Origin of the sequence: Mycetohabitans rhizoxinica HKI 454, assembly GCF_000198775.1 — a bacterium.
GTDB lineage: Bacteria > Pseudomonadota > Gammaproteobacteria > Burkholderiales > Burkholderiaceae > Mycetohabitans > Mycetohabitans rhizoxinica.
In genome coordinates, this window is the sequence record NC_014718.1 from 230,352 (window position 1) to 288,022 (window position 57,671).

The 57,671-nt window shown below is 54.0% G+C and carries 26 protein-coding genes and 6 pseudogenes (2 of these 32 cut by a window edge); 24 read left to right on the top strand and 8 right to left on the bottom strand.

What is annotated here, in order from left to right:
• From zapE to rpsU, 5 genes and pseudogenes are all read left to right on the top strand, one after another.
• Positions 1–273: the 3' portion of a cell division protein ZapE gene (gene zapE, locus RBRH_RS13020; protein WP_049786517.1), read on the top strand. Its footprint begins 798 nt before the window's first position; 273 of the gene's 1,071 nt are visible here — the last part of the coding sequence; its start codon lies beyond the left edge, outside the window; the stop codon is at positions 271–273.
• A 2-nt stretch (positions 274–275) separates the two neighbouring features.
• Positions 276–665: a tautomerase family protein gene (locus tag RBRH_RS16405; protein ID WP_049786518.1), complete on the top strand. Its 390-nt coding sequence runs from the start codon at positions 276–278 to the stop codon at positions 663–665.
• Positions 666–1,046: 381 nt separating this feature from the next.
• Positions 1,047–1,425: pseudogene (locus RBRH_RS13035) on the top strand (integrase core domain-containing protein); the annotation flags it as partial.
• 96 nt (positions 1,426–1,521) lie between these two features.
• Entirely contained in the window at positions 1,522–1,809 is a 288-nt protein-coding gene (locus RBRH_RS13040; RefSeq protein ID WP_013428506.1) for a hypothetical protein, read from the top strand.
• Positions 1,810–1,917: 108 nt separating this feature from the next.
• Positions 1,918–2,130, top strand: a complete 213-nt coding sequence (gene rpsU / locus RBRH_RS17725) for a 30S ribosomal protein S21 (RefSeq protein WP_013428507.1) — start codon at positions 1,918–1,920, stop codon at positions 2,128–2,130.
• Between the two features lie 126 nt (positions 2,131–2,256).
• Here rpsU and RBRH_RS17730 read toward each other — a convergent pair.
• From RBRH_RS17730 to RBRH_RS21420, 4 genes and pseudogenes are all read right to left on the bottom strand, one after another.
• Positions 2,257–2,460: pseudogene (locus tag RBRH_RS17730) on the bottom strand (hypothetical protein); the annotation flags it as partial.
• Positions 2,461–2,480: 20 nt separating this feature from the next.
• Positions 2,481–4,961: a mechanosensitive ion channel family protein gene (locus tag RBRH_RS13050; protein ID WP_013428508.1), complete on the bottom strand. Its 2,481-nt coding sequence runs from the start codon at positions 4,959–4,961 to the stop codon at positions 2,481–2,483.
• 409 nt (positions 4,962–5,370) lie between these two features.
• Positions 5,371–6,618, bottom strand: a complete 1,248-nt coding sequence (locus RBRH_RS13055) for a 2-hydroxycarboxylate transporter family protein (protein WP_041754705.1) — start codon at positions 6,616–6,618, stop codon at positions 5,371–5,373.
• Between the two features lie 641 nt (positions 6,619–7,259).
• Positions 7,260–7,760, bottom strand: a complete 501-nt coding sequence (locus RBRH_RS21420; protein ID WP_415878046.1) for a phosphopantetheine-binding protein — start codon at positions 7,758–7,760, stop codon at positions 7,260–7,262.
• On the opposite strand from RBRH_RS21420, the gene RBRH_RS20485 reads away from it, so the two are divergent.
• Complete coding sequence (locus tag RBRH_RS20485; RefSeq protein ID WP_232509398.1) at positions 7,665–7,865, top strand: hypothetical protein; 201 nt, start codon at positions 7,665–7,667, stop codon at positions 7,863–7,865. The genes RBRH_RS21420 and RBRH_RS20485 overlap by 96 nt on opposite strands.
• Here RBRH_RS20485 and RBRH_RS13065 read toward each other — a convergent pair.
• From RBRH_RS13065 to RBRH_RS13075, 3 genes are all read right to left on the bottom strand, one after another.
• A complete protein-coding gene (locus tag RBRH_RS13065; protein ID WP_049786522.1) occupies positions 7,852–10,101 on the bottom strand; it encodes an amino acid adenylation domain-containing protein in 2,250 nt (749 codons plus the stop codon). The two genes, RBRH_RS20485 and RBRH_RS13065, sit on opposite strands and share 14 nt — an antisense overlap.
• A gap of 146 nt (positions 10,102–10,247) precedes the next feature.
• A complete protein-coding gene (locus tag RBRH_RS13070) occupies positions 10,248–11,072 on the bottom strand; it encodes an SDR family oxidoreductase (RefSeq protein ID WP_013428512.1) in 825 nt (274 codons plus the stop codon).
• Positions 11,062–11,775 (bottom strand): thioesterase II family protein, encoded by a 714-nt coding sequence (locus RBRH_RS13075; RefSeq protein WP_013428513.1) that lies wholly within the window; start codon positions 11,773–11,775, stop codon positions 11,062–11,064. Before RBRH_RS13075 ends, RBRH_RS13070 begins: the two co-directional genes overlap by 11 nt.
• A gap of 928 nt (positions 11,776–12,703) precedes the next feature.
• On the opposite strand from RBRH_RS13075, the gene RBRH_RS13080 reads away from it, so the two are divergent.
• The 8 genes and pseudogenes from RBRH_RS13080 to RBRH_RS20490 form a co-directional block, all read left to right on the top strand.
• Positions 12,704–13,717 (top strand): cupin-like domain-containing protein, encoded by a 1,014-nt coding sequence (locus RBRH_RS13080; RefSeq protein WP_232509399.1) that lies wholly within the window; start codon positions 12,704–12,706, stop codon positions 13,715–13,717.
• Between the two features lie 476 nt (positions 13,718–14,193).
• The gene (locus RBRH_RS13085) at positions 14,194–21,741 is read left to right on the top strand and encodes a non-ribosomal peptide synthetase (protein ID WP_013428515.1); all 7,548 of its coding nucleotides are present in this window, start codon (positions 14,194–14,196) and stop codon (positions 21,739–21,741) included.
• 47 nt (positions 21,742–21,788) lie between these two features.
• The gene (locus RBRH_RS17740) at positions 21,789–23,036 is read left to right on the top strand and encodes a TauD/TfdA family dioxygenase (protein WP_013428516.1); all 1,248 of its coding nucleotides are present in this window, start codon (positions 21,789–21,791) and stop codon (positions 23,034–23,036) included.
• 173 nt (positions 23,037–23,209) lie between these two features.
• Positions 23,210–24,533, top strand: a pseudogene (aptA, locus tag RBRH_RS13090) (omega-aminotransferase AptA).
• A 250-nt stretch (positions 24,534–24,783) separates the two neighbouring features.
• Complete coding sequence (locus tag RBRH_RS13095; protein ID WP_013428520.1) at positions 24,784–26,181, top strand: MATE family efflux transporter; 1,398 nt, start codon at positions 24,784–24,786, stop codon at positions 26,179–26,181.
• A 193-nt stretch (positions 26,182–26,374) separates the two neighbouring features.
• Positions 26,375–26,635: pseudogene (locus tag RBRH_RS13100) on the top strand (dihydroxy-acid dehydratase); the annotation flags it as partial.
• Positions 26,636–26,731: 96 nt separating this feature from the next.
• Complete coding sequence (gene mscL, locus RBRH_RS13105; RefSeq protein ID WP_013428522.1) at positions 26,732–27,208, top strand: large conductance mechanosensitive channel protein MscL; 477 nt, start codon at positions 26,732–26,734, stop codon at positions 27,206–27,208.
• 153 nt (positions 27,209–27,361) lie between these two features.
• A pseudogene (locus RBRH_RS20490) lies at positions 27,362–27,496 on the top strand (divalent metal cation transporter); the annotation flags it as partial.
• Between the two features lie 66 nt (positions 27,497–27,562).
• On the opposite strand, the gene RBRH_RS17750 reads toward RBRH_RS20490, so the two are convergent.
• A complete protein-coding gene (locus RBRH_RS17750) occupies positions 27,563–28,057 on the bottom strand; it encodes a CoA transferase (RefSeq protein ID WP_013428523.1) in 495 nt (164 codons plus the stop codon).
• A gap of 20 nt (positions 28,058–28,077) precedes the next feature.
• Between RBRH_RS17750 and RBRH_RS13115 the strand changes: the two are divergent.
• The 10 genes and pseudogenes from RBRH_RS13115 to RBRH_RS13155 form a co-directional block, all read left to right on the top strand.
• A pseudogene (locus RBRH_RS13115) lies at positions 28,078–28,915 on the top strand (acyl-CoA dehydrogenase family protein); the annotation flags it as partial.
• A gap of 1,319 nt (positions 28,916–30,234) precedes the next feature.
• Positions 30,235–33,519, top strand: a complete 3,285-nt coding sequence (locus RBRH_RS13120) for a Tc toxin subunit A (protein ID WP_049786526.1) — start codon at positions 30,235–30,237, stop codon at positions 33,517–33,519.
• Between the two features lie 22 nt (positions 33,520–33,541).
• Positions 33,542–37,150: a Tc toxin subunit A-related protein gene (locus RBRH_RS13125; RefSeq protein ID WP_013428528.1), complete on the top strand. Its 3,609-nt coding sequence runs from the start codon at positions 33,542–33,544 to the stop codon at positions 37,148–37,150.
• Positions 37,151–37,377: 227 nt separating this feature from the next.
• On the top strand, positions 37,378–43,374 hold the full coding sequence (locus tag RBRH_RS13130) for a SpvB/TcaC N-terminal domain-containing protein (RefSeq protein WP_049786527.1): 5,997 nt from the start codon (positions 37,378–37,380) through the stop codon (positions 43,372–43,374).
• A 10-nt stretch (positions 43,375–43,384) separates the two neighbouring features.
• A complete protein-coding gene (locus RBRH_RS16425; RefSeq protein ID WP_013428530.1) occupies positions 43,385–44,524 on the top strand; it encodes an RHS repeat domain-containing protein in 1,140 nt (379 codons plus the stop codon).
• Between the two features lie 1,045 nt (positions 44,525–45,569).
• Entirely contained in the window at positions 45,570–48,734 is a 3,165-nt protein-coding gene (locus tag RBRH_RS13140; RefSeq protein ID WP_041754710.1) for a Tc toxin subunit A, read from the top strand.
• The gene (locus RBRH_RS13145; RefSeq protein WP_041754711.1) at positions 48,703–49,032 is read left to right on the top strand and encodes a hypothetical protein; all 330 of its coding nucleotides are present in this window, start codon (positions 48,703–48,705) and stop codon (positions 49,030–49,032) included. The genes RBRH_RS13140 and RBRH_RS13145 overlap by 32 nt, the downstream gene beginning before the upstream one ends.
• An 83-nt stretch (positions 49,033–49,115) precedes the next feature.
• Positions 49,116–52,661 (top strand): neuraminidase-like domain-containing protein, encoded by a 3,546-nt coding sequence (locus tag RBRH_RS16430; RefSeq protein ID WP_013428535.1) that lies wholly within the window; start codon positions 49,116–49,118, stop codon positions 52,659–52,661.
• The gene (locus RBRH_RS16435) at positions 52,658–53,884 is read left to right on the top strand and encodes a Tc toxin subunit A-related protein (protein WP_013428536.1); all 1,227 of its coding nucleotides are present in this window, start codon (positions 52,658–52,660) and stop codon (positions 53,882–53,884) included. Before RBRH_RS16430 ends, RBRH_RS16435 begins: the two co-directional genes overlap by 4 nt.
• A 203-nt stretch (positions 53,885–54,087) precedes the next feature.
• Positions 54,088–57,671, top strand: partial view of a SpvB/TcaC N-terminal domain-containing protein gene (locus tag RBRH_RS13155; RefSeq protein WP_041754713.1) — the 5' portion only. The gene runs 880 nt beyond the window's last position; 3,584 of the gene's 4,464 nt are visible here — the first part of the coding sequence; it begins with the start codon at positions 54,088–54,090; the stop codon falls past the right edge of the window.

Genomic DNA, 57,671 nt, shown 5'->3' on the forward strand with positions numbered 1-57,671 from the left:
GCTGATCGCTGGCGATGGGTCATCATCGACAACGTCCACGCGACGGCACTGGCAAATCCCGATACATTGCAGCGTCTGGTGTGGTTGATCGACATCCTGTATGACCGCAAGTGCGGTGTCTGTATCGCATCGGACATCGCGATCAGCGATGCGCTCAATGGTCTCGAAGGTGCGCATGATCTGTCGAGGACAGTCAGCCGCCTTGCCGAGATGCAGTCTCGTGCCTACGCTTGTTTCACGGAAAATCCACTGATCATTGCTCAGGAAAACTGATTATGCCCCTCATTAAAATCGAAGAGCAGCAGCCGCGCACAGCGGACGAGAAGGTTCGACTCGTCGACTTGCTGTTCAGCGTACTTCGACAAACACTGGGTGTCAGCCCGAACGAATTGCAAGCGAGATACCAGACGTTCGAACCAGAGGATTTTTATCCGCCGGCGGGCACCGGCGAGTATTTGGGGATCGAGATTACGCTGTTCGCCGGACGCTCGCTCGATGTCAAGCGCCGACTTTACGGACGCATTGTCGCGGAGGTTGCGCAGGCGCGCCAGATTGATCCATCCCGCATCCTAGTCCTGTTGCGTGAAGAGCCGCTCGACAACTGGGGATTACACGGCGGCCGTGCCGCCACGGACCTGAAGTTCGATTACGCGATTGCGATATGAAATGCGATGAATCCGGCTCGGCGGATTCCGACGCCGGATCGACGCACGTGCCGGCAGACACTTTCCCGTCGGCCGGTATTGCGTTCTGGTGTCAAGGCACCGGCCTGGTCGTGTCCGCCGTCGATCGACGACAGCTCGCCTCCCCGACGTTGTGGCGCATGCTGGAGGCAGCGCGGCGATCGCTTCAAGGTGCCGCTTGTGCGGCGGCAGCGCCCGGCTCTGACGGTGGTGACGGGCATGCGTCTGATGAGTCGCCGGTGAGGTCGCGCGACCCATGAGCGGCAACCATTTGCCGGCATGCCGCGCCGGTATGGACACAGCACTCGCTGTTTGTCGCCAACGGCTTTATCCTTTGTCGGTTGCAAAAATGGGATTCTTAAATTACCGCGCTTGATCAAGCCGGACAATGGGAGCGAATTCCTCTCCAAGGTGCTCGACAAGTGGACGAATGAAAACGGCGTCAAGGATCGACTTCTCTCGCCCCGGCAAGCCAACCGATAACGTGAAGAACGAGTCTTTCAACGGGCGCTTCCAAGAGAAATGCCTGAGCGCGCATGGGTTCTTGTCACTTGAGGACGCTAGGCGCCAAATCGAGGCTTGGCGCTGGTATTATAATGAGGCGTTTTCCCACTGGGTATTGGTATTGCAGAGGATATTGCAGTGGAGGACGCCGTCAGAGTGCGCCCGTCAGTGCGGGCCCCAGGACGATTCTGTCACCCCGAAGCGCTGGAAATTCCACTTGAGAACGGCCTTGATGTGAGGGTAGCCTCACCGATATTCTCGGAGCATCAGAATATCGGGACCTGCTCCGTGATTTGCGTGTATAGTGGCCGACGTCCCCTGTTGAGGAGCGACTATGTCGACACCGCTGCGACTTCTATACAAGGGGTTCGAGCTTCGTCCGCTCGTTTTCGCGCGCCAATTCAGCCGTTTCGACGGCCACTCGCGCTATGCCGAAGGTTATGATGTTGCTGTGCGCATCTGCCGTCTGGGAACAGACGGCGTCGCGGGCGCGGGCCGCGTGTTCAAGGTAGACCAGGAACATGTGTTTGCCGATTTCGGCGTGGCTCGACGCGCCGCTTGTCAGCGAGCGCAGGACATCATCGACGGCAAGGTGGACGGCGCGTCGGTGATCGGCATGTGAGCGGGCCAGCCGCTACTGGCTTTCGCTGATGTTTCGCACGAGTATGCGGCGCCTTTGGTTTCGCACAGGCGTGCGGTGCTTTTTTCCCATTGAACTCAAAGGAATGATTTGACTACTGTTATCCCGAAGCCCAATGAGCCCGTCGAGGTTGCACTCCGGCGTTTCCGCCGTTCGATCGAAAGCACCGGCTTGATCAAAGAGTTGCGTGCCCGTATGGCATATGAAAAGCCCACCACAGAGCGCAAGCGCAAGAAGGCAGCCGCCGTGGCGAGATTGCGCAAGCAGATGCGCCGCTCTTTGCCGCCCCGGAAGTTGTATTGACCCATATCGCGCGCGGCGAGTCAGCCGCCCGGTGCGCGCATCCAATACAGCGATAGCGACACCAGGGAGCCAGCCGTGGACAGCAGGATCATCTGCGACGTCACGGCGGCTGCGCGGCGGTAAAACAACAGAGAACGTGACGACCAGCGCCAGATTGGCCAGTTGCGACCAGTCCGAATGGGCGGTGATGTCGAACAGCAGCGCTGGCAGCGCGAGCCATACGACAAAACGGTTCAATTCGGACGCGGCCGTCTGGCCAAGCAGTGCGCGCCGGCGGCACACGAAGCCGGGCACCTGATCGGCGCGCCGGGATTCGCGTCTACGGTTCAGTCCATCTTTCGAGCGGAATCCTACCGGTTCGGTGACGTGCCCGCATCCGGCCCGCTCGGCTGCTGGGCCGTCGCGCGCGCATCGATTACGAAGTTGCGCTGTGGATTGGCCAACTCGATGCCCCGTTCCGTGAAACGCTCCAACACGCGCCGGTTGAATTCACGCTGAACCGGCCAGCGACGGGTATCGCGGCACGCGATCTGACCGACCAGCGTAATGCTCGCGCCATCGATTTGGTCGACGCCCCAAAAGCTGAAGTCGGACAAAATACCATCCTTGAACTTGTCATCGCTGCGCAACTCGGCACCGATATCGACCAGTGTCTGGATCGCGTACTGGACGTCTGCTCCTGCTGCGATCACCACCTTTACCGCGGCGTTGCCGATGCCGCGATTGGTGTTGTTGACCGTCGTGACAGAGCTGAATGGCACCGTGTACAACGAGCCGTCACCGCCACGCAAACGAACAGTGCGGATAGACAAATACTCGACAGAGCCCGATACGCCGGCGACCGTCACCCAGTCGCCAACCTGCATCGCGTTTTCCATCAATAGGAAAATGCCGGTGATGAAGTCTTGCACCAGCTTTTGCGAGCCGAATCCAAGCGCGACGCCGAAGATGCTCGCGCCGGCCAGCAAGGGGCCCGTGTTGACGCCAATTTGGCTCAGCGCGGTGAGCCCGACGATCATCAGGGTCGCGATGAACAGCGTGGTACGCAGCATCGGCAATAGCGTGCGCAGCCGTGCCGCCCGGATCACGTCGCCAGCCGCCGTCCAGCGCTCAAGCCGACGCTCGGCTCCCACGTTTGCGATCTCCCAGACCAACACGGCGACCAGCGCCGCGATCGCGATCGTCACCAGCGCCGAGCCAAGTCGGTTGCCGATCGGATTGTGGACAAGAAACGTGCCGACATGTAGCCCCCATATCGACAGCAGCACCAACAAAGTTGCCACGCCGATCACTACGGACAAGACTTTGCGCAGCAGCGGATAATAGCGGTACGCACGTCGACGTCCGACGCTGGAAATGCTGTCGTCCACGCCTTGTCCAAACACGCGTCCGAGCGCGCCGAACACAACAATGGCAACGACGCGTGCGGCGAGCAGCACGGCGAGTGACAGTCCGCCCAGGTGCAACACCATCTCGTAGCCGTGGCGCACGTCGAGCGCCCAGACCAGCCACAGCGCGAGGATCACGAATACTGTCGAGCCTGCCCAGATGTCCGCCAGCCAGTGGCCCAGGTACGCGAGCGCTGGCCGTTTCGTGAAATAACCACGGATTGCCCGCGCCACGGGTACCCGGCATTGTAGGATCGCGATCGCCGCCATGATGTGTACCGCCAGCGCGACCAGCTTGACCAGTGCCAACTGCGCCTCCTGCGTCATGCCGAGCCGGCCGGCTGCGCCCGCCAATGCTCCGCCGGCCCCTGCGACGACCACTATCCGAGTCATCCAGCCTTGTGCAAACGACGCCCAGCGATCTTGCAAAGGAAGTAGCCGCAGGTGTGGCGCGTTGGGCGCAAAGAAGAATGCGCATGCGAGTAACACCGCTCGTCCAATCACGTACGCGTCAACGACCACGCCCACCGCGCTCGCTGCCTGAGTGTTGGAATCGTCCAACACGGACAGCAGCATGGACGCACACAGCGCAAACGCAGTCAATGGCACCGCGCCAAGTAACAAGTGAACCAGCGCGCGCGGTAGCACTTGTAAGCGACTCCAATGGTGTGCCGCATGCGACGCAAACGCTCGCGGCGCGCTTGCGTCGCCGGGCCGGAGGTCACTTTGGCGCGATGGGGCAGGTGGCTCATGCGGTGTGGCATGATGGGCCGCGAGCGCACTGCGTGAGCGCCGCACCGTCCGTCGAACCAGCATTTCTAGCATCAGTGACGGCACCAGCGCGGCAAGCAGTAGTTCCAGCAGCCCTAGCAACGTATGCCTGCCCTGTGGGCTAGATAAATGCCACGCCCACCATTGACGCACGGACGGAAAGTCGAGCAGAGCCGAGCTTGATAGGCGCACGCGCTGCCCGAAAGTGGAAGCGGATTGTGCAATGTGCCGCGATAACTGTGTCACCAGTCCATCCGCGTCGAGTGCCTTGGCCAACGACCCAGCCGGACCACTGGCGGCCGGCGGCGCATTCGCGGCGACGGCAGGGGGCGGCGGTACGGTCGGGCTTGCCAGCGTACCCGCCGCGGCGATCGCCCGCAGCGTGTCCTCGAACTGCGCGCGGCGCCGAGGATCGTTCAATACTTGCAGAGCGGCACGCGCCTGCTCCGGCGTGAGCGCGACTACGGTGTTGCTCGCGGACGTGGCCGGCGTGCCAGATGACGGTGACGCAGCAGCGCTAGGAGTGGGAGTGGGCGCTGCGCTTACTCGCACTGCGACAGACAAAGCGACCACCATCACTACGAATACGGTTGCGACCCAAACAAGCTGACGGGTGGGTTGGCAAAGCGGCGGGCGGAAAGAAACGGGCATGGCAGTGATTCGAAAAGGCATAGATCGATTACGATAGCGTTCGCGCAGAGGAATTCAACCTTGACGCCATTTCAGGCCGATGCAGCAACATGTCGATGTCCTATTGCTACGGTACGCTACGTTGCAACAGATACGTTGGACATCCCAAGAAAACCGGCGCCGATCAGCTAAGCATTTTTTATCATCGAATCGTCAAGTGACGTGTCCTGCTTTCAAGCGGGGTCGGCTTTGGCAGATGAGTGCAGGTAAAATGGCGTTGGGTCGTTTAATTTTACCTGAAACGGAACGTGCTTTTCCAACCCGAGGCGGATAATTCCGGAGCCGAATGACGGCCACAATGACATGCGACGTGATTATCGTTACGATGCGAAGGCAACAACATGGCTGGCGTTGGTTAAGCAATTGACGCAGAAAATATTTTCATTTTGCATCAAACACATTGGCCTAATAATAACAGCGCTACCATCACCGTAAGCGCGCCACCGATCCGAGTGGCAAGTTGCGCAAACGGCATCAATGGTAGACGGTTGGCTGCGGTGAGAATCGCCAGGTCCCCGACACTACCCATGCCACTATGACATGCGTTGATCAACGCGCTTTCAATCGCCGGTAGCCCCGTCCAACGTCCAACGAGAAAGCCGGTTGTCATCAGTACAAGCACCGTGACAAGTGCTGTGACAAAGTGCACGGGACTCAGAGCGGCGATGACTGCATCCCATGGCATCAATGTGATGCCCACGCCACATAGCAATGGATAGGACACTGCGCAGGCGAAGAAACGATAATTCCAGTGCGCGCCATGTTCAAGGTGAGAGGGTACTGCACCGATTAGCTTAATCAAAACGGCGAAACCTAGCATGCCGATCGGTGCGGGCAAGCCCGTAAAATGTTGGGTAACCAGGCCAGCAAAATACAAGCTAATGGCAATCGTTGCGGCTGCTGCAATGTGCTCAATGGGAACAGACTTACGGCATAACAGTGTCGGGTTATCCGCCGTCTTCAGCCAAACCTGGGCGTCTTGGGGCCAACTTCGGCTGACTCGATGCAGTATCGCGGCACTAGCGACGGCACCTAAATTACCTAGTACAATCGCCGGTACCACTTGCGCAAACAATTGGCCTTGTGGCTGCTGTAATAACGCGGCATAACCGATGGTAAGAGGAATCGCACCTTCGCCGATTCCGCCGGCCATAATAGGTACAACAATGAAAAAGAATGTATTGTGCGCACTCAAGCCGAATGCAATGCCCGTTGCGGTGCCAGCCAATGCAGCAGTCACTGAACCGGCCACGACGGGGACGCAAAATCGCGTAATGCCTTTGATTAATACTTGTCGATCCATGCCCAGTAGGCAGCCCGCGATCACGAGGATGCAGAATAGATAAAGGATATTCGTTGCCGCCCACAGCTCGCGGATTGAAACAATCAAGCTTGTTGGCAGCCATTGATGATGAGTCAAACAAGAGGGTAATAATAGTGTCACGATCACCGGACCACCCATGTGACGCAGCACAGGCACCCGGGCGCCGATTTCAAAACAGGTGAACCCGACAACTGCAAGCGCGGCGATGAGCACCGGCAATTCGCTCGGTAGCTTCTCAAGCGCAATAAGCGCGCTTAAGCATGCGAGGGTGAGCCCATACGCTGGCACTGGGATAATGCCAATATGTCGCTTCATTAGTCGTTGCCAACACGCAGAGGCATCGAACCCGCGAAAACGGAAAAGAAGTGCTTGGCGAAGGAACTGCCGAGTCGAGCGAACAGCACTAGGCGGCATAGCCATGGCTTGGCTCCTTGAGCAGGGTTTTGTATTGCCCCCCCTTCTCTTGCAGGGACGCGAATCGATTGAATTGACAACTTGAGAGCAAGAAACTGGCCTAGCCGAGATACTGCCAGCCCGGGTTTGAGTGCAACTTTGGCCGTGTGATGACTGTCGATCAATCGCTTGTTTAGCCTCCTCCCGACTATGCTGAACAACGGGTGCTGCGAAGTTTCATAGATAAAGACCTCGCCGTTGTAGAGGTCCAATGTCGGTGCAAAATACAGCTTCTGGCCGCCATTTTGCGGTTCGTCATGTCGGTTACGCGCTTTGGGTCCAGACGTTGCACGTTGAACTGTCGCTCAAGAAAATGGGGCGTACTGTGGCCTTTGTACGCTCGGTTTTTCTTTATTCGAACGTAGCCCTTTAAGCTTCAGTTCAGTCATCAGGCGTTAGACGGCCTTGCGGTTGATCGCAAGGCCGTCTTGAAGGAGCCTGACCGTCATGCGCCGATACCTGTATCGCTATGCGTTCTCTATAGCGTTAGGGCAGACCCTCGCTTACGCAGGCTCGTGAACATCGTTCAAGTAGTCGACAACACTGCGTAGCGTTTGGCGCAGATAGAGCTCACGCGGTGGCAATGGCGGCAGGCCTTGCTCGCGCATCACCCTTGCAATACGCACCGCGAAAAGCGAATTGCCACCCAACTCAAAGAAGTTGTCGTCATGGCCTACCTCCACGCCGAATGCATCGCCCCAGATACACCGCAACTTCTCCAGTAGTGTGTCGCTGGCAGGATCCTGCGAGACTTCGAGGGCCGGCTGGCGAGTGGCCTTGTCCGTCGACGAGCTGAGTTTTGGCGCGGGTAGCTTGGACACATCGAGTTTTCCATTGGCCGTTAATGGTAGAGATTCAAGCGCCGTAAAAGTCGACGGCACCATATGCTCTGGGAGCAAACGCATAGCATGGCAACGGACGTCAGCTATCCTATCTTGGTCGGTTACAACATACGCATCGAGCCGGGCGGATGCGGCGTCGTCAACGCTTGCGCGATTCACCACAACAGCCGCAGCGCTGACGTACGGGTATTCGAGCAGGACGGCGCGGATTTCGTCGAGCTCGATACGAAACCCACGAATCTTCACTTGATTGTCAAGACGGCCTAGGTGTTCGAGGCGGCCGTCGATTCCCAAACGTCCGCGATCGCCGCTGCGATACATGCGGCCATCGACGAAACGGATCATTCAGAAAACGCTGCGCGTTTAGGTCTTCACGGTTCAGATAATGCTGCGCGACGCCGGCACCGCCGACATAGATTTCTCCCGGTACACCTGGTGGCAGCATGTGTCCGTAAGCATCCATTACGTACACTTTCCAACCCGGAAGCGCGCGGCCGACTGTGCGCGAATTGGTCAGCGCATGGGCACGCGTTAAGGTCTCGGCAGTCACGTGGACAGTGGTTTCTGTGATGCCGAACATGTTGACGAGACGACATGCGGTTTCCGGATAGCGGTCGAACCAACGTAGCAGCATGCGCGTATCCAGCGGTTCGCCACCGAATATCACCAATCTGACTGCGAGCTTCTCGCAGGAACGGCTTTCAGACGCAATCAGTTGAGCAAACGCCGAGGGTGTCTGGCTCAACACCGTCACGTGTTCACGCACGAGCAGCTGCACGAATTCATCAGGCGAACGGGTGACCCAATAGGGCGCGACGACCAGATGGCCGCCCGTCGCGAGACAACCCCAGACTTCCCAGACGGAAAAATCGAATGCGCTCGAATGAAACATTGTCCAGGTGTCTTGACTCGACAGTTCGAAGTCGTCCGCTGTTGCGGCGACAAGCGAGGCGACGTTTCGGTGTGGGACGACAACGCCTTTCGGGCGCCCGGTCGAGCCCGACGTATAGATGACATAGGCAGCGACACCCGACTCTGCCGCCGGTGGTCGCACAGCGCTGTCAAACGCCGCTGCGCGCTCAAGCAAGGAGGCGACGTCGATTGTCCGAATGTTCTGTGCCACTGCCGCGGCCTTGTCTGAGATGACGAGCGACGGGCATGCGTCCTTGAGCGTATAGGCGATTCGATCCGCCGGATAACCCGGGTCGATCGGCACATAAGCTGCGCCCGCTTTAAGAACCGCAAGCATCACCGGTACGAGTTCCAGCGAACGGGCAAGGCAGACGCCAACACGATCGCCTTCACGAACACCCAACATCCCTAAGACGCCTGCTATTCGGTTTGCCAGCTCCTCTAGCTCGAGGTAAGTGAGGCTTCGATCCTCAAAAGTTAGTGCTTTTGCGTCGGGCTGGCTGAGCGCAAAGGACGCGATCCGTTGCTCGATTCGAAATGGCGTGAAGTCGGCCGGCAGCACGCCGCAGGTGCCGATCGCTGCGACCTGCGATGCGCTTGCCGCGTCGAGTAGGCCAATGGTTGCGAGAGCCTTGTTTTTCCCGCTGCCTTGTTCTCGGGTAAGCTCGGCGCAAACAATGGCGAGCGCGCGGTCGAACGCACGGACCATCTCTAGTGAGAAACAGCTTTGATTGAAGCCGTACGCAATCCTGACAACATGCCCATCTTGCACGCATGGTTCGAGGGTTAGATCAAACGGTGGTGTCAAGTAGGATCGTACGTGGATTGCCTCGTCATATGCTTCGCGTTTGTCATCCCAGACGATTCCGACTGGAGTGATGTTCACATCGCCTGAGATTTTTGTTTCGGGAGCGAACGACAGGCAGCGATTGACTTCGGCGGCCAGCTCCGCAACGCTTGTGTCATCCTTGACACTGACGCGCACGACGCATGCCGCAGGCAACCCAGCATCGCCCGTCATGTCCGGGTGACCGATCATGCCAAACTCAGCTTGGGTTTGGCCATCGAATCGCGTTAGCACGACGCTGATCGCTTCGACCAAGCACCGTGGGTTCACCGCTAAATCCCACACGTGCCCTATGGTCGCGCTGTAGCCTGGCCGAGCGGGCTGACCACCCAGTCCCCATTCGGGGATGCTTGCCGAACGATGGCTATCAGGCACGTTGTCGGTGGCAGGATAGCTCCGGACAAACGGCGCACGCGTATCCGGCAAATCCGTTCCCGTCAGCCATTTTGCGATTGTGCGCAGCGCGGGGCTGTCAATGAAGCGACGACTGCCAATCAAAATCAATTCAGCAACATCGTCTGCAAATGCGAGCACTACCGCGCGCAGCGCGCTGCTGCCTGAATCGATTGGTCGGCTCAATTCGAACGTAATCCTGCGGGTTGCCGCCGCAGAGTGCGACGAGATCGGCAGCTCCTCATGCCATAGCGCGGCCTGATCGGAGGCGAGTCCCGCACAGGCAATACATTCGTGGAACCGTGCGATCAGCCGGCTCGCATCGCTGCGGTTGCCGACTCGAACGTGCATTCCGTGACAGAGTGCACTAATTGGCCGGCCCTTGCTAAGAAGGGGCAAGTAGTCGTAATTGTCAGTCGCTTCGTCGCAATGTGGCTCGGCTTGAAGCGAGACGTTGGGTGTGACGTGAAGTGACATAGCATTAGAAAGTTGGATGATCAACGAGCCGAGAAACCGCCATCGACGGTGACGATTGAACCCGTAACCTGACGAGCTCCGTCCGACGCAAGCCAAACCGCTGCGGATGCGATATCTTCAGGTTCGATCAGCGCGTTCATAGGCTGGGCTTGGACAAAAGTCGCTTCGTGCTCGTCCACCGACACCGACAGCGATCGCGCAATTTCGGAGAGCATTCGCCCTTCGACGCCTGCGTCGTCACGGACCGAGCCTGGACAGATCGCGTTGACCCGCACTTTGAATGGCGCAAAATCGAGCGCGGCCGCACGCGTCAAACCGATTACGCCGTGCTTAGCCGCCACATAACCCGCAAAGTGGCGATAGCCGACAAGCCCAGCCGTCGACGATACGTTGATGATGCTTCCTGAGCGGCGTTCCAACATCGACTGGCCAACCGCGCGAATCATTCGCCATGCGCCTGAAAGGTCGACATCAATCATCAGCTGCCATTCGTTTTCGTCGATTTCATGCACAGCCTTACCGGAAGGGGCGGCGATACCCGCGTTGTTCAAGAGAACGTCGATGGAGCCGCACCGTTTGATGGCAAACTCGATGGCTTCGTGGATAGCATGTGGGTCGCGTACGTCAACCGATAAAGCCCATGCGGGTGCGCCTTCTGCACGGCACAACGCTTCGGTGCAAGCGAGCTGGCTCTGTGAGCCTAGCGGATAGGGCACGCCATTGATGTCGTTTGCGATGTCCAGCAAAATGAGTTGAGCGCCTTCGCGCGCGAATTGTTGCGCGCAGGCTCGCCCGATGCCACGCGCGGCACCCGTAATGACGGCAACCTTCCCGTTAAGCTGCATAGCGTTTTCCCGAAAGCATTCGGTTACCGGCCTGCCTAAACAGATCGAATAGCCTCTCAGGCGTCTCTGTTAGATACATGTGGCCACCCTCTACTTCGACATACTCGAAAACGGATTGCGTTGCGTCGCCCCACGCCACAACGTCCTCGCGACTCACAAGCTCGTCGCGATCGCCGCGTACACCCACGATCGGCATCTTGAGCGCCGTGGTGCTAATCGGCTTATATCCTTCATGCATTTCTACATCTGCACGCAGTGTCGGAAGTAGCAGTTCGCGCATGTCCGGGTCTTCAAGTGCTGGGTGACTGTAGCCTGCAAGCTCCCTCACGCGCTCGACGAATTGTTCATCATCTAAACCCGTCGCGCGTTGTTCGCGCATGCGGCTTGGGGCTGGAGAGCCGCTGACCATTAGCAGACAAGACTTATCCGCGTGTATCGTTTTAGCGAATTCGTAGGCAAGAACTGCTCCAAGGCTGTGCCCGAAAATGACGATTTCATGCGCTTCGGCAACGGCTGGGGCCAAATGGGTGCTTAGCTTAGAAATGGCTTGATGGACATTGGTAAACGGTGGTGCCGCAAGCAATTGCTCTCGACCTGGCAATTGCACCGAAACGACTTCAATGCTGTCCGAAAGCGGCTCGATCCATGGCCGGAAAACGGAGGCCCCTGCACCAGCAAATGGAAAGCAAAAGAGTTTTCGCATAGTTGGGCTAACCAGAAAGGAAAGGTTTCAGTTTTTGAAATAATTGCAGATGAAACGTCAGTCTTTTTCAGCTGAACGTGGCTCGGGTGCTGTCAATGCGCTACTAGCGTTTCAGCTGTCAGCTGTATTCGCTTTGGCATGTGAGACAAGCGGCCCCTGCCACGTAGAGCATAGTCGTCAAAAACCAACATCGCAAGCAAAGAAAGCATCTCGAGAGTGAATCGAAAGTGAATAGTCCGCTAGTCAATAGGTGTGACTGTATGAAGCCTGATGTAAGTCCCGCTCCTTGTTGGTCGGTCGTCGATCTTTGCGCATAATTTGTCCGATTAAGCAAAGGTTAAATGTTTGATATGGTCCGACTAATGTTCTAGAGTGATATTTAACTTATGGTGAGTTTGCTAGTAGTATCAGCTGGGCGGCTATAAGAAAGCGTGTGTGAGCGGTAAGGTGGTTCGTTGTAGAATTAGGTAGATCGTAGCTGACTGGTTCCTGTTCATAAACGATGTGTGGAGTTAACCATAATGACGAAGTGCCTCGGATTAAACCAAAAAGTGTCATACTTGTATAATGCGGCTCTTCGTTCTCAAACGAATACTACTGGTATTCAACTTTCTGCAATCATTTCTTGTTGTTGGCTGGACGTTTTTGCCCTGTACGGGTAACGGGGTTATGGCACGGGTCGACCTCTCAATTGAATTTTCAGCGGGTACGGCAAGCTGCCGCTCGATAGGTCGAAGTGAGATGTAGAAGTTAGTGTGCCAAGATAAGGCTTGTGTTTAAAGATAAGGCGCGTGCCTTAAACCAATGTTTATGCTACAAGAAGGGGCTTTGCTTTTTATAAGAGTTGTGGCCATTGCAATCCTTAGAACAAAGGATTTAGGCGTAAAGCAAGGTAGATAATCAACCTAAATTGAATATGAATAATCATATGCAAATCAATAGGGTAAGGAACATATCGACCGATGATTTCAATGAACTTGTCCAGCTTTATCAGCCATTTATCTTAGAAAACGCGATTGAAGATTGGGGCGCCTTGACTAAATGGACGCCCGCTTATCTTCGTCACGCTTTGGGAGGTTTGCAAGTAAAATGCAAACATTCTGACACTCATATCCACCCTAATATTGGCTCCTATTATGAAACACAAAAGCCAATATCAAGGTGGAGATATTTTTTGAAACGCATTCGCCCCAAATCTTCAAAAGAAGCAATGTCCCTAAAAAGCATGAGCTTTGGGGAATACTTGGATTTGATCAGCGACCCAGTCGAAGGAGCTCGTTATTACCTAACTGGCGACGAACTATTAATTTTTAATGGGAAGTGGTCTCCTGAGCTTGAGGTTCTGCGCGATGACTTTATCTTGCCAAAATATTTTGATGAGCAAAGCATGAACTCGGCAGGGTTATGGTTTAGCGCAAAGGGTGTGCGCTCTCACCTTCATTTTGATGGTGGTGGGTCTCATAATCTGAATGCACAAATCACAGGAAGAAAATATGTGCAAATGTATTCTCCATATCAGATGAGTTCTTTGTATCCCTATTATTTTACCCATTTCTCGAATATAGGTAGATATAATTTCTCAAAAATCGACGTAGAAAATTTTAGCAAGAAGAAATTTCCTCTTTTTGACGGCGTCGAGTGCCACGAAGGGGAAATTAAGAAGGGGGATTTGCTATTTGTTCCTGCTTATTGGTACCATTCATTCAAGCATCTTGATGAATTTAATAGTAATATTAATTTTTGGTGGGTTCCGGAATCCATTCAATTGTCTCCTGTCTCCGCTAGGGATGCATTAATGCGAGCTTCGCAAAAAATTCTATCCAAGAATAAGGTTGCGCCGTTTGGTTTATTAAAATTGATAAACCGTCTTGAAGAAAATATTATAAAAGAGACATTTGAAGAGAACGGCGGTAAGCTATCCAGGTCTGGTGTGCAGATTTGACGTAAATTAGCGCTTATTAAAGCTTCCTGATTTGGCTGCCAGCTTATCAAAGTATTCTAGATGTCCCCAAGGCTGGAGCGATTTTCAATATGGTGGCCGATTACTATTTAGATAGCTAATTTCTATCGGAATCGGCATCGCCGAAACGTACGGGTAATTTGCGTTGGCGGTTTTGAGTGGCCCCTTTAGTGCCAGGTGACTAGCTATGCAAGCCTTTTTGAAGAGCGTTTTCCGGATGATGGCCCATCGCTCGTCACCAAGCTTATCCTCGTTGCATCATCAAAATTCGCTGAGGCGATAGGTGGCCAATGCAGCCCTCTCCATAGGGGCTATATCTCTATAGGTTCCAACGTAGGAATAGGCTACGTCTGTGTCTTTGGTTCTCGAGGCCCAAATTTTGCTAACGATGCTAATGGTATTTAGCTAGTGTTCGTATTTAGATCGGGCAATCCTTTTGCCTGGATTGGAGCTCAATTATGTCTGATAGCATCACATCGTCTATGCATCCGTTAACCACAGGGCAAACAGCGATTTGGCTCGCGCAGCAGCTCCGCCCAGACAGCCCTGTCTATAACATCGGGCAGTACACATCCATCGAAGGTGCTATTGATCCGGCTGTGTTTGAAGCGGCAATGCGGCAGGTAGTTGATGAAGTGGACAGCCTGCGTTTGCAATTTGTCGAAAGCAACGAGGGTGTTCGACAGTATGTTGGTTCCCCGGAATGGTCCTTTCCATTGGTCGATTTTAGTGCAGAATCGGACCCGCAAGCGGCCGCCGATGCATGGATGCGTGCTGATTATGAGCAGCCGGTGGACATATTAAAAGGGCCTTTGTTCAACTATGCATTATTAAAAGTTGCACCGGATCGGGTGCTTTGGTACCAGCGCTGTCATCATATTGTGATGGATGGGTTTGGTTTCTTCCTTATCGCGCAACGCGTCGCCCATCTGTATAGCGCGATGTGCGAAGGTACTGAGTTGGAGCCGTGTCCTTTTGGGTCGGTACACCAGTTGTTCGAAAGCGATGTTCAATACAGTGCCTCCGCACAATGGAAACGCGACGAAGCGTATTGGCTCAAGCGTTGCGCGGATTGGTCGTCGCCGGCGACACTGGCGAGTCGATCTGCTCCTCCTTTACAACATCGACTGCGTCAAACAATTTACTTTTCTGCTCAATCGATAGAGCGCTATGCGGATGACGCCAATCGGTTAGCACAACTTATCACAGCGGCGATGGCCGCGTATTTTTATCGGCTAACCGGCGTGGAGGACGTGGTATTGGGCTTTCCGGTTACGGCACGCTTTGGTGCTGATCGGAATACGCCTGGCATGATGTCTAATGTGCTGCCCGTTCGGATAGCCGTGCAGCCGGACATGAATCTGTCATCGTTGATGCAGCACGCAGCGCAAGAGATCCAGCGTGGGTTCCGGTATCAGCGCTACCCTAACGAAGCGTTGCGGCGCAAACTGGGATTGATGCCTGACCAGCGGCTGTTGGGTACCATGGTCAACGTGATGCCGTTTGACTACGACCTGAAATTTGGTGGGTGCAAATCGATTAACTATAATCTACTGAATGGTCCAGTCGAAGATTTGATGGTCGCAGTATATACGCTTCCGGGAAGCCATCAGTTACGGATTGACTTTAACGCGAATCCCGCATGCTATACGAAGGATGAACTTGTTGCCCATCAACGTCGTTTTATTCAATTTTTAGAAACGCTTGCTGCTGATCCTGAACGGCCGATTAAAGACATTGAATTGCTTGATGCCGCCGAGCGGCATTTGCTGCTGGTCGAGAGAAACACGACACAATGTGATTATCCTGCCGATTGGTGCGTGCACCAGATGGTTGAGGCGCAAGTCGCACGCACACCAGATGCGACTGCGCTAGTATACAACGCACAAACGCTTAGCTATGCGCAGCTGAACGCACAGGCTAATCGTCTCGCGCATCGGTTGGTTGAGTTGGGCGTGAAACCCGACGCGCGTGTTGCAATTTGTGTTGAGCGTTCGCCCGCGATGGTCGTCGGACTGCTGGCGATTCTGAAAGCTGGTGGCGCCTATGTGCCGCTTAATCCGGCCTATCCAAACGAGCGTCTCGCGCACATTTTGGCTGATGCTGAGCCAGTGATCGTACTGGCTGACATGGCAGGCCGTGCGGCGCTTGGTGAGACCATGCTCGCGTCGCGCACGGTGCTTGATCCGAATGTGCCATCGCAGTGTGCTGACACCAATCCGTCGGTTGCGCAGCTCACTGCGCGCCATCTCATGTATGTCATCTATACGTCTGGCTCGAGCGGTGCTCCCAAAGGTGTGCAAAACGAACACCAAGCGTTGGTTAACCGCTTGATATGGATGCAACAAGCCTATCAGTTGACGCCCGCTGATCGGGTGCTACAAAAAACGCCTTTTGACTTTGACGTGTCCGTCTGGGAGTTCTTCTGGACGCTAATGAGTGGTGCGACTTTGGTCGTAGCAGCGCCCGATGCTCATCGGGATACTGCCGCCTTGACCGATCTCATCATTCGGCAGCGTATCACCACTGTTCATTTCGTGCCGTCCATGCTGGAACCCTTCCTGCGCAGCGAAGGTGTTCAATATTGCACGTCACTAAAACGGCTATTTTGCAGTGGTGAAGCGCTGCCAGGCGCGAGTGTGAAACTTTGCCGGACGCTGCTGCCTGATACCCAATTATATAACCTCTATGGTCCGACTGAAGCCGCGATTGACGTAACAGCCTGGTGCTGTCCAGCGAATTATGCGGAAGAAACCGTGCCGATTGGCAAACCAATCGCGAACACGTGCATTTACCTGCTGGACCGACATGGCCATTTAGTGCCATCAGGCGCGGTCGGTGAACTATACATTGGTGGAGCGGGCGTCGCGCGTGGTTATCTGAACCGCCCCGAACTCACCGCTGCGTGCTTCCTATCTGATCCGTTCTCGACTGCGCCTAATGCACGAATGTACAAGACCGGGGACTTTGCGCGCTATCTGCCTGACGGCAATCTAGAATTCATGGGTCGTAGTGACCATCAAGTCAAGGTCCGCGGCTATCGCGTCGAGCTAAGCGAAATCGAAACCGTATTGCAACGCCATCCGGATGTAGCTCAGGCCATTGTCGCCATTCGTGATGATCGACAAGGACATAAGCAATTGATTGGCTATGTGGTGGCCGACCCGCAAGGGAAAAACAAACTGGACGTCGCCGGGTTACGTCAGCATGTAGCGCATCACTTGCCGGAGTATATGGTACCTGTAGCAGTAGTATTGCTCGATGCGCTGCCGCTCACTCCTAGCGGAAAAGTGGATCGCCACGCACTTCCTGAACCGGAGGTTGTTTCGGGCTATTCTCGTACGCCACGCTCCCCGCAAGAACAAAAACTAGCTGAGCTATTCGCCGAAGTACTCGATGTTCAACAGGTGGGCATTGACGACAACTTCTTCGACCTAGGTGGTACTTCTTTGCTAGCCATGCGTCTGGTTAGTCGCATTCGCACGGTGCTGGATGTCGAATTCACCATTCGAATGTTGTACGAAAACCTCACAGTTGCAAGTCTGGCGCAACGCCTTACGCAAAACACGGCCGTTCGCCCACCTTTGCGCCCGCAACAACGGCCTGAGCCATTGCCGCTATCTTTTGCGCAGAGCAGGTTATGGTTTATTCAGCAACTCAATGGGCCCAGTGCAATTTACAACATCCCTGTTGCTTTGCGCTTATCTGGTGAGCTGAATGTAGATGCACTGCAAACTGCTTTTCATGATTTGCTTGCGCGTCACGAAAGTTTGCGAACCGGCTTTACTGAAGTGGATGGTGTACCCGCTCAGCATATTTTTGCCCAAGAGGATATCCATTTTCTCCTTGAAATAGTCAAGGTTACCGAACAAACGTTACCGGACGCATTGAAGCAGGCTGCAGCTCGCCCTTTCAATCTACACGAAGGGATTCCACTGCGCGCCGCGCTGTTCCGGCTCGATGCTCAAGAACACGTGCTGCTTGTAACCTTGCACCACATTGCTGGCGACGGCTGGTCATGGACGCCATTCGGTCGTGATCTCAGCAAGGCTTATGCGTCTCGCCTTGTTGGCGAGGCCCCAGACTGGGAGCCGCTGCCCGTGCAATATGCGGATTATACGCTATGGCAGCGGAACCTACTCAGCTGCGAAGACAAGGCCGATAGCCTCATCGCACAGCAGCTCGAATATTGGCGTCAGGCGCTGGCAGGACTACCCGAACGTTTGATGTTGCCGACCGATAGACCGCATCCGCCTGTAGCTAGCCACAAAGGCGCTTGTTTATCTTTTCATATCGACGCCAATCTACATCGCCAATTATTAGTACTGGCGCGTGAGCAGCAAGCAAGCCTATTTATGGTGCTACACGCTGCACTGGCTACCTTGCTAACACGCATGGGTTCGGGCAACGATATAGCGGTGGGCAGCCCTATCGCCGGGCGAACCGATGAAGCGTTGAATAATTTGGTTGGCTTTTTTGTCAACACGCTGGTGTTGCGTACAAACACCTCGGGAAACCCGCATTTCCGCGCATTGTTGCAACAGGTCAGGGAGACCTGCCTGGCGGCTTATTCTCGTCAGGATCTCCAATTTGAACGACTGGTGGAAGTCCTGAACCCAGCGCGCTCGTCTGCGCATCATCCATTGTTTCAAGTCTCTTTGACGATGTATAACAATGCGCTGCCACAGTTCAACCTAGCAGGATTGCATATCGAAGAAGAAAAGGTTGAATTACTGGTCACTAAACTCGACATATCTTTTCATTTTGATGAGACTCCAAATGAAAATGGGATCAATGCAATCGTCCAATACGCGACAGACTTATTTGATCGCAAAACCATTGAACAATTGACGCAGCGCTTCGTCCGGCTGCTTGAATCTGTAACCCAAGAGCCTGACCAGCCCATTGGCAATATTCGGTTGCTTGATGACGCGGAACGGCGAAAGCTACTTATCGAATGGAATGACACTATCCGTCCAATTCGCGAAACGACGCTGCCCGCATTATTTGAAGACCAGGTTGCTAAGACGCCCAATGCTATCGCACTAGTTTTTAATGGCCAGTCTGTTAGCTACGCAGAGCTTGACATTCGAGCAAACCGGCTTGCTCATTTTTTGATAGCAAAAGGAGTGGGGCCAGAAGATGTCGTGGCGATCGCGATGCCACGCTCGCCATCCATGGTCATTGCGATGCTCGCGGTCCTCAAAGCCGGAGCGGCGTATCTTCCTCTTGACCCACATCATTCTGCCGAGCGGTTCTTTATCACACTAAGTGATGCGCAGCCTGTGGCCATGCTTAGGTTTGGCCAAGCTAATCAAACTGTAGCGAACAATCTTTTAGTGCTGCAGCTAGACGATCTCGATTTGCAAGCAGCGCTTGAAACGTGCCCGAACGTTGCGCCTACCGATCGCGATCGCATAAGTCCACTTAACCCTCGTCATCCCGCTTATGTAATCTACACATCGGGCTCTACCGGAACCCCCAAAGGTGTTGTCGTCACTCATCACTCTTTGGTCAATTACATTGATTCCATTCAATCATGGGTCAGTGAACATGCCAATATGGTATGGATTTCCAATGTGTCGGCTGATCTAGGCAATACTTCTCTTTATGGCGCCATTTTCTCAGGCAAAAAACTCACTATCGTAAGAGACGAAGAAATACTGGATCCGAAATTTATTTCGGAAAATTATTTAGAAGATGAATCTGTATTCAAAATTACGCCAAGTCACCTATCGTCTCTTATCAAGTCGATGCCTAATAAAGGCGACAACTCAAAGAGAACATTTTTTCTTGGTGGAGAGCGAATTGATGGTGAGCTAGTTGCTGGTATTAGGCTGAACTGGCGAAATAGTAGAATAATCAATCACTATGGACCCACAGAAGCCACTATCGGTATGTTGGTCGGAGAACTCCCTCACGAAATTTCATTGGAGTCAACGCCTTTTCTACCTTTAGGGCGTCCGATTTCGAATACGCAAGCGTATGTTTTGGATAACGGATTACAACCTGTGCCTGTCGGTGTAGCGGGGGAATTGTACATTGCGGGCTCAAGCTTGGCCCGAGGCTATCTCGATCGCCCTGGTTTAACCTCTGAGCGTTTTGTTGCCGATCCGTTCGGCCCTCCCGGCAGCCGAATGTATCGCAGTGGTGATCTCATGAAATGGCGTTCCGATGGCTCCTTAGACTTTCTCGGACGTGTAGATGACCAGGTCAAGATACGAGGTTTTCGCATCGAGCTGCGCGAAATCGAGGCAGTGTTGCGTCGTAATCCAGCTGTGAGGCAAGTTGCGGTCATTACACGCGACGATCATTCCGGTAGTCAGCAACTGGTGAGTTACGTTGTGCCCAAAGGAGACGGCACATCTATCGATCCAGTTTTGCTGCGCCGACAAATAGCACAGCAATTGCCTGATTACATGGTGCCTGCCGCCATTGTTTTACTAGATGCGCTGCCCCTTACGCCGAACGGAAAACTTGACCGTAAAGCGTTGCCCATACCCAGTTTCACGTCTGAACGTTACCGTGCTCCCGATACACTGCAAGAACAGGCTTTAGCTACGCTATTCGCTAAGGCGCTTAACCTACCGCATGTCGGAATCGATGATAGCTTTTTTGATCTTGGCGGCCATTCTTTGTCTGCGGTACAGCTAACCTTAAAAATACAAAAAGTATTTAATGTTAATGTGCCTGTTCGGATGTTGTTTGAAGCTGATACTGTTGCGAAGCTTGCTGAGCGTATCGAGTCAGATGCATTGGCGACGTCCCAATCAGCAGATTCTGACGGAACAGAACAGTTAATGAGGGCAGATGCCCTTCTGGCAGAAGACATTAGCAAAAAGACTATATCTAATGATTCACACGGAACCTGGGAGAATGTGCTACTCACTGGCGCTACAGGTTTTGTTGGGCGTTATATTCTACTAGAGTTGTTGAGACAAACTAACGCTAACGTTATTTGTTTAGTGAACGAGAAAGATAAAAAAGAGGCAATGAAAAGGGTTGTGTCCGCATTGAAGGAAACCCAAAGGCAGGATCTAGATATAAGTAGAATTTCTACTATATGCGGTGATTTATCAAAAAAAGATTTTGGTCTTTCTCATCAAGAGATAGAATACCTTTCCGACAAGGTTGACGCTATTTTACATAACGGCGCGGCGGTCAATCATTTCTTTTCCTACCATGAGTTGCGCCAAGCGAACGTGCTCGCCACTGAAGCACTTATTCGCCTCTCAGCGACGGGCCGCAGCAAAAGCTTCCATTACGTTTCCACCGTATCCGTTATGCCACGGGCGAAAACAGGAACATTTACTGAGATAAGCGATACGTCTATTATGCCCATTGCTAACGGCTACGTACAAAGTAAATGGGTGGGAGAGCAACTAACAAGCGCGGCAGCTATGCGAGGAATTCCGTCCAGCATTTATAGGCTTGGAAGGATTACAGCAGATTCCCAGACGGGATATTGCAATATGAAAGATAGCGTCTATCGTATTATTTGTGCAATCAAAACGCTTGGCTTGTCTTTCAATACCAATAAGCTGTTTTTCCAAACTCCTGTCGACTGCGCCGCACAGGCTATTGTCAAATTAGCGACGCGCCAAGATAAATCTTATCAAGTTGCACACATCATGAACAACCAGTCTTTAAAGTTGAATGACTTTGTATGCGAAATTGACAAAAAGGAAAATTGTTCAATAAAAAATGTCGACTTCAATGAGTGGTTGGCAAGATTGAAGGAGAGGGCGGATGAGACATTGGATGAAAATCTAATGTCGCTGTTGTCTATCATGGATAAAAATACATTAGAAGATAAAAAGAGAGATCCACTGGAAAATAGTGAAAGCTTGATATCTATAAGTGCAGAAGACACGATCAACAAGTTGCGAGAATTGGGTTTTGAATATCCTTCTGTAGAAAACGATTATATTGAATCTATAATCGATTTTCTTATGAAACAAGAAGCCAAAATAATGTTGGAGGGCGATGTGGTTGTGAGAAAGTAACAGCTGACAATAGGCGCCAACATTTCAACCGGGGAATTTTATTCAAAATGGAAAATCAATATAAGGGCGTTACAACTCGAGCATTGAGAAATGACGAAAGGGCCATTAGCAGTAGCGAGCCGCAAACACCTTTAGTAATAGAGCCTTTGCACTCAAAAAATCGTAATTTTCTTAAAAGATTTATGAAGGAAAATTCATGTCAGATTATTTCTGATATTGAAAGGTATGGTGCAGTTTTATTTCGTGGGTTTGATATACACTCAGCTGCTGACTTTGAAGAGCAAGTTCTCTCTATTCAAGGGATGAGAGGTATGAGTGAATTTATGATGTCTGAGCCCGGAAGAATAACGGTGTCTGGCACGCGTCATGTGATACATCCGAATGTAAATTTTAAAACTGGAGGGACGTTGGATCCAGTGGGGGGCATTCACAGTGAAAGCTATTACGTGCCTGATGTGCCAAGATTTATTTCATTTTTTTGTGAAAAACCACCACTTCTAGGTGGTGAAACGGGTTTATTTGATATCTGCAAAATATACAATGACCTTCCGGAGCGTCTAAAGGAAAAATTAGAGCAGCAGCGGTATTTGGCCGGTATATTTAGTATATGGCAAATTGCGAAAAGATACAATTTGCCATATGAAGTTGCAAAAGATTTTTGCGAGAAGATAGATATGTCTATGGTCGACTACCATGGAGATCAGTATGCTTTTATGTATAAACCAAGTGTCGCTGAACATCCTACAACAAAAGAAAAGTCTATTATTATTCACTTTGCCGGGGAATTAAATGGCCATGGGTTGACTAAAGAATTGATTAGGCAATTTTCTTCTGACTATGCTTCTTTTAAATGGTGTATTCATAGGTTGGTCTGGAGTTTTCCATATATTAGAAAAAATCTTTTTGCTTTAAGGCATCCAATAATTGTTCTTACTTGCGGGGGGCGTCTTATGGGACGAGTGTTCGATTCCTCCAGCAATGTCATACCAAGCCGTGAGACAGACAACCTTCGTGTTGGCAATGTATTTGAAAAAGAAGAAATACAGTTAATTGCGAAGCTTATGCGCAAATACCACTCTTCCTTCCCTTGGAAGCGTGGCGATTTTATCATTATAGATAATTTAAAGCTTGCTCATGCTGGCATGCCAGGATTGGGTTCCCGGATTATTAAGGTGTTAATGTGCAATCCTTTGAATATGACTTACGGAAAGAATTCATCTGGTTTATATAAGGCTGAGGAGGCTGCCGAAACCAGGGGGGCGGAAGTTATCAAATGCAGCTCCGCGTGCGTATAATCTTAATATATTGAAAATTGGTGGGTTTAATGTTTAAATTGCATGTGCTGCAAATGATAGATTATGGTGCATATAATTTAATCCGAAAATAAAGCGTTGAATAGTAAGCATAATTAATATGGTGGATTATGCTGAACGCCAAGATGCCAATATTTTTTTGATGGAGATTGTTCATGACCTCTCATGCTGTCCTTGATGACATGTCTCACTTTTGGATGCCTTTTACAGCTAACCGTCAATTCAAAATGGCGCCGCGTTTGTTTGAATCAGCAAAGGGCATGTATTATTGGACGAGCGATGGCCAGCAAATACTTGATGCCTGCGCTGGCCTTTGGTGTATTAATGCTGGACACTGTCGTGAAGAGATTATCTCAGCGGTCAGTACAGCGATGGCTAAGCTAGATTATGCGCCAACTGTCCAGTTTGGTCACCCGCTTGCATTCGAGGCAGCGTCGAAAGTTGCCAGACTGATGCCGGAAGGACTTAATCGGATTTTTTTCACCAATTCCGGTTCTGAGGCAGTCGATACTGCGCTTAAAATTGCGCTTGCTTACCATCGGGCGCGCGGCGAAGGCCAACGTACTTGTTTTATTGGTCGAGACGGTAGCTATCATGGTGCTGGATTCGGTGGGTATGTCGGTTGGTGGAATAGGGGCTAACCGAAAAGCATTCTCGGGTTCATTGTTACCGCGAACCAACCATATGCCGACTATCCATAACCTCGAGCATAACGCTTTCTCACGTGGACAACCGGCATGGGGCGCACACTTAGCAGACGAGCTAGAAAGGCTAATTGCAGTGAACGATCCCTCGACTATTGCGGCGGTTATCGTTGATCCAACGGCCGGCACAGTTTTGGTACCGCCACAGGGCTACCTGCAAAGATTGCGGGAAATTACAGCTAAGCACGGTATTTTATTGATTTTCGATGAAGTGATTACCGGTTTTGGTCGTCTTGGTAAAGCAACTGCTTCAGAGTTCTTCGGCGTTACACCGGATTTGCTGACAATGGCTAAGGCGATCAATAGCGGTGCTATCCCGATGGGTGGTGTAGCCGCACATCAACGGATATATGACACCATTGTCGATGGAACTGAACCTGAAGAAGTCGAATTATTCCACGGCTATACCTACTCGGCACATCCGACGGCTGCCGCTGCAGCCATTGCAGCGCTAAATATATATCATAATGAGAAGCTCTTTGACCGGGCTGCTTTACTTGCGCCAATTTTCGAAGATGCTGTACATGCGTTACGCGATGTGCCTTACGTAAAAGATATTCGCAATATCGGTTTATGTGCTGCTATTGAACTGGAGCCTAGGCCAAACGGGGAAGGTAATAGAGCCAAAGAAGCGTTCGCTAAGTGTTTCGAGGCTGGCGTGTTAATTCGTCAAGGAGGGAATATTCTTGCATTCGCTCCTCCTTTAATTATCGATGAAGCGCAGATCGGGCAGATTTTTGAAACTGTTCGTAAAGTGCTTGTCGATATAAAGTAAGGTTTATGGATGGTAATCTTGGAAGGTTTAAAAAATAAAAATAATCAGATTTAAGAAATGCGGAATTTTGTGGAATATTGAGGGCGGCTCCTTCAGGGAGCCGACTTTACGTAAAGTTTTAAGCGGCACAAGCAGGAAGTTATTGTAAGGTAACGCCAAATTAAAGTTAATTTGATGTGAAAGTAGATTAACAAGATGTTTTGTGTGGTATGAAACATAAAAGGTTATCCTTTATGGAAAATCATATAGAATGAGCTTCTATAAAAAATCTGGCTATGACATCAGTGTCCCGTTCACTTGGCCTCGAATTCAAGAGGAGGTTCGTGCAATCTTGGCGCTTGCCGTTCCGCTGTTTGGAGGCCACCTGTCGTTTATCGGTACGGGTTTAATCAATGTAATGCTCGCAGGTCAGCTGAGCGCCCATGTGCTCGCCGCAGTGACGATCGGGTCAAGCGTCTGGATGCTAGCGGTTCTTGTTCTAAGCGGGCTGATGATGGCACTACAGGCTTTGGTGGCACAACTCAAAGGCGCGGGCCGACACGCTGAAGTGGGACCACTTTTCCTGCAAGCGCTGTGGGGCAGCATTATGCTTAGTCTGTTTTTGACAGCGCTTGCATGTTTCTTGGGCCCATTTTTAATTCAATTCATTGCGACGACACCAGAACTGGTCCGGGATACACGCAATTTTTTATTTGCTATATGCATCGCTGGGCCTGCGCTTGGCATTTTCTATGCTTGCCGAGGGCTATTTGAAGGACTGTCAATGGCGCGGCAAACTTTTAAGTTTAATCTGATCGGATTTGCGCTTACAGGTCCAATTGGATATGTGCTAATGTATGGTGCATTTGGTTTGCCAGCACTTGGTGCAGTTGGCAATGGAATAGCAGGTGGCATCATTGCTTGGGTGCAAACGCTTGCCTTTCTTGTTTATATTTATCGCAAAGGTTTTTATTTTAAATTAAGGCATCAAGTGGGCAGCGTAATGCCTAAATTTAAAATTATATATGATTTGCTTAGATTTGGCTTGTCGGTAGGCATGACGCGTTTGATAGAGGGAGGATTTTTTATCGCATCGGCACTTGTTATTGGGAGAATCGGTGCGGAGTCAGTGGCGAATCACCAAATTGCAATTAATACCGTAGCTATCGCTTGCACGGTGTCATTTGTTTTATCGGTAGCGATTACGGTACGCGTAGCGCAAGCAAAAGGTTGTGGCAATCCCGATGATATATGGAAATCTGGTATTATTGGAATTGGATTGACTTTTTTTACACAGTCTTGTTGCGGTTGTTTGATATTGTTAGGCTCTAATTCGATTGTCTCACTTTATACAAGTGATTCGTCCATAATTGCCAATTCGGCGATACTGATGCAGTTTGCATGTCTACTTCAGTTGCTAGATGGTCTCCAGACAGTATTTTGCGGTGTTTTAAGAGGTTTGAGGGACACACGTGTGCCGATATTTATTACGTTTTTTGCTTATTGGATAGTGGGTATGCCGGTTGGTTGGTGGCTATCGATCACTCGTCACTGGGGCATGGTAGGAATGTGGATTGGCCTTATAGTCGGTCTGGGCCTGGCTGGTGGGCTGCTTCTTGTCCGTTTCGTCAGGATTAGTCATGGTGGTAGGCTTTATAACCGTCAATAAGCGTAGACGGGTTGGGCAGCGGCGACGCATTACTGCGCCGCGGCTGTCGAAAGATTCGAGAATTGGCGCGCTGACGCAAGTGGTTGGGCGAAGCCGGTAGTTGAAGAACTGCTGGCTGAGCCGCTCGAAGCGGCCAAGCGCGCCCACGTCATCAAGACTTCAAGCCTGAGCTAGAGGATCAGTGGTCTGCCATCGCGCCGTGCCGCTGATGCAGCATACCGGGCTGGCGGTATTACGCGGCAACCTGGCGCCTGACGGCGCCGTCATCCAAACCGGTGCCGCCGATCCGGGGCTACTCGTGCGTACGAGGCCGGCCGTTGTATCCCGCGACTACAACGACATGACCGCCCGCATCGAGAGCGATGCGCTGTTCGTGGACCAGTACCGTGTGATCGTGCTTCAGCATGCGGGGCCAGCTAGGGCGCCGGGGGTGCCCGAGTGGGGGCAGTTGCCGTCAAGTTGATCCAGATCCGAAGCTTCACTGACGCGGCTCGACCGAGCTGGCACGCGGATCGCTTAAGCGCCCGGGATATATTTTTCAGAACATGAGATGGCTCAACTCATCCAAGAATTCAAGCAATTCGCGATCAAAGGCAACGTGATGGACCTGGCCGTTGGTGTGATCATCGGCGGCGCATTTTCGACGATTGTCAATTCGGTGGTTAAGGACTTGATTATGCCAGTCATCGGTGCCGTCACGGGCGGGCTGGACTTTTCAAACAAGTTCATCCGTATTGGACACGTTCCTGCCACGTTCATGGGTAATCCCGGCTCGTACAAAGACCTGCAGGCAGCAGGCGTCGCGGTGTTTGGCTACGGGGCGTTCATTACAGTGGTAGTGAATTTTTTGATCCTGGCGGTGATCGTCTTCTTGCTTGTCAAGGCAGTGAACGAGTTGCGCAGGCTGGACGCGCATAAGGCTGAGGAGACGCCAGCCGCCTCTGCACCGCCGTCCGAGGATATCCTACTGCTGCGCGAGATCCGTGATGCTTTGAAGCGCAGCGACGACGGCGTCGAACGCACGTAGGGCGCTTGACGCCGCTGGCCTGGCTTAGCAATGGGCAGCCCGTTACTACCGCTAACGGCGCGGCAACCGAAATCGGCACGAAAACTGCTCACTTCCCGCTACCGGCATTGGGCACCGTCCGCAGCCGTCGTCTAACTCGAGGTGGGGAAGCCAATGAGGCAATCGATCTCCGAGCCGTCGCCGGTCGATGAGAAGCGGGGCTCATGCATGCGCCGTCTCGGCTCAGGCTTGGTCACCGGCGCCGCTGATGATGATCCGAGTGGAATTGGAACATACTCGCAGGCAGGTCCCCGTGCAGTCGTCCGCGCGGGCGCGGCTGGAGCTAGGTGGCGCACGGCTCCGCACGCGCCGAGATTAAATGACGCGCGCATTCCTCAACCGGGCGATTTCTTCCGAATCTAGCCCGCAGACCGACGACAGAACTGATTTGGTGTGCTGACCAAGTGTCGGTGGTGCGCCGCGGTAGTGGATCGGGGAACCTGACATCTTGATCGGATTGGCCACCGTGGGCACGGTACCGGCCAATGGATGCGCAAGGTCGGCACGCATGCCGCGGTGCACCACCTGCGGATTCGTGAAGGTCTGCGCGATATTATTGATCGGCCCGCAGGGCACACCGGCGCTGGTTAGTGGCCCAATCCATTGCTCGATTGTACGCGTGTTCAATACCTGTTGGATTATCGGGATGAGCGTGTCGCGATGGGTAACCCGTGCAGCATTAGTGGCAAAACGCGGATCCGTTGCCCACGACGCGCAATGGACGACTTCGCAGAATTTGCGGAACTGGCCGTCGTTGCCTATCGTCAGCACCATTTGCCCGTCCTTCGCGGCGAATACCTGGTAGGGCACGATATTCGCATGCGCGTTGTTTCCGGTCGCTGGTGGGCACCAATAACGGGATCGGCTCGCAGGGCTTAATCCTAGATGGTTCGCCGGAGCAGAAGGCCCGCTACTTGCCTAGGCTGGCGTCCGGAGAACTTGATCGCATCGTTTGCATTGACCGAGCCAGGTGCCGGGTCGGACGCGGCATCGTTGCGCACGCGCGCCGAGCGCGACGACGAGTACGTGATCAACGGAACCAAGCGCTTCATCACAAACGCGCCTGAGGCGGGGATCTATACCGTCATGGCCCGTACTCAGCCGGATATTGCCGGTGCAGACGGTATCTCTGCCATCCTGGTGGAGCGCGGTACGCCCGGCCTGTCGCTCGGCAAACCGGACAAGAAGATGGGCCAGCGCGGCGCGCATACATGCGACGTGATTTTCGAAAACTGCCGTGTGCCCGTGTAGAACGTCATCGGTAGCGTCGAAGGCCGTGGGTTCAAGACCGCGATGAAAGTGCTGGACAAGGGACGGCTGCATATCGCCGCCATTTGTGTCGGGGCGGCGCAGCGGATGCTCGACGACGCGCTACGCTACGCGATGCAGCGCGAGCAGTTCGGCCAGCCCATTGCCGAGTTCCAGTTGATACAGGCGATGCTCGCCGACAGCCAGGCCGAGATCTATGCAGCGCGCTCAATGGTGCTCGATACCGCGCGGCGCCGGGACAATAACGAAGACGTATCGATGGAGGCATCGTGCTGCAAGCTCTTTGCTTCGGAAATGTGCGGCCGCGTGGCGGATCGTGCCGTCCAGATCCATGGTGGCGCCGGATATGTGTCCGAGTATGCAATCGAGCGTTTCTGCCGGGACGTCCGTCTGTTCCGTAATTTGGCGTTGCGCAGTGCTGGCATGATTTGCTCAGCGGGCCGTTCGAAATCCGTTAGCAATATCGCGGCCAGGCACACGCGCGCATTCCGCCAAGCGGGTTCGCCGACAGGATGGCACGCGCAGCGCCGGTCAGGTTGACGTTGCCGATCTTGCTCCAGAGATTGCCAGGCGTGTGGGGAGCACGAGCGAGTCGAGCGGTAGCACGGAGGCGAATTGGGCCAAGTTCACAGGTCGAGCATTTTGAAGGCGAAGTGAAGCGGAAGTAGTCGGTTGACGGCTGTGGCACAACATAGTGGTAACGGAGGAAGTTAGGAATGCGTGATGTAATGCAAGCGCTTTGTACATGAATGCCTGATGGGCTAAGCGGGGCATTAGCTCGCAGTGGCGCACAATAGGCTATCTATGTGGCTTACGCCAGTCAAGGGCGTCATCGGGCGAGCGCGGGCACGGCATCCGGTGAGATTGTGACGCCCCCGTGTGGCGAGCGGTCGGACTCAACGCTGCTGCTGGATTATCGTGGCGTAGAGCAATGGCGATTTGATGATGGTCGAGTCGATTGAGCCGCTTCATATCATGCAATCGAGTGGGTGGCGCTTGTCACGCAGCCATGTTCTTCTGCGAGGCGGCACAGCCTCTGCAGGTCAACGCCTGAGGTTGCCCACGGCAATTTGTCGCATTGAATAAAGGGAATTCGCTTGAATGCTGTCCGTCTAGTGCTTTATAGTTGTTGCTACCTTAAGTGTCGAAGCAGCATATGGCAGTTGAGCACGACGCTCGAGCGCGTTGTGAGTAGCAGTCAAACGATGAGGTGATCTGTCAGAGAACGGGTGCATCGCAGTAACCGTTTTTGCTGAATAAAGACGACGTCTGGAGGGAAGAAAGTGAAGAAGTACCCCAGCTTAAACACTATGACCTCGCGCCTGCGCGACACGTCTACTTTCTCTTTTATTCTGTTCCCAAATTTTGTCCGCTTGATGTACGGCGACACGGCTTCGCTTTAAGCGCGTTGTGCGTCATAGTGACGTGTTGCGGACAAGGCTGACATTGTTGATCCTTGCCGTTTAAGGCAATCTATGCCCCATATACCACCCTCTATGGGGCCGCTGGGGGATAGTACCGTCCTATCCAATAGTCGCTATCAATTGACTATAGGATGGTAAGTAATGGGTATGGATTTCACTACGCTGGCTGCATCGATTTTGTAACGGTTCACGACACCGAGATCGTTTGAGGTGTAGCATCCAGATTAGACCGAATAGCGCTGTTCCGATGCACGTACCCACCTTTTAAAATATTTGTTTAGTATAGCTAAAATTATGCCAGACTTATTCACCTCTCAGTCGGGTAACGCAGATCAGCATCTGCTTGACGCGGGCTATCGTAATGTGTTTGATATCGCGTTGACCAGTCGAGCTGCTTTCATTGAATCCGTGCCAGCGCTGACCGCCAAAGATGCCCGTGCGGTGTACCATCAGGCACGTCAGCGTGCGACCAATTTGAAGGCTCTTTATCGTGCCTGGCAACTGCACCAGGAGCCAGTGATACAAAGGCTCACGAAGCTCAATACCCGGCCTGACGCCCCCCTCTTGAAAGATGCGCTGGTCCGCAATATTGGCGGTGATGGCGATTTTACCGATCTGATGGAGCGAGCCAGCGCGTATGCGGATGCTACCTCCATTCAATCGCTGTTTTCCCCTGGCCGTTACGCTGCCGCGCTGTACCGAGTGGCAAGCGCGTTGCACGATGCGGACTCTAATTTGCACATTGATCAGCGTCGGCCGGATTTGAAAAATTTGGTGTTGAGCGAAGCCACGATGCAACAAGAGGTCACGTCGCTTGATATCTTGTTGCAGGTGCTGCAGTCAGGCAGTGAGGGTATCAGCGCATTGTCTGATCGATATTTTCCAATGACGCTGCCTTATGACGATAACTTAACACAAATCAATGTCGCATTGTCCGCTCAGGCACGGACTTTGAATGGCCTTTGGGACACCCTGACGGACAGCACCGCCAAGGCCGTGTCGCAGCAAGCCCTTGCGCTAGGTGCCGCCCGTCGCGCCGAGAATGTGCGGGCAGACAGTGTTTACTTGACAGGCAATGTGTTTTATCTGCAAGCGCTAGATGGCGACACAGAGCCTATGGTCTATTTATCGCACTACACAAACGGTAATGGGGTCGTTGGCGCCCAACTGGTCGCGGGCAATGCCGATAATGCGGCAGCCGCCATTGTGGCGCCGCTCGTGTTGACCTGGTCAGTTGCGCAACACTGTTATTACCTGGGTGTGCCGGACGGAACGCAGATGGCAGGTAATGCCGCTAACGTGTTGAATGGTTGCTTCCTGAGGGGTAATCACAACACGAATCCGGACAAGGATGGCGATTTTGCGCAGATGGCGAGCCGATCCGGCGGCACGAAACCCATGTCTAGTTTTCATTTGCCGATCACGTTGATACCCGGCAAACAAAAGAATCAATACTATCTAAAAACCGATAAAGGATATGTCGGTGTGGACAATTCCGGTCAGTCCAATTGGAAAGCGGCACTGATCGTGACGGCGCCGCGGGATAAGGCGCTGCTGGTGATGATGTGCCAAGACGATGCTGGCAATCCGATTGAAGACGGCTCAACGCCGTTTCCCGAGGTCGTGTTTGAGCAGCCGTCGCCGCCGGCGCGTGAGACCTTGTCGATGACGCCGGTGAGCTATCAGCTCATGACCAACACCGACTTGAGCGAAACCGATATCGCTGATCACTACGGTATGGAAGGAGCCGGCCTACGCAGTGCAGGGGCGCTAGCGACGACGCTGAATCCGATCTCGACCTTCTGTGAAAAAACCCGCCTGAACTTTAATCAGCTGCTGGAGTTGACTGCTCAGCAGTCTTACCTGGATAACGGCAAAGAAAGCCGCGCGTATAGCCGCTTTTTGCATTTTGGCGAACAAGAGCCTACACGAGTCAATGTGTACGGTGCGGCCTATCTAAATGGCACGCTGGGCGACACAGAGACGGACCAGTCGCGTTATCTGTGGGTACAAAAAGACGGCAAAAACCTTAACCTGATGGATGACACGGTAGTTGAGTTGGCGGGCCGTGCGGAAAAGCTGGTGCGCCTGTCCCACTTAACCGGTCTATCGTTTGAGGCATTGGACTGGGTGATAGTCAACGCCAGCCGCTGCGTGCCGGAGCACCACAATAAGCCGGTGCTGGACAAACCCGTACTGGAAGCTTTGGCGGAGTATGTGCGGCTCAAACAGCGCTACGGTTTGGATGTCAATACATTTGTGACCTTCATCGACGCCGCGAACACGTATGCGCCGGATCAAGTGTCAAGCTTCTACGCGTCCACGTTCCGTCCGGCAGACGGCGGCGACGCGATTGCGTTGGGCACGGCAGTGAACTATAAGCAGAATCAGCAGGACGAACTGTCTACGATCTGTTGCAAGGCGTTAGGCGTGACCAGCGACGAGTTCGCGCGGATTGGCGGTTGGTGCTTTGGGCGCGCAGGAAAATTTACGCTGGATGAACACACCGCGGGTCAGTTGTATCGCTTTGGCGCGATACCGCGTCTGTTGGGGCTCACGTTTGCACAGGCCGAAGTGTTGTGGCGCTTGATGGGCGGTGGGCAGGACACGTTGTTGGAACAGCTAGGGCAGCCGCAGTCGCTGGCCCCCTTGGCGATTCTGAGCCGCACGGAAAAGATCCTGGACTGGATGGCTTCAGTGGGACTGAACCTGCTCCAGTTGCAGGGGATGGTGAGTACCGTTTGGAGTGGCACAGCTACCGCGGAAATGTTTAACTTCCTGAAAAATGTTTGCGATAGCGTCAATCCTTCGAGCACCGCTGCCACTCGGCAGGATGCGCTGGATGAAGCGCTGCAGCAAAAGGTGCTGCGGGCGTTGGCTGCGGGCTTCAATCTGAAAAGCAATGTGATGGGCGGTGTGACCACGTGGCTTGAGAAGCTGACCGCCCAGACCGACTCCGCCTTTACGCTCGCTCACTATTGGTATGCCATTCAAACACGGTTCAGTCAGGCCAACGTCAATTTGGACGATTTGCAGAAGGATACCGGCCTTGTGCTGACGACGCAGCGTCTGAGTCAGCTAGTGCTGATTGCGCAATGGCTAACGTTGACTGAGCAAGATCTGCAGCTGCTCACGGCGTATCCGGCGCGCCTGATCGGCGCAGCCGTCACTGTTCCCACGCCGGACATGGCAGTGCTATTGACGCTATCACGCTTTAAGCAGTGGCAAACGCAGGTCGTGGTCTCGCGCGACGAGGCGATGCGCTGTTTTGATCAGCTCAATGCCAAGGAAATGACGCTTGGCAAGGCTGCCGAGTTGATCGCGGCACTGCATCAACTAGATGCCAATACTGTCGCGCAAATGAGCGTCTCATTATTGGGCGAGGACACATGGCCGAAAAGTTTTGATGTGCTGTGGCAGCTGCTTACATGGCTGCGCGTGGGGCAAGCGCTGAACGTGGGGACGACCACGTTGGAACAACTTCAGACGATGATGCAGGCTGATCCGTCTGCTGAAGACCGCACCCTCTTAGCGTCGGTGGCTAGGAATCTAAGTGCAGGAATCAGCGCTCGTCGATAAACGAAATTAAAGGAACTACCTCATGTCAGCCTCGCTATTTTCCCAAACCTTGAAAGAAGCCCGCCGCGACGCGCTGGTAGATCGCTATATTGCGACGCAGGTGCCGGCGGATTTGAAGGATCGTATCCACAACGCCAATGATCTGTATGAGTATTTGCTGCTCGACACCCAGATCAGCGATCGAGTGAGCACGTCACCGCTGGCGGAAGCGATCAGCAGCTTACAATTGTTTATCCATCGGGCGATCGAAGGCTATGACGGTGCGTTGGCGGAGGACGCAAAGTCGTACTTTGCACAGGAGCATTTTTTGTACAACTGGGACGCTTTTAACCGGCGCTATAGCACATGGGCCGGTAAGGAACGGCTCAAATTCTATGCAGGCAACTATATTGACCCAACCTTACGATTGAACAAGACCCAGCTATTCCAAACACTGGAGCAAGGGATTTCGCAAGGAAAATTAAGTGACGCGCTGGTTCAGTCAAAAATAAGTGAGTATTTAGCTGAATACAACACGCTTTCGAATCTTGAATATATCCATGCGGCCAAAGGCGGGGATGAGAAAACGGTATTTTTTGCTGCAAGAACTCAGAACCAGCCTTACAAATTTTATTGGAGAAAGCTGACGCTAGCCGCTAGGGAGGATGAGCGGGGGCCAATCCCAATCCAGTGGACCGAGTGGCGAGAAATAGCCGCTGGAATTGCTGATCCGTACAAGGGTTTGGTCAAGCTCTTTTGGGATAAAAGTAGATTAAATGTTTGCTGGTATAACAAAATAGATAAAGGTGATGAAGGGTTTAGTTGCGCTAAAAATATTTGGTGCATGGATAATAATTTTAGTTGGGCTTCAAAGGAAAAAAGATTTGCATATTGTTTTGAGGAAATTGAGAGAAAAGGCGTAACAGGTACCGTTGAGGATCAACATATCAAAACACAATATAGTTCTGATGCAGAATTTATATTTTGCAAAGATTATTTTGTTTTGAAAAATGCAGACTCTGGTGTCCAGCCCGGTTTTGGGGTTACCCTGGGTGATGAATCTGGAAATATTATTAAAACATTGAGCGATTTGGGGGATTATATATTTTATAATAATGATTTTTATCCAAAAAAGATTTTAAAAATTAGTCACGGAAAAGGTGATTCCGGATCTAATTATTTGATATTTTCCTGCAATGGAAGTTTTAGTGATTTCGGTAAAATTGAAAAGTTAAAAGATTTTATAAATTATGATAGTTATGGAGAATTTACTACTTCTGGAAATTTTAAGCTATCAAGTGATGGTGAAGAAATTTCGCTGAGTTTGACAAATAATGTTGACCTGCCTAAACTTTTTGATGATCGGCATGATGCGCTGTTTAATTACAGCGTGCAAAAGGATTTAGGCGGTCTAACCGCGTTCAGCGGCCCTTACGGAATGTACTTGTGGGAAATTTTCTTTCATATCCCGTTCCTGGTAGCTGTGCGGATGCAGACCGAACAACGGTATGACGAGGCGAATACCTGGTTTAAGCGGATTTTCAACAGCAGCGGCTACCGCGATGACGATGGCAATCTGCTTTACGATGACAACAGCAATCCACGCTATTGGAATGTGCTGCCGCTGCAGCTTGACACTGCCTGGGACACGAGCCAACCGGCGACCACCGATCCAGACGTCATCGCAGTGGCCGACCCAATGCACTATAAGCTGGCGATCTTTTTGCATGTGCTGGACTTGTTGATTGCACGCGGCGATCACGCGTATCGAATGCTGGAGCGGGACACGCTGGTCGAAGCCAAAATGTATTATATCCAAGCGCAGCAACTGCTCGGGCCGCGCCCGGATATTCGCATCACGAATACGTGGCCCAACCCGACACTCAGTGCCGAGGCAGGGGCGATTGACAAACCGACCCGCAGCCATCTATCCGGCGCGCTCACCTTTGCGAGTTGGTTGCGCACGGGTGACGCGGCCGACATGGGCGATGGCCATTTTCTGCCGCCGTACAACGATGTGCTGTTGGGCTACTGGGATAAGCTTGAACTGCGCCTGTATAACCTGCGACATAACCTGAGCTTGGATGGTCAGCCGCTCAATCTGCCGCTTTACGCAACGCCGGTGGACCCGGCTGAGCTACAACGCCAGCAGGCCGGAGGCGACGACGCGAGCAGCGGTGTGATGAGCAGCCAGGGCCATGTGCAGGGCTGGCGTTACCCGCTGGTAGCTGATCGCGCGCGCAGCGCGGTGGGACTATTAACGCAATTTGGCAGCAGCTTGCAGCTGGCGCTGGAGCGTCAAGACAATGAAAAAATGACGTTGTTGCTACAGACGCAGCAGCAGATAGTGCTGAAACAACAGGCCGACTTACAGCAGAGTAATTTAAAAGGGCTGCAGCATAGTTTAAGCGCGCTGCAAGCCAGCCGTGACGGCGCAACGTTGCGCCAGAGCCACTTTCGTAACTTGATTGATGGTAACTTGTCCGCGGCGGAAATCGCCGGGCTGACGCTGCGCAGCACCGCGATGACGACCAACCTGGCCGCGACCGGGTTACTGATTGCCGGTGGCGTCGCGGACGCGGTGCCAAATACGTTCGGTCTGGCCAACGGTGGGTCTCAATGGGGTGCGCCTGTGCTGGGGACCGCGCATGCTACTCAAGCGGTGGCCGTTGCACAAGATCAAAGTGCGGGCATCTCTGAGGTGACAGCCAGCTATCAGCGCCGCCAAGAAGAATGGCAACTGCAACATGATATTGCCAAAAATGAGGTGACCCAGCTAGACGCACAGATCAAGAGCTTGACCGAACAAATTGCGATGGCTCAAAAACAAATCGCACTGGCCGAAACTGAGCAAGCGCATGCACAGGCGCTGTACGAGTTCCAAACCACACGTTTTACCGGACAAGCGTTATATAACTGGCTGGCTGCGCGATTGTCCGCACTTTATTATCAACTATACGACGTTACGTTGCCGATATGCCTGCAGGCAAAAGCGGCCTTGGTGCAAGAGTTGGGCGACCAAGACACCGATGGTGTGTTCCGGGTACCGGTGTGGGACAACCTGTGGCAAGGTTTGCTGGCGGGCGAAGGGTTGAGCGTGGAGTTGCAAAAGCTTGACAGCATTTGGCTGGCACGCGGTGCCATGGGGCTGGAGGCAACGCGCACGGTATCGCTGGCTACGTTATTCGGTGCTGAGACTTTCAAAGACAAGCTCCAAACTGTGCTGGACGGCAACCCTGTGGACCCATCGGGCGGCGTGAGGCTATCGCTGACGGACAACATTTTCCAGGCTACGCTGGACTTGAGTGTGTTGGAGTTGGATAAATCCTACAACATGAAGGGCAAGACGCGTCGCATTAAGAGCGTCGCGGTGACGCTGCCGACGCTGCTCGGACCGTATCAAGATATCGAGGCGACGCTGATATTTGGGAAGGAGACGGCGACGCTCTCGCATGGCCTAAATGATAGCGGCCGATTTGTGACCGATCTCAACGACAGCCGTTTCTTGCCGTTTGAGGGTATGGATGTGACTCAGGGCACGCTGTCGCTCAATATTTTCCATGCGGGCAAGGACGATGGCGCACAACGCGATGTGGTGGCTAATTTGAACGATATCATCGTGCATCTACATTACATCATCCGAGACACATAATACCCACAATATTTCAATAGCTGCGTTTCAGGGCCTGAGAAAACTAATATGCTGAATTCCCAGATATTCGACTGAACTGATGCTATAGGAAGTTAGCAACGCAATGTATGGTTTAGACGCGTCGTTAAGAGGGGGCTAGTCAAAGAAGGCGATCCCCCAAGCTGGCACCAGCACGCGTGAGCCAACGGAACGCTCATTCCCAGAAATTGCATTAAAAGGATATCGTGATGGACCGCACCATCCGTGCTGAATCAAACACCCCGCGCGTCATCGAATTGCCATCCTTGTCATTGCCTAAAGGCGGCGGCGCTATTCAGGGCCTGAGCGAGACGCTCAGTGTCGGCGGTGTAAGTGGCGCCGCGTCGTTAACATTGACGTTGCCGACTACCGATGCAGGTGGTATCACACCGGCGCTCGCACTGGCCTACAGCAGTGGCGCAGGCAACGGTGCGTTCGGGCTGGGTGTGGCCCTAAGCATGCCGAGCATTAGCCGGCGCACCGCGAAAGGCGTGCCGCGCTATACGGATACGGATGAGTTTGTCGACGCAGGTGGCGAAGTATTGGTGCGCGTCGGTGAAACTGCCGATCAGACGTTGAACGACCGCGTCTTTCACGTCACGCCCTATGCGCCGCGTATTGCCAGTAGTTTCGATCGGCTCGATTACTGGCAAGCGCAAGACGACGCGAGTTGCGCATTTTGGCGCGTGCAGGCCGCCGATGGTACGCAGCATCTGTTCGGTTATACACAGGCGGCGCGCTTGGCCGATCCTGCTACGCCCGAGCATATTGCTCGTTGGTGTCTTGAGGAAAGCGTCACGCCGCACGGTGAGCATGTGTACTATGCGTACCAGGGTGAAGACAATAGTGGCATTGACACTAGCGTTCCCGTTGAGCAACCGCGTGAGCGGCGCGCGCAGCGTTATTTGAAGCGCGTATGCTACGGCAATCGCCAAGCGTGTGCCGACTTGTACCTGATGAGCGGCACGCCCGTGCCGACCAATTGGTACTTCGAGCTGGTGTTCGACTATGGCGAGCATGCGGCCGATGCGAACGCGATACCCACGTATGCGCCGCAACGCGCGTGGTGCGCGCGCCTGGACCCGTTCTCCGACTATGCGGCTGGCTTTGAAGTACGCACGCACCGGCTATGCCGGCAGGTATTGATGTTTCACCGCTTTGAGGCGCTGGGACCGGACCCGGTGCTAGTGCGACGGCTGTACCTCGAATACGACGAACAACCGGTGCTCAGTCGCTTGCGCGCGGCGTGGATGACCGGCTATGGGCCGGATCCGGCCAGCGGTGAGCCCGCGGCGGTGAGCCTACCGCCGGTCGAGCTAGATTTTGGCACCTTTGTACTGGGTCAAGGTCAGTTTGAATCGTTTGCGCCGCTGGCCGGCTTGAACGATGGCATGGTGTATCAGCTGGTCGATTTGTATGGTGAAGGGGTGCCCGGTGTGCTATACCGCGATGGCACTAGCTACTGGTACCGTGCACCGGTGCGCGCTGAAAACGGCGAAGACGCGATCGCGTATGAAGCCTGGCAGGCGCTGCCACAGTTGCCCGTTGGGGGACTCGGTCCCAACACACGACAGTCGTTGATGGATTTGACCGGCAATGGGCAACTCGATTGGGTAATCGCGCAACCGGGGCTGGCGGGCTTTTTTGCGCTGGGCCCAGACAAGCACTGGCAGGCGTTTGTGCCGTTTAGCGCGTTTCCGACGGAGTTTTTGCATCCGGATGCACAACTTGTTAACCTGGTCGGCGCTGGGTTGCCGGATCTGGCGCTGATCGGCCCGAAAAGTGTGCGACTGTACGCGAACCGGCGTGAGGCTGGCTTTGACAGACCCGAAGAAGTGCCCTATACGCCGCCGGGGCGGCTGCCGGGCAATAACGGCGCGCATACCGAACTGGTCGCATTTAGTGACGTGCTTGGCTCGGGCCAGCCACATTTGGTGCGCGTGCGCCATGATACCCTAGTATGCTGGCCAAACTTGGGTCGCGCACGTTTGGGTGCTCCGATCACGCTGGCGACGTTGCCGTTTGAAGCGCATACTTTTCACCCAGCACGGGTGCGGCTGGCGGATCTAGACGGCTCGGGCGCGGCCGATCTGATTTATTTGGATAGTACGAGCTTTCAAGTATTTTTCAATCATGGCGGCAACGGTTTAGCAGAACCGGTCGTGTTCGCGTGGCCCGACGGCGTGCACTATGACGATACCTGTCAGGTCAGTTTCGCGGACATACATGGCACCGGCTGCGCGGCACTGGTACTCACGGTGCCGCACCCAACACCGCGTCACTGGGTCTGCGATTTCGTCGCAGGCAAGAAACCATATCTACTTGAGCGCGTGAATAACAATCGCGGGCTCGACACGCAACTCACCTATCGCAGCTCCGCGCAAGCGTGGCTCGATGAAAAGCAGGCGACGCCCGATGCGGTCAGCCACCTGCCGTTTCCAGTGCAAGTAATCTCGCAGGTCACGCACACTGACGAGATCACTGGTAATACGTTGACGCAAACTTACCAATATCGGCACGGCTTTTATGATGGGTACGAGCGCGAGTTTGCCGGTTTTGGCTCGCTCGAGCAGTGGGATACGGAGCGCAATGCCTCGAACGCTGACGACGACACGCTGACCGCGCCGGTGCTGACCAAAACGTGGTTTAGGGTCGGTGCCGAGCAGGACGACGCACCTCATGCCGACTACTACGCAGGGGATGAAAAAGCGCCGGCGCTGGGCCCTACGCGCTGGACCGATGATCAGCATCAACCGATCGCGCAGCCCGATGCAGAGCTGTTACGTGCGATGCGCCGCGCGCTGCGTGGGCGGGTGATGCGCGAGGAAGTGTACGGGGTCGATGATACGCCCGCGGCGGCGCATCCTTATACCGTCACTGAATACCGCTATCAGGTGCGCGTGGTGCACGATGCGCCCGACGCGCGCGTGCTGCTGCCGATGCAGCTTGAACAATGGAGCGCACAGTATGAGCGCATGCCCGATGATCCGATGATGACGCACCAGGTGTTGCTGCAGGCGGATCAGTACGGTTACCCAACTGACACGGCCACGGTGCACTATCCGCGCCGCACGAATCCTGCTCCTTCGGATGAATGCCAAGATACGCAGCAGCAGCAGTTGCGCGTGACGCGCACGCAACAACGGTGGATTCACTTAAATCAACCCAACGCGCCGTGGCGATTGGGCCTGCCGTGCGAGGCGAAAGCACAAGCGTTGCAGCCGCCCGCTAGCGCAGGCGAGTGGCTCGGCTATGAGCAACTCACCGACGGCCGAATGGACACGGCGCCAGGTGAGTTAATCCATTGGCAGCGGCAGAACTATGCCGATGCACACGACAGTGTGCTGCCGTTTGGTCAAGCGAGCGTGGAAGGTTTGCTGGCTTGCACGTGGCAGGCTGAAATGACGTTGGAGATGCTGCAGCAGGCGTGCGATGGTCTCCCGCCTCCTGGCGCGCTCGAACCATGGGTTGAGCAAGCGCGGTATCGTATTGAGGAAGGTTACTATTGGATCGAGTCGCCGCGCGCACATTATCTCGGAGCAAGCCATTTCTACCGGCTCAGCCATCAGCGTGATGCATTTGGCGCCGAGACCCATATCGAATACGATGGGTCTGGACTTTGCGTGACGCGCGTGACGGATGCACTAGGGTATGTCATGCAGGCTGACCATGACTATCGACGTCTGCAGCCAACGTGCGTAGTTGATGTGAACGAGAACCGGCACGAAGCCGCGTATGATCCGCTGGGCCGGGTGCGGGTCACCAGCTTTTACGGCACGCAAGGGGATGGCAAGGTCGGTTTTGCCCCAGTGAACGAGTATCGCAGCGCGGTGACTACGCTCGACGCGGCGCTGGCCGATCCTGCCGGCGCGATACAACACGCGGCTAGTGTTTGGTACGACGCGCTGTCGAGCTGGATGGGGCGGCTGGAGCCGTCCACGTTAAATGAGTCCGAGCAAGCCATGCTGTGTCGCCATGGGCTGCTCACGGCCGATGGCCAAATCCGTGCGCGTTGGCGGTGGTTGACTGCTGCGCCCCCCGGGCTATCACTCGAGCGTTGGGCGCACATCCAGGTGCAACTGGAACAAGCGCCTCGCACGCCGATGCATACGGTCCGCTTCACGAGCGATGGCTATCCGGATAACGCACACCAACAAATCCGCTGTACGGTGGCGTTCACTGATGGCTTAGGCCGAGCGCTGCAAACCAAGCAGCGTGTTGCCGCGGGTCCCGCGTGGACGAGCGATGCGCACGGCAATTTGGTGCTTGAAGCAGGACAGCCAGTAAGCCAAGATACGCCGACACGTTGGGCAGTTTCGGGCCTCGTCGAATACAACAATAAAGGGCTGGCCGTGCGCGTGTATCAGCCGTATTTTATTGATACGCCCCGCTATGTGAATGATGCATCGCTGCGGCAGTGCGCACCCCACGACACCCTCTACTACGATCCACTAGGCCGCAACACGCGGGTGCAAACGGCGGCCGGATATCAGCGACGTAGCCGCTTTGAGGTGTGGTTCGACACGCACGAAGATGAAAATGACACAGGCGACGATCCACTGTATCGCGGCACGCCCACGGTTGAGGTGCGCGACAATCGGGGCTTGACGGTGCGGCAGATCCGTTACAACCGCGTGCCTGATGATCCCGAGCGGCAAGTTCTGGTGACGCGACATGCATTCGATGCGAGCGGCGCGCTGGTGAGCAGCGCCGATCCGCGGCATGTGGGGCCAGATACGGTCAACTTCCATTACCAGCGCACCCTGTCGGGCCAGCTGCTACGCACGGACAGTGTCGATGCGGGCGCGCAGTTGCAGCTGCGCGATGCGCGCGGGCTCATCACATGGATGGCCAGTGGCAACGGGCACGGTCAACACTGGACATATGATTTGCTAGGCCGTCCTATCGCGCGGTTTGAGCAGCCTGCCGGTGTCACGCAAGCGTGCCGCGAACGGCTTATCTATGGGGCACCGGACAGTGACGCGCGCCGCAATGATCGTGGTCAGCTGGTTCGCCATGCAGATCCAGCGGGCATAAATGAAATCGGGGGCTACAGCTTGAGCGGCGAGCCACTGAGTGAAACGCGCGGCTTCCTAGCCACGTTGGACGCGCCCGATTGGCCCGAAGACGAAGCCGCGCAGCGCGCCTTACTTGAGTCAGAGCGCTACATAAGCCGCTGGACCTATAATGCGCTGGGCGAGACGGTGACACACACCGATGCAGGCGGACATTGCCGCCGCTACGAATTGAATATTGCCGGGCAGCTTCAGACGGTATGGCTACGCTTAGCGGGTCAGAATGAACGCTGCGTGGCATCGGATTTTATCTACAATGCGGCGAGCCAGCCGCTCCAGGTACGTGCAGGCAATGGTGTCGTGCGTACCTATGTGTATGAAGTCAGCACACAGCGACTTAGCTGCCTGAGCGCGCAACGTGAGCGTGATGCCACAGTGCTGCAGAATTTGATCTACACGTATGATCCGGTAGGCAATATCACGCGCATCGAAGATGCGGCACAGCCGGTGCACTATACACGCAACCAGCGCGTTGAAGCGGCGAGCGATTATCGCTATGACGCGCTGTATCAATTAGTCCAGGCCACTGGCCGTGAAAGTGCGCAGGCGAGCCAGCAAAGTGCCGCATTGCCGCTGTGGCAAAGCTTAGACGCCACACAACGGGTGAACTACACGCGTCAGTATACGTATGATGCGAGCGGCAATTTATGTCAGATGCAACATACCGGTGCGCAGCACTATACGCTGCGCATGGTGGTAGCCGCCGGCTCAAACCGAGCAGTGCCTGAAGCCTGGGATGCGGCGCCTGAACAGGTCGATCGATATTTCGATGCAAACGGCAATTTGACGCAATTGCAGCCAGGTCAGCCGGTAGACTGGAACACGTGCGATCAGCTTAGCCGCGTCGTGCAAATCGAACGCGGCGACAATGAGAGTGACGATGAGCGCTACGCCTACAGCAGTGCGGGCCAACGCGCGCGTAAGGTACGCCGTTGGCGCGCGGGCAGTCAGCAGCATAGCGACGACGTGCGCTATCTGCCTGGGCTCGAGCGACGCGAGCATCGGCAAGCCGATGTAGACGATCCTACGCGGTCCAACGTGACAGAAGCGTTGCAGGTGGTCGTGGTGGACGCGAGCGGCATTGCGTTGCGGGTGATGCACTGGGAAGCGGGAAAACCTGAACACGATTGATAACGATCAAGTGCGCTACAGTCTGGATAATCAGTTGGGCTCGAGCACGCTGGAGCTTGATAACACGGGGCAGTTGCTTACCTACGAAGAATATTATCCGTACGGTGGCACCGCAGTGTGGGCGGCAAAAAGCGAGTTGGAGGCGAAATACAAGTACGTGCGCTACTCGGGTAAGGAGCGTGATGCGACCGGGCTCTATTATTATGGGTACCGTTACTATATGCCTTGGCTAGGGCGATGGCTCAATCCCGATCCGGCTAGAATAGTCGATGGCTTGAATCTCTATCAGATGGTAAAAAATAGTCCAATTTTACGCTATGATGATAATGGCCTGATGTGGAAGACGGCCATTACAGGAGTAACTGGAGTGGCCGGGGTTGTTTACGAAGCCTATAAGCATAGGCAAAAATTACCTGCTCATTCGGAGACTGAAATTAAAGCACATGAAGCTTCAAAAAAAACTTACGGTGACCAGAAGGCAGACGAGATAATTAATAAAATCGGTGAAAGAAAAGATAAGTTTGATATATCTATAAAAATAGAGGAAACTATAATAGGCAGGGTTAAGGCAGTAGGCCACGTTGCTCAAGGTAAAGTGCCAGGCGTGGAAGCACTAAAAACAGGCGTTGATACTGTGGCAACCGTCGGGGAATTTGCTACTACGGGTGATGTGAAGCAGGTGAATAAATCTGCTTTGACAAAGGCTGCTGCAACCGATGCCTATAATAATCTAGGTTTAAGTGTTGAGGCGATAAAAAAGGCTTCTAAGGGTGCGGCCGTAGCGACGACAATGTCTTCAGAGAAAAATGAAGAGCTTGTAACAGCTGCTAACCAATTCAAAGAAGAGGTAAAAGACGAAGTCATAACAGGTGTGGCGACTGGTATGAGTGTTGGTGCTGTGTTGGACGGTGCGGCAGCAGTAGTGCCTCATCCAGCCGCAAAGATAGCCTTAAAAGGGGCATCAGTTCTTTGGCGTGTTGGTGGGGCAGTCAATATGGCGGAGAAAGTTGCTGAGGCATCAGAAAAACATAAAGAAGCCATATCAAGCGAGTTTGGCCATGAAGCGTTCAGTCAAATGAAAAATATAAATAGTATAAAAAGGGGGGAGATACTGGAAAAATACAAAATTATGACAGGAGGTAAAAGTTAGAAATTTTTATGTGGCTTTTGCCGCTTAGCTTGTGAACAAAAGCCGCCTTGGAGTGTGTCACGAACACGGACGGGAGCCTGTGATGCTGTATTAAAGACTAGGCATGTGGGGAGCGCGAGCGAGTCGAGCGGTAGCACGGGGGCGAATTGGGCCAGCGGGAGCAGTCGGTTGACGGCTGTGACACGACATAATTGTAATGTAAAAATTAGGAGTACGTTGCATAATGCAAGCGCTCCGTACCAGAATGCCTGATGGGCTAAGCGGGGCATTAGCTCGAGGTGGTGCGCAATAGGCTATTTATGTGGCGCGCGCCAGTCAAGAGCGTCATCGGGCGAGCGCGGGTACGGCACCCGGTGAGATCGTGACGTCCCCGTGTGGCGGGCGGTCGGACTCAACGCTGCTGCTGGATTATCGTGGCGTAGAGCAATGGTGATTTGATGATGGCTGAGGCGATTGAGTCGCTTCATATCATGCAATCGCGCGGATGGTGCTTGTCACGCAGCCGCGTCCTTCTGCGAGGCGGCACAGCCCCGGCAGGTCAACGCCTGATGGTGCCCACGGCAATTTGTCGCATTGAATAAAGGGAATTCGCTTGAATGTTTTCCGGCTAGTGCTTTACAGTTGTTGCTAACTTAAGTGTCGAAGCAGCGTATGGCAGTTGAGCATGACGCTCAAACGCGTTGTGAGCAGCAGTCAAACGATGAGGCGACCTGTTAGCGAACGGGTGCATCGCAGTAACCGTTTTTGCTGAATAAAGACGACGTCTGGAGGGAAGAAGATGAAGAAGTACCCCAGCTTAAACACAATGACCTCGCGCCTGCGCGGCACGTCTATTTTCTCTGTTTTATCCTGCTCCCGAATTTTGTCCGCTTGACGTACGGCGACACAGTTTTGCTTTAAGTGCGTGCAGCCCGAGGTTGACGGACAGCACTATCTTGGTGAAGTGTCCTGTTGGGCACGCGTTCGTGCGCATATCTGTCATCAGTCGAGCAGTCCTGGCTCGTGCTGAATTGCTTTATGTGGCTAACCTTTGCCTGGAGGCAAGATGAATCAAAAGACTAGCCCGCTGATTAACGTGCTTGAGAGCCGATATGGCGCCACAGGCCAGCTTGCCACACTGGGCTACGAGTCGGTATTCGATGTGTCGCGTGTGACACGCGAGCAATTTATTCGCGAGCATCGCGAGCGGATCAGCGTGCAAAGCGCGGGTGTGCTGTATGACCAAGCGCTCGGGTACGCGCAGCAAGTGGCGTTTCGTTTTCGTCAGCGGCGCCTAACCCGTTTGGTGCAGCAAACATTGGGGCCCTTTACGGTACCGGGTCCCAGCTATGACGAGCAGTTTCAAGTGAACTGGCACCAGATGAGCGCGGTCGATGCCATTGAAGCGAATACGTCACCGGCGGCCTACCTAGTGTCCCTGTATAACTTGGCGATAAAACAGGAAAATGATAATGCCAGCGCGCCGGGCAATAACGCCATCCATCCGCTCGCGCAACGCCGCCCCGATATTCCAAAGCTGGTGGTGGACAACGACAGCCTGAATCAGCGGCTACCTGCGTTGACGATGGTCAACCAAATTCTGAACAGCGCGATTGAACCGACCTTGCCCACCGGCAAGACGGTGGATGAAATATTGGCCGCTACTTACTATCCCCACACGCTGCCCTATCATTTTGCGTATCAGCAAACTACCGAGGGTTTCGCTGTGAGCGGTACATCACTGGCGGACGTGATACAGCAGGTGGACACCGCATGGCCCTACTTTATTAAACCTATTACAGGGACCGACACGCCAGCAAGAAAGCATGCGATACAGCTTGCCAGCCCATTGGCGCCGCCGCTGCAAGCATTGCTGAAAACACCCCCGTATTTTAGTACCCATATGCTGACGTTAGAGCAGCTCACAGCGCAATGGGGCAGTGGAGATTACTCGACTACTGAGATGACGTTGTGGCAAGACCTTAGTGCTCACGCTTATGTCACGCCATTGCAGGAATCCGTGGTAGACGGGCCAACTGAGTTGATTTGGAATGGCGAGGACGTTGCTGCAAAAATTACATTAAAAACAAGTGGTGGTCAAACAGTTGTGGTAAGGGGAAAAAGAAAAGAATATTGGAATCGGAGCATAAATAATGCAAGTATGACGGATGGCGCCCCTTACCAACGCTATCCCCAGCTTCAGTTCATCGATGCAGATAATGCCGAATTGGATCTAAGAAAAGACCCGCTGCGCGCTGATTTTTTTATCCGTATGCAGCAATATTCTGATAATAAAAGCTATTACACTGACATCAGCTTTACGTTGATTCTGGATGGTAACGAGCGCCCTGTACTTTATACTACAACTCAAAAGGATTTTTACAAAAATCAGTTTGGTATTAATCCTGATCTCATTGTGAAGGATTATCCAACTTATTTTAGCTCGGTCAAGATTCTGACCGAGCGCACGGGGCTGACTGTCTCGCAGTTGGAAAACATGCTTTGCGCGCGAGTTGGCGGCGATACGGTGGTGTTGTCGCCGAATATCGTGATTCGTAACGCGATTTTTACCAACGGGCATACCGATCAAACTCCGCATATGCCGTACCATTATGGCGCCGTCTATTTGCACGCGGGGAAAAAACCAGCGATTGCCATGATGCAAGACGACGATGGCAAATTGACCCTAACCGGCTTAACAGACGATCGCCTGGATCGGCTCAATCGCCTGATGCGCGTGCAGCGTGCCATGCAGCTACCGTTTGATCAACTTGATCAACTCATCATCGCCGGCATGCGTGCCGAAGGGGCCGATCCCCGAAAAGCGGACGGTAACCTTGGCCTGTACATGAACGCAAATACGACGCGGCTGCTCGGTGTCTTTTGCCACTATCGACAGCATTACGGTGCAACCGCGGAGCAGTTTGCCGCGCTGGTGCATCAGATCACCCCGTATGCGATCACGCCCAATGTGCCGCTGCTCGACCGCTTGTTTAACAGTCAGCGACTATTTGATGAGCCGTACACGCTAGATTGGGAAAACGTCGATTACACGGCCACAGCCACGACGCCCAATAAGGGGCGTGATGCGCGCATCGCCAAGCAACTGGCTGCAGGCCTCAAACTGACCGATGCAGAATTCGCGTTGCTGGCTGGACTTGTGGCACAGCACCAGGGCAATATAACTGAACATACGTTCCCCAACAGTCTCGATGCCGTATCTGCGCTGTACCGTTTAACGACCCTAGCGCGGTGGCTTGACATGTCAATTGCCAGCGCGCTCGCGCTGATTCGCTTGTTGGACAACGCCAAGATGTTGGGTGACGATCGTCCGCTGTTGGCTCAACTGGCCGGGGTGCCGTCCATTGCGGTGTTAAACGAGAACGGCGAGGGGAAAACGCATGATGTGCTCGATGGGCTGATGTTATTGTCCAATGCAGTGCACTGGCTGCAAGCACAAAACTTGACCGTGGAGCAATGTGCGATGTGGCTGCTGCCGGTGCCGCCGCACATTGGCAACCAACGCCAGTTGGACTTTATCCGCCAGCTTAGTGAAAGTGTTGCACGCACGTTGGTGACGCCCACCCATTATGATCATTCGGGCGCCCCATCGATCGATACCGAGGGGAAACCGATAGACTGGGGCGTGCTGATGACCGAAAAAGAGCTGGTCAATGCGCAGGGGCTAGTTATGGACAATGCGCATACGGCCACTCAAACGCAGATTGAAGCCGCGGTGCGTGCGGTAGTCGATCAGCAAAAGCTGGAGGCTGCGGAAAAGGCGCAAGCGACAGCGGCACTGAGCGCATTAATTTATAACGCACAACAATCGCAGCGCGGCATTTTGAGCAGTACGCTGGCGCAATTGCTGGCGCAGCCGCAAGCGGTGGTGTCGTCGCTGGTACGCTGGGCGGGTAGCACACCGTGCGCATTATTGCAGCACACGCTTGCGCTAAGCGAGCTCAGCAGTGCGCAGCAAATTCCCGCTGACTATCTGGCGTTGCTCGCGATGCTGACGCGTGGGGCGCAGATGAGCACGTGTTTTCAACTGAGCGCCGCGATGCTGGACGCTTACCTTGCGCATCCGGCATGGTTTGGCGAGACCCACTCCTACGTTGACGGCACTCGATTTTGCCACGTTGTATCGCCTAGGCTGTTATCGCGATTGGTTGCATCAAACGTCACAGACAGAAAACGATTTGCTCGCTTATTTAAGCTGGGTCAACGGTGAAAAACCGCCGCCTGCTGATGAGGTAGCGCAGTCGCTGGCGGGTTTGCTGGGATGGCAGGCCAACGAAGTGCAAGTGGCGGCGGCCTATGTAATGGGTAGCGAAGAGACCCCGGCACACATGGTGCCGCAAATCGCAACGATTCTACGCTTATACCACTTGTCACAGCAAACGGGTTTGGCAGTTGCGTCATTGGTCGCAACCGTGAGCATTGACCCCGAAAGTGACTATGCGAGTTGGCAGCAACTCGGACAGGCGGTCGCGGCCGCGAGCGAGCAGCAGATAACTTCCGTGTATTAGCCACGCCTTGCTGGCAGGCGCAGCAGCTAAGCGATCAGCGTGCGCCGTTAGCGGCTCCGTAGTGCTTCATTTAAGAGACGATCATGCAAAGTAACTTTGCTAAACAGCTCAATGAATCCCGGCGCGATGCGCTACAGGCTTACTATCTCGGCTATGTGGCGCCGACGTTGCCGAATGTCGAGAACCAGCCAGTCACCGCGGACGATCTTTATCAATATTTGCTCATTGACACCAAGGTGGGCAAAGAGGTCGAGACTAGCCAGGTGGCGCAGGCCATCGCGAGCCTGCAGCAATACCTGTACCGCATTGCACTGAATCAGGAGCCGGGCTTCAATCCGATGTCACCGCAGGATGTGGCGTCCTGGCGTGAGATCGATAGTCAGTATGCGCGCTGGTCAGCCAGCCAACAGGTCAGTGACTATCCGGAAAACTATATTTTCCCGTCTACGCGTCAGGACAAAAGCCACTTTTTCGAGGAGCTGGAAAATTCTCTAAACCAAAATCGACTCAACGCGGACCGTGTGCAGGACGCGGTACTTAGCTACCTGAACGAGTTCGAGGCGGTCAGCAATTTGCTGGTAATCAATGGCTGCTGCAGCCAGATTGATTTTGGTGGCGGGACCTATTATTTTATCGGGCGCACCGCTGCGGAGCCGCATAGCTATTACTGGCGCAGCATGGATTTGAGTAAAAACGGGGGTACCGACGAATATCCGCAGATTACGCCAAACTGTTGGAATGATTGGCGAGCAATCGATCTGCCATTGAATAGTCGCAATGTATTGAGTTGGACCGTACGGCCAGTATTTTTCAATAATCGGTTGTACGTCAGCTGGGTCGAGCGGGATCCTACACCGAAGAAAAAGAGCGACGGCACCAACGTCACGCCGGAAGTGCATGCATACCGTGTGTACTACGGTTATTTGCGCTATGACGGCTCTTGGTCGGCACCCAATACCGCGGAACTGCAAGAAGTTAAGCAAGACGGGGGGAGTTCATCTGTGCTATCAGGCGGGGTGCTGGAGATTGAAGAAGGCACTAATTTCGTGTTAAGAAAAGTTGATACGGTCGCGATTGTGGATTTCAGTCGCGGGGTACTTGGTGGCACGCGACCTGAAGGAAATCTATTTATCGGGATATTTGTTTATGAAGGTGGGCAGGATAAGATTCCCACGCAATCGGCATTTCTGTTTTGTGATACGTCTTTTATCAACATCGCCACCACTGGGGATAATGTTAAGCCAAACTTCTTAGTTTATCGGCCCGGCGAGCAAAAAAATGGTATTTTTTACCAATCGTTGCAATATAGTTTGCAAGGAAAAAAATACCGGATTCAATCGTGCGAGAAGAGATCCTCCCATACTGATTCAGGGATACCCAGCAGCTGGCCAGACGCTTTGGCCGCCCCTTCAGTGTCGATTGCCAACGACGGATTGACGCTGCAGGTTGGCGCTAACTTAGGTCGATGCCCCGATGAAACCCGTGACGGAGGCGTATGGGAAAGCCTGTATGTCTTTCCGGACACCGATCAGGCACCAGCCGGAAGCACAAGTAATCGAACGCATTATCATTTGACAGCGGGTGATGCTAGCCGGTCAATCAAGTTTAGCTTTGATGGGTCAAATTACCGTTTTTACAACACTAAGATTAAATACGATGCTGCTTATGGGAATGTGGATATTTCGGCTGGTGTTTATACATTTTATACTGCTACTCTTCCTGACTACAGGGGAAACTGGGGTGGTCCGTTAAAATTTGTTACTGATGGCTCGCATAACATTGCTTTTAAAGGCGGTGTGCCTACTTCAAAAACACTGGACTTGCATGGAAAGTCTTTTCGCTTCTATAATAATCCAGCCACTGAAATATTTTTTTCTGTCGGTCCGGAAAATGGTTATTGGGATTCGTATCATTTAACTTATGCCATCAAAAAGAATGCCAATAAAATCAGTGTCACATACCAGTTCCAGCATAAACTAAAGGTTTATACAGTCCAAAATGGTAACGAAAAAAGCGTGGTGGCAAGCAATGAAACTGCACAACGCTGGGTGCTGCAACCGACGGACCACCGTGCGGCCACGCATGTGATTAGCAGCGAGGACTATCCAAACCAGGGAATTATTACCTACCATCTACGTCACGAGATTGTGCGCACACCGTCTTCTGGCAGTGCAGGTAGCGCTTATCAAACTTGGTCAGTGCAAGTTGAGTTGGTGTCCGTGGACACACCGACCCAGGTGCCCCAGCTGTGTACGCGCTATGATAGTCAGCAAGGCAATGTCCAATTTATTACCTTTAACGGTGTTCAAGCGGAAGACGGTGGGTTTGCGTTGCCTGATACGCGGCTCAATACGACGTTTGTGCGCGAATTGATTCGCCGGGCCAATGTTAGTTTGGGCACGCTGCTGCATTATACGACCCAGGCGATGCCGCAAGAACCGCAGTTGCGTGTCGATAGCGGTGCACCCGATGGTCGTTTGCAGCCAATGGACTTCACAAGTGCCAACGGTCTGTATTTTTGGGAGTTGTTTGTCCACGTGCCGTATCTGGTCGCCACTCGCTTTGGCGACGAAAACCAAAACACCGACGCACAGCACTGGTTGCACTATATCTTCGATCCGTCTGCCAAAGATAAAGCCACGGATGCGGTCACCGGTCTGACCCCGCCCGATTACTGGAACGTCTATCCACTCTGTCCGCTCGGCGAAGGCGCCAAGGTGGCGACGGCCAGCTTTTTAATGCGCGATGCGCTCAATCCGGATGCTCAAGCGTATGCCAATCCGGTTATCTATCAAAAAGCGGTATTTATGGCCTATGTGCGCACGCTCATTGCCACGGGCGATAACGAGTATCGGTTGCTTACGCCTGATGGCCTGACTGCCGCGCGCGTATTTTATGATCAGGCCCGCGAGCTGATGGGACCACTGCCTACGGTCTCGATGAGCAGTCATTGGAAGCCCAATACATTGGAGGCGATCGCGAGCCAAAAACATGCAGCGGTGCGTGAATTGGAGCACGAGCCAGGCGTACAGTGGCTGGCGTTGCCGGCACAAAACCTCAGTTTGCTCAGTATTTTAGACAACCCGAACTTTCGACCCCCGCTCAATACGCAACTGCTTACATATTGGCAAATGCTCGAGGCACGGCTGTATAACCTACGTCATAGTTTGACCTTGGATGGCAAACCGCTCGTTCTGCCACTGTACGCGACACCGGCTGACCCGCTGGCGCTGTTGACGCAGCGCGCCCAAGCGGGCTCATTGGGCAACAGCGGCAATGGCGCCAGCCAGGTGATTTTGCCGTATCGCTTCCAGTCGCTGCTGCCCAGCGCCTATCGCGCAATCGATATGCTCAGCCAGTTTGGCAATACGCTGCTCAGCGTGTTGGAGCGCGGTGAGAATGCCCATCAGCTGGAACTGAGTCAACAACACTTGGTCGACCTGTCCAACTTCACGATCAGCTTGCAGCAGCAAGAGTTGGATGCGCTCAATGCCGATGTCGACACGCTACAGGCGCAAAAAGCAATCGCGGAGCAACGCTACCAATACTATTTGGATAGCTACAACGACAATATCAGTCGCGCCGAGCAAGAATCGATGGATCTAGCAAACTACCGCCAGTTGCGATGACAGTGAGCGTAGCGGCAATGTATGCGGTTGCTGGCGGACTCGATATGGCGCCCAATGTGTTTGGTCTGGCCAATGGAGGGTCCCGTTGGGGCGCGGCTACGCAGGCCGTCTCGCTTGGCATGAGCGTGGCGCGCACGGCGATGGAAGCGAAAGCCGGCCGTCTTGCGCAAAGCGAAGCGTACCGGCGACGACGCGATGACTGGCGACTTCAGTATGAACAAGCGCAATTGGAATCCCAGGTCATCGATAAACAACTACAGGCGCTCGCGATACGGCAAAAGGCCGCTCAGACGGTGATTGACCAAGCTTATACGCAGCAAGCCCAACAGCAGGCGATGCTCGATTTCTTAAGCTCGCGCTTCACGCAAGCGAGCTTGTATCAGTGGTTGGCTAGCCAGCTCTCCGCACTGTATTACCAGGCGTACGATGCGGTCCTGTCGCTGTGCATGAACGTACAGGCGTGCTGGCAGTATGAGTTGGGGGATTTCAGCACGTACTGGGTTCCGACTAACGCGTGGAACGATAATTATCGTGGGCTGCTAGTCGGCGAGACACTGTCGCTTAGCTTACAACGAATGGAATCTGCTTATCTGTCGCGCAATGACCGTCGGCTCAATATCACGCGCACCTTTTCGCTCAAAGCTTTGCTAGCGGATAAGCCGAACGATTTCGAAAAGCAGAAAGCACAAGGCAAATTTGAATTTACGTTGTCAGAGCAAGATTTCGACACCAATTATCCGGGGCATTATGCGCGCTGTTTGCAACAAATCAGTGTCACCTTGCCCACACTGACCGGCCCGTATCAAGATGTGCAGGCGCTGCTGACCCAAACGCGTAGCCAAACGCTGCTGCAGCCAGACATTGATGGCGTGCGCTATATGAACAACAACCAAGAGGGTAGCGGCACGCATGTTGTGAGTAACTTGCGTCCAAGCCAGCAAATCGCGCTGTCATCAGGCATCGACGACAGCGGCACCTTCGCGCTGCTCGCTCAGGATGGGCGCTATCTGCCATTTGAGGGCACTGGCGCGGTATCCAGTTGGACCCTTGTCTTTCCACGTGCGGTAGACGAAACGATTGATGGCAGAAAATTGCCCGCCGACCCTGCACAACAAGCGACGTTGGAGGCGCTCAACGATGTGCTCATTCAAGTGCAGTACACCGCATTGGATGGTGGAGCCAGTTTTGCCAATGCGGTCAAACAAACGTTGATTCCGAGTTGAAGCAGCGGTTTGGCCCACACGCGACGCGCTTATCGGACCATGCTCGGATAGCTACATCAAGCGCCGAGTCAAGTTGGGGAGGGCCGGTCGGCGCTCGCTTGCACGAGGACACTAGTCGCCTGCAGTCTCGTCAACGTGGGGCATCGAGCGTGGGCGCAGTCAGCCAGTTTATAAAATGCGTCAGCATCTCTTAGGAGTTGAATATGCCAGTCACGCAGTCAGCGTCCAATGTCACCCTATCCGAGCCGACACTGCCCAAAGGCGGCGGGGCCATGCGTGGGTTAGGCGAGGCGTTGGGGCCCGTTGGCTCCTCGGGCGTGGCGACGATGACGTTGCCGCTGCCCATATCGGCCGGGCGCGGCTACGCACCGCAACTGGCATTGCGTTATGCGAGCGGCAGTGGCAATGGCCCCTTTGGCGTCGGATGGCACCTCGGGTTGACCAGCATCGGGCGACGCACGGCCTGCGGCACGCCCCAATACGGCGACGAAGACGAATTTATCGGCCCGGGCGGTGATGTCCTCGAGCCGGAGCGTGATGCCGATGGCGCTATGGTGCCGCCCTCTGAGGTCAGTACCTATAACGACTTAGATTTAGACGACACCTACCGGGTGACGCGCTACTTTCCGCGCATCGAGCGCGACTTCGCGCGCATCGAGCATTGGATCGGTCAGACCCATGGTGGCGACTTTTGGCTCGTTCATGACGCGGGCGGTGATCTGCATTGCTTCGGCAAAACTGCGTCGGCCCGCATTGCCGATCCAGCGCAACCGTCCCATATCGCGGTGTGGTTGCTCGAAGAGTCGGTCTCGCCCAACGGGCAGCACATCGGGTATTGGTACAAGCCGGAAGATGATGCCGGTGTTGACCTGCAAGGCAGTGAGGCGCGACGCGACCATGCCGCCAATCGCTACCTTACCCAAGTGAAGTACGGCAACGTGTTGGCCGCCAACGCACTGTATCTGTTCACTTCATCGAAGCTGGACGACGAGCCATGGTTGTTTTCGCTGGTGTTTGATTACGGTGAGCGCGGCACTGACCCGCTAATCCGGCCACCGTGGTTGGCGGCTGCGCATTGGCCGGTCCGGCACGATGCGTTCTCGCGCTACGACTACGGGTTCGAAGTGCGCTGTCACCGTTTATGTCGTCAGGCGCTGATGTTTCATCACTTTCCTGATGAGCTAGGCGAGCCCGCCACACTCGTCGCAAGGCTGCTGCTCGAGTATGACGAGAATCCGGTGCTCACCCGGCTCGTTGGCGTGCAGCGGCTAGCTTATGAGCCAGACGACACTGATGAGCCAGACGACACGCTGCAGTCACTGCCGCCGCTAGAGTTAGACTACACGCCGTTCGACGCTTCGGTGTCATCGGGCCAGTGGCAGCCATGTGATCTCTTTCCTGGATTGAACAACGCGCACCCGTACCAGCTGGTGGATTTATATGGCGAGGGCATCGCCGGCATCCTGTATCGAGTGGGCCACCTTTGGTATTACCGGGCGCCTATGCGTAGCAGTGAAGGCGGCGACGCGGTGACCTATGACGCGTGGCGGCCGCTGCCCGAGATTCCGTCATTGCAGTCGCCGGCAATGGCGCTGACGGATATCAACGGCGATGGCAGGCTGGATTGGCTTGTGACGCAGCCTGGTCTGGCTGGCTACTTTAGCCTGGCGCCCGACGGCACTTGGTCGACCTTTACGCCGCTCTCAGCGCTGCCCGTTGAGTTTTTCAGCCAACAGGCAACACTGGCCGATTTGATGGGCGCGGGGCTCTCTGACCTAGCGCTCATTGGTCCCAAGAGCGTGCGCTTGTACGCGAACAAGCGGCATGGCTTTGCGCGCGGCATCGATGTGGAGCAGGCATCGACACTGCCCATTGCCGGGCGCGATGCGCGGGAGGTGGTGGCATTTTGTGACCTGTTGGGCTCTGGCCAGCAGCACCTCATCCGCATTCGCTGTGATGAGGTGACCGTCTGGCCGAACCTTGGGCGGGGCCGCTTAGGGCAACCGTTCAGCTTTGCACCGTTGCCATTTAGTGCACAGCAGTTTAATCCTGCTTGTGTCTATCTAGCGGATTTGGACGGCTCGGGAGCGGCCGATCTGTTATATGCGCAAAGTGACCGCATTCGTATCTTCTTCAATCAATCCGGCAACGGGTTTGCGCCGCCCGTTGACCTGGCCTTGCCACCGGGCGTGCGCTTCGACCGGCTCTGTGCGCTCAGCGTAGCGGACATCCAGGGGCAGGGCATGGCCAGCCTCGTGTTGTCGGTGCCTCATCCAAGCCCGAAGCATTGGCGCTACGATCTCGCCCGGGCCAAGCCCTATCTGATGAACGTCATCAACAACAACATGGGGATGGCGCACCGGATCGTCTACCGCAGCTCGGCTCAGGAATGGCTCGATGAAAAGCAGTCAAGCACGCGCTCAGTCAGTGGCTTGCCGTTTCCAGTGCACGTGGTGTCACGGCACATTCAACTCGACGAAATCTCTGGCAATCAACTGGTCCAGCAATACCAATATCGTCAAGGGGTCTACGATGGGCGCGAGCGGGAATTCCGCGGATTTGGTTTTGTCGAGACACAAGATACCCATGAAGATGCGAAGCCTGCAGGGCGCAACGTCAGCGATGCGCCGCCGCGGTTGAGTCGAACCTGGTACCACACTGGCCGGGAAGCGGACGAAGCGACGCTGTACGGCGAGCCTTGGCAGGACCCCGACGCGTTCAACTGTTCCCCGACACGTTTGACGCGATGGGATGCCAACACGAGCCAGGATGTGCTGCTTGACGATTCGGACGCGAAGCGTCGATGGTGGCTGTACCGCGCGTTAAACGGCAGTGTATTGCGCACGGAAGTCTATGGTCTAGACGGAACGTCCCGCCAGCAGACGCCCTATCGCGTGACCATGGCCCGTTATCAGGTGCGCGAGGTCCAGTCGGCAGGCAGCGATCACACGCCAGTTGCTATGCCGTTGCCGCTGGAGCAGCTGGACTATGCGTACGAGCGCATCGATGGCGATCCGCAGGTCAGCCAGACGGTGACATTGCGCATCGACGCTTATGGTGTGCCGCTGCACAGCGTGACGGTTCACTATCCCCGGCGTGCCAAACCATTGACGTCGCCTTACCCGGATACGTTGCCGCCGAGCGCCTGGCACAGTTCGTACGACCCGCAGCAGCAGTGCCTGCGGCTCACCGAGCAGCGCGCAAGCGTTTGGCATCTGACGCATCCCCAGCAGTGGCGGCTTGGCCTGCCGTGGCAGCAACGCCACAACGCGTTGACCTACGATGCGGCGCGCGTGCCGGTCGGGGGCCTGAATTTTGAAAACTTAAGTCAGGTAGACGGTTTGTTGGGTGATGATCAGGTGCGCGTATTCGGCGGTCAAAGCGTCGTCGTGTACCGGGACACGGACGCTCACGGTGCCCCTGATTTTGTGGCGCTGGTCGATCATCAAGAAGTCGCGGAGCTTGATTCATCCAGTCTGGCCGCCTATGACGGCCTACTCGACGAGCCGACGCTGACCGCAAAACTTACGCAGGCCGGCTATCACACTTCACCGACCGTATTGGCCGTGCCCAATGCAGTCGAAGCGCCGGTGTGGGTAATCGCCAGCGACTATCGCACCTACCGTGGGCCGGACAACTTTTATGTGCCGAGTGAAGTGCAGAAAACCCGGCTCACCGGTGCCACGCAGCTTTCGTACGATCCGTATTACTGTGTGGTGACGCAGGTACAGGACGCGCTAGGCAACATCACGTCGGCGCAATATGACTATCGATTCCTGCAGCCGTG

What these genes read in the sequence shown, in the direction of transcription:
- RBRH_RS13120 (WP_049786526.1), top strand. Translation starts at nt 30,235, where the DNA reads ATGCCAGACTTATTCACCTCTCAGTCGGGTAACGCAGATCAGCATCTG.
- RBRH_RS16405 (WP_049786518.1), top strand. Translation starts at nt 276, where the DNA reads ATGCCCCTCATTAAAATCGAAGAGCAGCAGCCGCGCACAGCGGACGAG.
- mscL (WP_013428522.1), top strand. Translation starts at nt 26,732, where the DNA reads ATGGCTCAACTCATCCAAGAATTCAAGCAATTCGCGATCAAAGGCAAC.
- RBRH_RS13075 (WP_013428513.1), bottom strand. Translation starts at nt 11,775, where the DNA reads ATGCGAAAACTCTTTTGCTTTCCATTTGCTGGTGCAGGGGCCTCCGTT.
- RBRH_RS16430 (WP_013428535.1), top strand. Translation starts at nt 49,116, where the DNA reads ATGCAAAGTAACTTTGCTAAACAGCTCAATGAATCCCGGCGCGATGCG.
- RBRH_RS13050 (WP_013428508.1), bottom strand. Translation starts at nt 4,961, where the DNA reads ATGCCTTTTCGAATCACTGCCATGCCCGTTTCTTTCCGCCCGCCGCTT.
- RBRH_RS13085 (WP_013428515.1), top strand. Translation starts at nt 14,194, where the DNA reads ATGTCTGATAGCATCACATCGTCTATGCATCCGTTAACCACAGGGCAA.
- RBRH_RS13095 (WP_013428520.1), top strand. Translation starts at nt 24,784, where the DNA reads ATGAGCTTCTATAAAAAATCTGGCTATGACATCAGTGTCCCGTTCACT.
- RBRH_RS13040 (WP_013428506.1), top strand. Translation starts at nt 1,522, where the DNA reads ATGTCGACACCGCTGCGACTTCTATACAAGGGGTTCGAGCTTCGTCCG.
- RBRH_RS13130 (WP_049786527.1), top strand. Translation starts at nt 37,378, where the DNA reads ATGGACCGCACCATCCGTGCTGAATCAAACACCCCGCGCGTCATCGAA.
- RBRH_RS13080 (WP_232509399.1), top strand. Translation starts at nt 12,704, where the DNA reads ATGCAAATCAATAGGGTAAGGAACATATCGACCGATGATTTCAATGAA.
- RBRH_RS20485 (WP_232509398.1), top strand. Translation starts at nt 7,665, where the DNA reads ATGGCAACGGACGTCAGCTATCCTATCTTGGTCGGTTACAACATACGC.
- RBRH_RS13070 (WP_013428512.1), bottom strand. Translation starts at nt 11,072, where the DNA reads ATGCAGCTTAACGGGAAGGTTGCCGTCATTACGGGTGCCGCGCGTGGC.
- RBRH_RS13140 (WP_041754710.1), top strand. Translation starts at nt 45,570, where the DNA reads ATGAATCAAAAGACTAGCCCGCTGATTAACGTGCTTGAGAGCCGATAT.
- RBRH_RS17740 (WP_013428516.1), top strand. Translation starts at nt 21,789, where the DNA reads ATGGAAAATCAATATAAGGGCGTTACAACTCGAGCATTGAGAAATGAC.
- RBRH_RS16435 (WP_013428536.1), top strand. Translation starts at nt 52,658, where the DNA reads ATGACAGTGAGCGTAGCGGCAATGTATGCGGTTGCTGGCGGACTCGAT.
- RBRH_RS13055 (WP_041754705.1), bottom strand. Translation starts at nt 6,618, where the DNA reads ATGAAGCGACATATTGGCATTATCCCAGTGCCAGCGTATGGGCTCACC.
- RBRH_RS13065 (WP_049786522.1), bottom strand. Translation starts at nt 10,101, where the DNA reads ATGCACGTTCGAGTCGGCAACCGCAGCGATGCGAGCCGGCTGATCGCA.
- RBRH_RS13125 (WP_013428528.1), top strand. Translation starts at nt 33,542, where the DNA reads ATGTCAGCCTCGCTATTTTCCCAAACCTTGAAAGAAGCCCGCCGCGAC.